Consider the following 57,236-nt stretch of genomic DNA (forward strand, 5'->3'; position numbering starts at 1 on the left):
TATTTGAGGGTAGTCTGAATGAATCGTCACATCGCAGCTTTTGCAGCAGCCCTGTTCGCTGCTGGCAGTTCGTCGTTCGCCCTCGCAGCCGATTTCGTCACCGAAATGCCGATACCGGATGTAAATTACGGTCTTCAGGTCGGGAACTGGGACGGCCCATTTGTCGGTGTTTTCGGCGGATATGAACGCGGCACTGTCACCTCGCCGACCACGTTCGATCTCAATGGCGCGCTTTTGGGCGTCAATGCCGGTACCAATTTCACGCTCGAGAATGGCGTCGTGATCGGCGTCGTCGGTGATCTCGCCTGGTCGAATGCTACCGATCCGGACTTCTTCGCCCCACCCAGTGCGGTCGACGTGAACTGGTTTGGCAGCGTCCGCGGTAAGGTTGGCTATGATGCGGGCGCCTTCATGCCTTACGTGACGGGCGGTCTGGCGATTGCCGGTGGCAAGCTGACGGCAAACACGGGCGACGTTGTCGCATCGAACGCACATTACGGCTGGACTGTCGGTGCGGGCGTCGAGGTCAAGGCGACCGACACTATCGGGATCGATCTTTCCTATCGCTATTCCGACTATGCGGCGCGCACCTATGGCCTCACCGATTGGAAATTTGCGACCCATCAGGTGACTGCTGGCGTGAACTGGCACTTCTGAGCGTTTTTCGCTCCGACAGTACAAAACGCCTGCCCTTCGCTTGGGTGGGCGTTTCGCTTTTGGGGCTTACTGCGCCAAAGGCGCTTGCGCCGGTTGTTCTGGTTCTAGGAGCGGCGGGATGAAGGCGAGCCGGATGGCGACGAGCAAAGCCAAGACGGTTGCCGTGCCGCAGACGAGGAGAACTCCGGGCCAGTTCCAGGCGGTCCAGGCGTAGCCGCCGAGCGTGCCAAGCGATGAGGCACCGAGATAATAAGCGACGAGATAGAGGGCGGAGGCTTGAGCCTTGCCGGTGCGGGCGCGGCGGGTGACCCAGGCGCTGGCGACGCCATGGGCGGCAAAGAAGCCCATGGTGGCGATGGCGAGACCCAGGATGGTGATGACGGTGCTGTCGAAGGCCGTGAGCGCCATGCCAGAGCCCATCATGGTGACGAGCGCCCAGAACACTTTGCGACGGCCGAGGCGCTGGGAGAGGCCGCCGGCCCAGGTGGAGCTGAGGCTGCCCAACAGGTAGACGAGGAAGATGGCGGCGATGGCCGAATGGCTGAGGAGGAAGGGCGGCAGGGCCAGACGGAAGCCGGCATAGTTGTAGAGCGTGACGAAGGCGCCCATGAGGAGGAAAGAGCTGGCAAAGAGCCAGGGGAGTGCCGCATCGGCAAAGCTCATGCGGCAACGGCGCCAGAGTTCAGGCAAGCGGATGGGGTCACGGACGGAGCGGCGGGGCTGGGGCAACAGGATGATCACGGCGAGAACGGCGGCCATGATGAGGGCAGCGAGAATGCCGGTGCCGAGGCGCCAGCCGAGAAGATCGGACAGGATGCCGGAGATGACGCGGCCGGCCATGCCGCCGATCGCGGTGCCGCCGATATAAAGGCCCATGGAGAAGCCGAGGCCGTCGGCGTCCATTTCCTCAGAGAGATAGACCATGGCGACGGCGGGGATACCGGCGAGGGAGAGGCCCATGGCGGTCCGGAGGGCGATGAGCTGCCACCAGGTCTGCGCGAGGGGCAGTAGCAGTCCGAGAAGTGCTGTGACGGTCAGGGCGCCGACCATGAGGCGACGGCGGCCGAGGCGATCCGAGAGGAAGCTTGCGGGGATGAGCGCCACGGCCATGGTGGCCGTGGTGACCGAGAGCGCGAGCGAGGCAGTGCCGGCATCACGGACCCAATAGTGGGCGAACATGGGCAGCAGAGGCTGCACCGAATAGAGCGAGGCGAAAACGGAGAAGGCCGAGAGGAAGAAGGCGATATTGGCGCGGAGGAATTCGGGCGTGCCGCGACGAATGCCGGGCACGGGCGGCATGATCAGGCCGGGCCGATCTGGTTTTGCAGATCGCGCACGAAACTATCGAGATCGCTCTGACGCTTGCGATCGAGACGGGCCGACGCGAGGATGGCGCGGACGCGGGCGACGGAAAGTTCGAGGTCTTCATTGACGAGGACGTAGTCGTACTCGTTGTAATGATCCATCTCACGGCGCGCGTTCTTGAGGCGCTTGTCGATGGTGCCGACGCTGTCCTGCGCGCGGCGTTCGAGGCGGGCGCGCAGCTCTTTGATCGAGGGCGGCAGGATGAAGACCGTCACCATATCGGCGCGGCACTTTTCATAGAGCTGCAGCGTGCCCTGATAGTCGATATCGAAGAGGATATCGTTGCCGGCGGAGAGCTGTTCTTCGACGCGGGCGCGCGGAGTGCCGTAGAAATTGCCGTGGACTTCGGCGGATTCGAGGAGGCCATCATCGCGGCGCATCTGCTCGAAGGTCGGCACATCGATGAAGTGGTAGTGCTTTCCGTCGATTTCGTCCGTGCGGCGGGCACGGGTCGTGACCGAGACCGAGAGCTTGATATTGGGATCGGCGCCGAAGAGGGCGCGGGAGATCGATGACTTTCCGGCGCCTGAAGGCGAGGCGAGGACAAGCATGACGCCGCGGCGCTGAAAATCCATGACAGGCACTCTATTCGATGTTTTGGACTTGCTCGCGTAGTTGATCGATCGCCGCCTTGAGGTCAAGGCCGATGGCAGTCAGTTCCACGGCGTTCGATTTCGAGCAAAGGGTATTGGCCTCGCGGTTGAATTCCTGCGCGAGGAAATCGAGGCGGCGGCCGACTGCGCCAGCGGCCGCAAGCAGCGCGCGGGCGCCAGCGATGTGAGCGCGGAGACGATCGATCTCTTCCTGGATATCGGCCTTGGTGGCGAGGACGAGGGCTTCCTGAGCGAGACGCTCGGGCGAAATGTCCGCTTCCTGGCGGAGCGACTGGACCTGCTGGCTGAGGCGAGCAGCGATGACGTCACGCGAGCGGGCGGGGTGGGCATCGGCCTGATCGACCAGGGCGGCGATGGCATCGACCTGAGAAACGAGGATTTGGGCGATGCGCGCGCCTTCGTCGAGGCGGGATTTGACGAGACCGGCAATCGCTTCACGGACAGCCGCCATGAGGACGGGCTCGAGCCCTTCTTCGTCGAGCCCCCTGCTCTCTTCGACGGCGAGTACGCCGGGCAGCGACAGGATGCCATCGAGCGTTGGACGCTGGGCATCGATGCGCTGGGCGAGACTGTCTATGGCAGCGAGAACGGTTTCGAGCGCAGCCTGATTGACGGATACGGCGCCCGACGTGCCCTGGCGATCAAAGCTTATGGCGAGATTGACCGAGCCGCGGGACAGGGCTTGGTTGAGAAGCTGGCGTAGCGGAATATCGAAGGCGTCGAGACCGGGCGCGAGGCGCGAGCGGATATCGAGACCGCGTCCATTGACGGATTTGAGTTCGACGCGGAGCCGCGTCGAGCCGAATGCAGCCTCGGACCGGGCATAGCCGGTCATGCTCGCAAGGCGCGATGTCACTGACTTGCGCCCTCAGCAGCAGGCGTTTCCGGGGCTTGTTCGGCTTCTTCGGCCTCCAAAGCCTTGCGGGCGGCTTCCGCGTCACGATCGGCCGCAGCCTCGATTTCGCGATAACGGGCGACGTTTTGCTGATGCTCTGCATAGGTTTCGGCAAAGACGTGACCATCGCGCGGCGAAGCGCCTTTGGCGACGAAGTAGAGATAGTTGTGGTCGTCGGGGTGAGCGACAGCCTCAAGGGCCTCGATGCCGGGATTGGCGATCGGCGTCGGTGGCAGGCCATCGATCTGATAGGTATTATAAGGCGTTGCCTTGTCGATTTCCGAGCGGCGTAGACCGCGATCGAGCGTCGATTGGCCAAGCGTGATACCGTAGATGATGGTCGGATCGGACTGCAGGCGCATGCCTTCACGCAGGCGATTGACGAAGACGGCGGCGACCTGCGGGCGCTCTTCGGCGACGCCGGTTTCGCGTTCGACTATGGACGCAAGAATCAGCATCTGCGCGGGCGACTCGAGCGGCAGATCTGGCTCGCGCGCTTCCCAGACTTCGTTGAGCGCCTTGGTCATGGCCGCCTGCATGCGATCAACGACGGACTGGCGCGTGTCGCCGGGAAGGTAATCGTAGCTGCCAGGGAGGATCGAGCCTTCGGGCGGCAGAGTATCAATGGTGCCGGTGAGGCGATCATCGGCGTTGACGCGCTGCACGACCTGCCAGGAGGTCCAGCCTTCGGGAATGGTGACGGCGTAGCGGATCGGCGTGCCAGTCGTCAGCTCGTTCAGAATATCGGACATGCTGGCGCGCGCGGGAATGGTGAAATCGCCGGCCTTGACCGTCGTCTTATCGGCGACGCGGCTGCCGAACTGGCTGAAGATCAGCGAATTGGAAATAAAGCCCTGCTCTTCGAGACGGCTGGCCGTGGTCGAGAGCGCATTGCCGGTTTCGACGCGGAAAACGCGATCTTCAGGCAGAGGACCATCGCCATAATATTGCGAGGCAACGAAGAGGAAACCGCCACCAACGACGACGAGGCCGATGACAAGCAAGGTCAGGAGCGCGTTGAGCACATCGACAAGACCATTGGACGAGCGGCGGCGGCGTTTACGTCGTTCGTTCATCGTCGGGAATCACCTTTCGGCCAGTGGGCAAATCATCGTGTCGCCACACCGTGGCGAAGCGGCGGCATTGTTTGCAATGGATTTGAATAAAAACAAGGGGCACGTTGCCTGGTCTGGCGACGTGCCCCTCTTGCATGCGAAAAAATCAGGCGACCTTGCGCATCACCAGCGTGGCATTGGTGCCGCCAAAGCCGAAGCTGTTGGAGAGCGCCACGTTGATTTCCTTCTTGAGCGCCACCTTGGGAACAAGGTTGATCGGCGTTTCGACAGAAGGATTATCGAGGTTGAGCGTCGGCGGCGCGATGCCGTCGCGCATGGCGAGCAGGCAGAAGATGGCTTCGACGGAACCTGCGGCACCGAGGAGGTGACCGATGGCCGACTTGGTCGAGCTCATGACGCGGCCTTCGGCAGCGTCCCCGAGAACGCGGGTGACGGCGCCGAGTTCGATTTCGTCGCCGAGCGGCGTCGAGGTGCCGTGGGCGTTGATATAGTCGATCTCGGAGGCCGAGATACCGGCGCGCTTGACGGCAGCGCTCATCGCGCGGAAGCCACCATTGCCATCCGGCGCGGGCGCCGTGATGTGGTAGGCATCGCCCGAAAGGCCATAGCCAATGATTTCGCCATAGATCTTGGCGCCGCGAGCCTTGGCGCGCTCATAGTCTTCGAGCACGACGATGCCGGCGCCTTCGCCCATGACGAAGCCATCGCGATCCCGATCATAGGGGCGCGACGCGGCTGTCGGGTTGTCGTTAAAGCCGGTCGAGAGCGCGCGGGCGGCAGCGAAGCCAGCCAGCGACAAACGATTGACGCAGCTTTCCGCGCCACCGGCCACCATCACATCGGCATCGCCGAACGCGATCAGACGGGCAGCATCGCCGATGGCATGCGCCCCGGTCGAGCAAGCGGTGACGACGGAATGGTTCGGACCCTTGAGGCCGAAGCGGATCGAGACATGGCCCGAGGCCAGGTTGATCAGACGGCCGGGAATGAAGAAGGGGCTGATGCGGCGCGGGCCCTTTTCGTGCAGCGTGACGGAGGCATCATAGATGCCACCGATGCCGCCGATACCCGAGCCGATCAGAACGCCGGAGCGCTCCTGCTCTTCCTGAGTCTTGGGTTCCACACCCGCATCCTGGATGGCCTGGGTGGCAGCGGCCATGGCGTAGACGATAAAATCGTCGACCTTGCGCTGTTCCTTGGTTTCCATCCACTCGTCGGGATTGTATTTGCCCTCGGCATAATCCCCTAGGGGCAGCCGATGGGCGATTTGGCAGGCGATATCATCGACCTGGAAGTCGTCGATACGCTTGGCTCCACTCTTGCCTGCGATAATATTGGCCCAGGTGGCCTCAACTCCGCAACCAAGGGGCGTGACAAGCCCCATTCCGGTGACGACGACTCGACGCAGTTCCATGTCTAACCCTGCCCGGCCAGCTTAGCTGGTGGCCTTGGTCAGGAAGGAGACAGCGTCGCCGAAGGTCTGGATCGACTCAGCAGCGTCATCCGGGATCTCGACCGAGAATTCTTCCTCGAAAGCCATCACCAGCTCGACCTGATCGAGCGAGTCAGCGCCCAGATCGTCGATGAAGCTGGCCTTTTCAACGACCTTCTCGGCGTCCACATTGAGGTGTTCCACAACGATCTTGCGGACCCGATCAGCGACATCGCTCATATTTGACTTCCCTTTTTAGAAATCGACGTTTCGTTTCGCTTCTTATTGGCGCTAGGCCAATTCAGCAAGCTCGGTTTTGACTTGCCGGGGCTCAGTGTAAGCGGCCTTTCAGGCGCTCGCAAGGGAACCGGCAAGAGTTAACGCGGCGGCGAGTAACACGTTTCATTTCGCTTTGCCAGCCGCGTGAACCTTGGTTTCCAAGGGTTTTGGCCCCTTGAAACCAGGATTTAGATCATCGCCATGCCGCCGTTGACGTTCAGCGTGTGACCCGTGATGTAGCCGGCAGCGTCGCTAGCAAGAAATACGGCGCAGGCGGCAACTTCCTGAGCGCTGCCCAGGCGATTGGCTGGAATGGTCGACAAAATCGTCTCGCGCTGCTTGTCGTTGAGCTCATCGGTCATGGCCGATGAGATGAAGCCGGGAGCGATGGAATTGACCGTGATATTGCGGCTTGCGACTTCGTGGGCGAGCGCCTTGTTCATGCCGATGAGGCCAGCTTTTGAGGCAGCGTAGTTCCCCTGCCCCGGATTGCCCATGACGCCGACGACGGAGGAAACGCCGATGATGCGGCCCCAGCGCTGCTTCATCATTCCGCGCAGGACCGCACGGTTGAGGTGGAAGGCGGCGGTGAGATTGACCGCGATGACCTCGTCCCACTCTTCATCCTTCATGCGCATGAAGAGATTGTCGCGCGTCATGCCGGCATTGTTGACGAGGATATCGAGGCCACCCATCGCCGCTTCCGCGGCGGGGACGAGCTTATCGACGTCGTCGAGCTTGGAGAGATTGCAGGGCAGGATCGGGCATTCCTTGCCGATTTCCTTGGCAGTATCTTCAAGGGCGCCCACACGGGTGCCCGAGAGGGCCACAGTGGCGCCTGCTGCTGCCAGCGCCTTGGCGATCTCGCGGCCAATGCCGCCACTGGCGCCAGTGACAAGAGCGCGCTTACCGGTCAAATCGAACATTCTTATTCCTCAGGTCCAGCGGTCTTGGGTTGAAACGGTGACGGCAGTCAGGAAGGCGTCGATATCGGCGGCCCCGGAGATCGACTGGGTGGCAACATCGGGGGCGATGCGCTTGGCAAGGCCCGAAAGAACCTTCCCGGTGCCGAGTTCGACCAGCTGGGTGACACCACCCTCGCCGGCAAGCCAGGTGACGGTTTCGGTCCAGCGGACGACGCCGGTGACCTGCTCAACGAGGCGTTGACGGATTTCGGCAGGATCGGAAATGGGCGCTGCGAGCACATTGGCGACGAGCGGCACGACTGGCGACTTCATCTCGACTTCGGCGAGCGCAGCGGCCATGGCATCGGCGGCGGGCTGCATGAGCGAGCAATGGAAGGGAGCGCTGACAGGCAGCAGCAGAGCGCGCTTGGCGCCTTTGCCCTTGGCAATCTCCAAAGCGCGCTCCACGGCGGAGACGGCGCCGGAGACGACGACCTGGCCCGGTGCATTGTCATTGGCAACCTGGCAGACTTCACCCTGCGCGGCTTCTTCGGCAACGGCGCGGGCGGCGTCGAGATCAAGCCCGAGAAGCGCAGCCATGGCGCCGTGACCGACGGGAACGGCCTTCTGCATGGCCTGGCCGCGGGTTCGCAGGAGACGGGCTGTGTCGGACAGCGAGAATGTGCCGGCGGCGCATAGGGCAGAATATTCGCCGAGCGAATGGCCGGCGACGAATTTTGCGGTCCTGGCCAAGCTGAGGCCGCGCGTTTCGAGAACGCGGAGGACAGCAATGCTCGACGCCATCAATGCCGGCTGAGCGTTTTCGGTCAGACGCAGAACATCCTCGGGACCTTCGAACATGATCTGGGACAGCTTTTCACCCAGAGCGGCGTCCACCTCGTCAAAGACGGCGCGGGCTTCGGGAAAGGTCTCGGCCAATTCCTTGCCCATGCCTACGGCCTGGCTACCCTGGCCGGGGAAGGTGAAAGCGATGCTGGACATGTTGTCTCCGGGGTTGCGGAACAGTGCGTGGCGTTTGCCGAGTGTATTTAGCTGAGTCAAGCAATCTCTCTTAAGGACTTTTGCGGGAGAATTGCGGCCAAGCGTGATCTCTGTGCCATTTAGCGGATCAGGATCCGCACGTATTCGTTCTGTCGCGTTTCTCAAATTTATGGCTGCTAGGAATTCCGCGCAGCTTTTGTGGAATGCGAGAATCTGGAGGCGCCATGGACAATTCTACCGCAGTGGGATCGACCAAGCGCCTATCCCCCAAGCAGATCATTCTTGGCTTGATGGTCGCCGGCAGCACGCTTTTATGGTGCGTGGCGGGGCTGCAACTTCAGGCCGTGGCGCCCGATGTCGGCATTTGGCCGGCGAACGCGATATTGCTGGGGATATTGGCTGCCAACCGCCGCGCCAATACGCCGGTGACCTGGATCCTCTCGGCACTGGCCTATGTGCTGGCCGCCCTGCTGATGGGGCGCAGCCTTGGGCAGGCCGTGCTGTTCATGATCGAAAATGCGAGCGGCATTTTCGTTGGGCTGCTGCTCATTCATCGCTATTCAGCACGACTGACGCCGATTACGGACCCGGCCGGGCTTGTGACCATGTTCGGCATCTTGCTAGCCGCATCGCTAACCCACGGGCTCGTGGGCGATCTGATCGCGCCTTCGGGCTTTGACATCGCCCTGCTCGAGGGCTTTTTCCTGCGCAGTGTTACGGAATTCCTGAACCTGACGATCTTCCTGCCGCTGGTGGCGGCGCAGCGGATGATCCGCGGACCGCTCAAGCAAAAAGCAGGACCGGGTCGCCGCAGGTTCGTGCTCCACAGCGTTTCGCTGGTCTGCCTGGTTGCCGCTTTTGCCGGCATGGCCATCATCGGCGGGCCGGGAGCGCCGGCGTTTTATCTGCCGGGCTTGATCTGGTGCGTGACGCGCGTCCGGTCGTTGGTCGGCTTTATCCTTGCGGCTATCGGCGCCGTTTGGACGCTCGTGTCCGTTCAGACCGGCATTGTGTCGCTCTATGCCGAGCATCTCCATGTCGAAACGCAGCTCGACCTGGCATCCTTCCGGCTCGGCGTTGCATCCATTACCCTCAGCGCCCTCGCCGTCGTGGCGCTCAACGCCTTCTGGCGACGGTCAGCGCAGGAAGACAAGCAACGCGCCGACCATGACGCACTGACCGGACTGCTGACGCGAAAACAGTTTTACGAGAGTGCCGACTATTCCCTGGGTCAACTCAAGCCAGAAACCAACAGCATTGCCATTGCCATCGAGATCGACCGGTTCCGATCCATCAGCCACGGGCGCGGGCAGGACACGGGCGACCAGGTGGTGCTGACCGTGTCGGAGCTTTTGACGGCCAATATCCGCCGGGGCGACATTCTAGGGCGGCTTGGCGGCGAGGAATTTGCGATTCTCTTGCCCGGAGCAGGCCTCGAAGAGGGCAATCGGGTTGCCGAACGCATGCGCGCTTCGATTGCCGCCGAACCGTTCCGGCATGACGGGTCGGATTTTAGTACCAGCGTCAGTATCGGGCTCGTCGAATTCAAGACCCCTGCCAATTTCTCGCGCATGCTGAGCCTTGCCGACGAAGCACTTTATGAGGCCAAGAGCGCCGGGCGCAATCGCGTCGTCGCCTATCGCAATGACGGGTCGGACGAAAACGCCGCCTGAGGCGCGAAGGGGCAATTTGCTTGCATTGAGGGCGCGTTGCTCTTATAGGGCACCCAGCAATTCGTTTGGCCGGGGGCTGAACGGAGGGTTTTTCCTTTGCAAGGCTATCTAGGCTTTGCGTCGGGAAAGATAGGATCGTCAGACGTCCGGCCTCCCGTGTTCCCGCTCTTTGCAAGACTGCTTTGACGCCTTTCCCGGCTTCGAAGGGGCTCCGCGCCAACGGACTGTATGACAACTGAAAGGAAGGCGCACTTCATGGCCCTTTACGAACACATCTTCCTGGCGCGCCAGGACGTTTCCCAGCAGCAGGTTGAAGAACTGACCGCTGCGCTGACCGAGATCCTGTCCCAGGGTGGCGGCAAGGTTACCAAGAACGAATATTGGGGCCTCAAGGGTCTCTCCTACCGCATCCGCAAGAACCGCAAGGCTCACTACACGCTGCTCAACATCGACGCTTCGGCTCCTGCCGTTGCCGAAATGGAACGCCAGATGCGCATCAATGAAGACGTTCTCCGCTTCATGACCGTGCGCGTCGACGAGCTGGAAGAAGGCCCGTCCGCGATGATGCAGAAGCGCGATCGCGACGATCGTGATGGTGGTGGCCGTGGCGATCGTGGTGGCCCGTCGGGCGACCGTCGTCCGCGCCGCTTCTAAGATAAGGAACGCATAGCCATGGCTATTAAAGACCTCACCACTTCCCAGGCCCGTCGTCCGTTCCAGCGCCGCCGCAAGACCTGCCCGTTCTCGGGTGAAGGCGCGCCAAAGATCGACTACAAGGACGTCCGCCTGCTCTCGCGCTACGTTTCCGAGCGCGGCAAGATCGTCCCAAGCCGCATCACCGCCGTTTCTGCCAAGAAGCAGCGTGAACTGGCTCGCGCGATCAAGCGGGCCCGCTTCATCGGCATCATGCCTTACGCTGTAAAATAAGCTCGCCGGGACGGCGATCTAGCGGCGTCCGCCTGCGCTTCCGGTGCTCACGTACGAAGGTACGCTCCGCTCCGGTTCTCGGTGAACACCACTATCTCATCCGTCCCTGCGGCTTCTTTTCCGCGTAAGTGCCCTCAACCAGCAGGGCAAATCGCTGGGGTCGCGAATGGTTTGCGGCTCCTAACCGTCCACAGGGCGGGACAGCCAAAGGAATAAAAGAATGAAAGTCATTCTGCTCGAGCGTATCGGTCGCACCGGCACCATCGGCGACGAAGTCACTGTGAAGGACGGCTTTGCCCGTAACTTCCTCCTGCCCCAGGGCAAGGCTCTGCGCGCCACCGAAGCCAACCGCAAGCGTTTCGAAAACGACCGCGCGCACATCGAACAGCGCAACGAAGAGCGCCGCAACGCTGCTGCCGGTATCGCCGAAGGCCTCAATGGCCGCACCGTGGTGATCATCCGTCAGGCTGGCGAAACCGGCCAGCTCTATGGTTCGGTTGCTGCTCGCGACGTCGTGGAAGCCCTGGCCAACGATGGTTTCATCGTCCAGCGCAACCAGGTCGACCTTGCCGACCCGATCAAGTCGGTCGGCGTGCACACCGTGCCGCTCAACCTCCACGCTGAAGTTGCTGTGACGATCACTGTGAACGTTGCTCGTTCGGCTGACGAAGCCGAGCGCCAGTCCTCGGGTGAAGACGTTACCGTCCACACCTTCGAAGACGACGAAAACAGCGACTTCGCCGCTGGCCAGAAGGACGCTGCTTCGGACGACCGTTTCGAAGAGTAGTTTTTTCAACGCTGCACTTTTCGAAAGGCCGGGCTCACGCCCGGCCTTTTGCTTTGGCGTAGTAAAGGCCTGATGCGTCACGTTTCGGTCACAGGCCACGGCTCTAGTCAAATCCGACCAGATCGGAGAAAGACCAGATGCGCTTGACCGCCTGCCTGACTTTGACCGCCCTTCTCGTGGCCGCGTCCCCTGCCCTCGCGCAGAAAACCAAAACCGTCAGCTTCATCGATAGTCTCAACCAGGCAACGGCGACCGAAGCGGTCGAGAGCTTTGTCGATGCGATGGAAGCGCAGGATTTCTTCTCGGCCTATTATTACCTTTCGCCCGAAGCCAAGGACGGGACCTATCAGACGCTGGCGTCGCTGCAGTTCGGCAAACTCTTGCCGGGAACAGACCCGTTCAAAATGGAAGGCTCGGTGATCGGCGACCGCACACTGCCGGCGGTGCTGCAGGAGGACCTGACCGAAGGCGCGCAGATTTTCGACGATCTCATGCAAGGGGCACTGGTCTCGGGCCATGCGCCATTCACCTTCGAAGATGCCGAGGTGATGTCGATTACCGAAGGCGACGCCGACGGAATGGCCGAAGTCGCCGTGAGCAAGGGGCCGAGCCCGCTCAAACTGTCGCTTCAAAAGACCGAATGGGGCGATTGGCGGGTGGACGAGATCACCTGGGAGGGTTCGGCAGAAGGCAAGCCATGGGACGCCGGCGAGAGTGCCCCCGTCGAAGGCGCGACCCGGGCCGAGGGTCCACGGACCATCCTCGACACCCTGCCGACCGAAACGCCTGAAGACGTGGCGGAAGCGTTCGTCAATGCTTTCGCTGCAGGCGATTACTACCAGGCGCATTTGCTCATGAGCCCCGCCGCGAAGCGCGCATTGCTCGATCCGATGCGACCCATCATGATGATGCAGTTCCTGCCCGGGCTCGACGAGGCCGATTTGCCGGGAACGGGGCTATTTCGCCAAGTCCAGCGGGCGGACGCCTTGGCATTCGACACGATGCGCGATCCGGCAGTGGTTATGCACCGATTGTTGACCGCAGCGGAGCGGCAGGGCGTCATGCCATTCAGTTTCGATGGTGCTGAAATCGAAGGCGTTGGTCACGTCACCGAGCCAAGTGAGCCTGACACGGGCATGGTTGCCGAGACGATCGCAACGGTGAAGACATCAGGCAATCCGGACAGCATCACGCTTCATCTGGTGCAGTTGCCCAACGATCAATGGCGTGTGGATCGCCTTTCGTGGGTGGGATCGCTGGACAAGCTGCGACCATGGGGTGTGCCGATCTAAGCGGCGGCCACCAAAATTGGTGGTATCGCCGGTTGCGCGCGTTTTAGCTTTGGCGCGCAAGCACTTGGCCCTATAATGCCATGACTTCTGGGGGACAGAACCATGCGATTTGCTGCAGCCGCGCTGACAGCGCTCATCTTGTGCGTGCCGGCCATGGCGCAAGAGGGCCGGACCTTCGTCGACCGCTTACCGATGGACACGCCACAGAGCACGGCCAAGGCGTTTATCGACGCGTTCAACGCCAAGGATTTCGTGACCGCTTATTATATGCTGTCGCCCGAAGCCAAGCGCACCTTTGTCGATAGCTATTATGCTTATACGGCCGGCCGCTATTTCACCGTCGGCGAGACCGGTCTGGTCGAGGGCTCACTGCTGTCCGATGCGACGCTTTCGGACGATGAGCTGGCCGAGGTCGGCGACGACACCGCGTTGATCTTCGACAATCTCGTGTTTCACGCCGATGCCAATGGCGAGATGCCATTCAGCCTCACAAATGCCGAGCCGGCACTGGTTGAGCCTACGGGTGAAAAGACGGCCCTCATCACAGTCGAAGGAGGGCAGCCGGCGACGATCCTGATGGATGCTGAGCTGCTCTATAATGGCGATTGGCGGATCGACCGTATCCACTGGGCCGGATCCGATGCCGCGCTGAAGCCATGGGGCCTCACCACCGGCAAGGTGAAGAAGCATGAGACGGCCCCTGCCGCCGACGAGTCCCCCGCCCCGACTCAGCCATGATCGTGTGCAATAGGTAATGAGCACATCTTCCCCACTGTTCACAAAGTTCACATCCTAGGGGATTTTAATCAACAGCCGGATAGGTGGATTGAGACTCTAGCTACGCTCGCGTGGTTAGAAAGGTTAACACACCCGAGGACACCAATGGCTGAGATCGCGCGGCTGCACCCGGCCGAAGACAAGTCGTTTCGCTTAGCGCCCCACAATGTGGAGGCCGAGCAGGCGCTGTTGGGCGCTATCCTCATCAACAACGAAGCCTTTTATCGCGTCTCGGATTTTCTCGAGCCGGAGCATTTTTACGAGCCGGTTCACCGCGATATCTATGACATCACCAGCAAGGTGATCCGCGCCGGCAAATCGGCTGATCCGACGACCATCAAGACCCACCTGCCCGATCAACTTCTGCCCGAAATGACGATGTCGCAATATCTGGCGCGTCTGGCGGCGGAAGCGACCACGGTCATCAATGCGGGCGACTATGGCCAGGCGATCTACGACCTCGCGATCCGCCGCAACCTGATCCTCGTCGGCGAGGAAATGGTTTCGGTCGCCTATGAGTCGGAAGTCGAAATGACGCCGACCAAGCAGATCGAAAAAGTCGAAGGCGAGCTGTTCCAGCTTGCGGAAAAGGGCCGCTACGATGGCGGCTTCCAGGCTTTTGGCGCCGCGCTCAGCGCCTCCATCCGCATGGCAGGCGAAGCCTTTCAGCGCGATGGCGGACTTTCGGGCGTCGCAACGGCACTGCACGATCTCGACCGGCAGATGGGTGGTTTGCAGCGCTCGGACTTGATCATCATCGCTGGCCGCCCCGCCATGGGCAAGACCTCGCTCGTGACCAATATCGCCTATAATGTCGCGAAGGCCTGGCGCGGTGAAGTAACGCCCGAGGGCCACAACAAGACCGTCGATGGCGGCGTCGTCGGCTTCTTCAGCCTCGAAATGAGTTCGGAACAGCTCGCGACGCGTATTCTCGCCGAACAGGCAGAGATTTCATCGTCGGACATTCGCCGCGGCCGCATCCACGACAGCCAATTTTCCAAGCTGGTCGATGTGTCCAATATGATGAGCAAGGTGCCGCTCTATATCGACGACACGGGCGGCATTTCGGTGGCGCAGCTTGCGGCGCGCGCGCGACGACTGAAGCGGCAAAAGGGGCTCGACCTCTTGATCGTCGACTATCTCCAGCTGCTTTCCGGCTCATCGAAGGCATCGAGCCAGAACCGCGTGCAGGAACTGACTGAAATCACGACGACGCTGAAGGCGCTGGCCAAGGAACTGGAAGTGCCTGTGATTGCGCTCTCCCAGCTTTCCCGTCAGGTCGAAGCGCGCGACGACAAACATCCTCAGCTAGCAGATTTGCGCGAATCGGGTTCTATCGAGCAGGACGCCGACGTGGTGATGTTCGTTTACCGCGAAGAGTACTATCTGAAGAACAAGGAACCCAAAGAGGGCACGCCAGAGCACATCACCTGGCAAGGGGAAATGGAGCAGGTGCACGGCAAGGCGGAAGTCATTATTGCCAAGCAGCGCCACGGCCCCACCGGCACTGTGCAGCTGAGCTTTGAAGCCCAGTTCACCCGCTTTGGAAATCTCGCAAGGGCAGACTACCTGCCCGAACGCATGGAATAGGTATGAAGCTGACGTCTGGCCTTGGAGGCCAATTGACTGTCGACCTGGGGGCACTGGCCCGGAACTGGCGCGCACTCGACAAGGTGAGCCAGGGCGCGCTGACGGCTGCCGTGGTAAAGGCCGATGCCTATGGTACCGGGATTGAAATGGCCGCAACGGCGCTTTATGCGGCCGGCGCGCGGTTCTTCTTCGTCGCGACGCCGGACGAAGGCAGTGCGGTGCGCACCTCCCTCCCCGAAGCGCATATTTTCGTGCTGGACGGGCTCTATCCGGGGGCGGCGAACTTTTATATCCGGCAGAACCTGATGCCGGTTATCTCCTCTATGGAGATGCTCGAGGAGTGGCTCGCCAAATGCGTCGAGCGGAACGAGGGCTATCCGAGCGCTTTCCACTTCGACACCGGCATGAACCGGCTGGGTTTCCGGCTCAACGAGTCGGTCGCGGTGCGTGAACGCATTTCGCGGCTTGGCTATGCGCCGCAGATGGTCATGAGCCACCTCGCCTGTGCCGATGTGCCCAACCACGAGAAAAACCGCACGCAATTGGCGCTGTTCAGTTCGGTGCTCAACCAGTTTCCGGGGATCCCCGCCTCGCTCGCCAATTCGGCAGGGCTGATGACGGGGCGCGATTATCATTTCCAGATGGTCCGACCCGGGATTGCGCTCTATGGCGGCCGCGCCGTCATTGGGCGGAAGAACCCGATGGCCAATGTCGTGACGCTGCATGCACCAATCCTGCAGGTACGCGAAGCGCGGACGGGCGAGACCGTCGGCTATGGCGCTGCTTATTCTCTCTCGCGCGACAGCCGCTTGGCCGTGATCGGCCATGGTTATGCCGATGGATTTCAGCGCAGTCTCTCGTCAAACAATACGCGGCCGGGCGGCAAGGTGTTCGTACGCGGGAAACTCTGCCCGATCCTTGGCAAGATTTCGATGGACCTGACCATTGTCGATATCACCGAGCTTGGGCCCGATATTCCCAAGCCCGGCGAGGGCGTCGAGATATTCGGGCCCAATATCAGCGTAGACGATCAGGCAGATGTTGCCGGCACGATCGGCTATGAAATGTTGACCTCGCTCAAGGGGCGATATTCGCGCAATTATGTGGGCAATGGCTATCTGCAGGAATAGTCGGCAGCTTTCTGGTTGTTGCAACCTTCCTACCCGCTAGTGCACTTCTGGCGGCTCTGCCGCTCAGTCACCGGTCCACAATTCTTCAGTCGGGCAGAGGAATACGCCATCGCGCAAGTCTTCATCCGGGGCGAGAGCTCTTGGCTTGCCCGTGCCTGGCCATGGGACGCGTGTGCTGCTGTCATCATCGATGATGAGCGTAGTTCCGTTGCCGAAGCCTATGTTCATCGATGCCCTATCGACATTGAGGGCAGTGATCGTGCGTCCGACAAGGAAGGATGTGAGTTCGTCCTCTACGATCTCGCTTAGCAAACGCCCCTCAAGACGTAGCCAGTCGGCAGCGCCCCAAAGGGACACTACCAGCCAGTCGTGTTCGAGACCGAGCGCAAAGAACCCAGGCGACCCCATGCCGTAGGTTCCGAAATAGCGAATGACCTCGTCGACACGCCGACCCACCACGTCATGGGCATGAAGCGGCGGGGGACGAAAGCCACCAATTCGGCGGATGGCCCAAAGGACCACTCATCCTGTGCGATAGGCTCTCCGCCTGGAATTTGAAACTTGCGCACCAGCACTTTGCATCCCCCTTGCCGCAAGACATGATCGAAAATGGACCAGGCATTTGTCAACGGCCTGCCCCCGAGTAGCATACGTAGTTCGCGCTTTGTTCTTGCCAGGTGAATGACATAGAGTTAAATCAAACACAGATCGTCCAGCGTCGGGTAACCCATTGGCCAAACTCAAATCCAATTTCGTCTGCCAGGCCTGTGGCGCGGTTTCGACCCGTTGGCAGGGGCGGTGCGATGCCTGCGGCGAGTGGAACACCATTGTCGAGGAGCTGATCGACAGCGGGATTGGCGCGGGACCGAAGGCAGCGAAATCGGGCGGGCGGCCAACGAACCTGCTGCCCCTGGCGGGCGAAACCGAAGGGGCGGCGCGGGTCGTTACCGGCATCGCCGAGCTGGACCGGGTGACCGGCGGGGGCTTTGTCAAAGGCTCAGCCCTCTTGGTGGGCGGAGACCCGGGTATCGGGAAATCGACGCTGCTGCTGCAATCGGCGGCGGCCTTGGCCAATCGCGGCAAGCGCGTCATCTATGTTTCGGGCGAAGAGGCGATTGCGCAGGTGCGTTTGCGCGCGCAGCGGCTGGGATTGGGCGAGGCCAGCGTGCTGCTCGCGGCCGAGACCAATGTCGAGATCATTCTGGCGACGCTCGAAAACGGACCGCCACCGGATCTCGTTATCATCGATTCCATCCAGACGCTCTGGACCGATCGCGTCGAAAGCGCGCCGGGGACGGTAACGCAGGTGCGGACTTCCGCCCAGGCGTTGACCCGGCTGGCGAAGAAGACTGGCGCGGCCGTCGTTTTGGTGGGTCACGTGACCAAGGACGGGCAAATCGCTGGGCCACGTGTCGTTGAGCATATGGTCGATGCCGTGCTCTATTTCGAAGGGGATTCGAGCCACACGTTCCGTATTTTGCGCGGCGTAAAAAACCGTTATGGCGCGACGGACGAGATCGGCGTTTTTGCCATGACCGAGCGCGGGCTCGAGCAGGTGGCCAATCCTTCGGCGCTGTTTCTCGATCAGCGCGATCAGGACGCGGCGGGCTCGGCGGTGTTCGCCGGCATGGAGGGAACGCGCCCGATCCTCATCGAAATTCAGGCGCTGGTGGCCCCGTCCCCGCTTGGTACGCCGCGACGTGCTGTGGTCGGATGGGATTCGTCACGGCTGTCGATGGTGCTGGCCGTGCTCGAGACGCGCTGTGGTGTTCGCATCGGGGCGAACGATATTTATCTCAATGTCGCGGGCGGGCTAAAAATCAATGAGCCGGCCGCAGATCTGGCCGTGGCGGCGGCGCTGATTTCCTCGCTGACTGGATCGCCCTTGCCCAAGGAGGCCGTCTATTTTGGGGAAATTTCGCTCGCCGGCGGCGTGCGGCCAGTGGTGCATGCGGGGCTGAGACTACGCGAAGCACAGAAGCTGGGCTTCCAGTCGGTGATGACCGGACGAATGAACACCGTCGATCGCGCCGGAGATTTTGCGGTCAACGAATTTACCCAGCTATCGGAAATGGTCAGCCGGATTGCGGCGAACGGGAAGAAGCCGGTGGCTGAGCCAGAGGGCTGGTGAGCGGAGAACAGCGCTGTCTAGTACTCGGTGAAGTGCTCAGCTGCGCAAGATGCCCGCCGTAAACACCGAAGAAGTCGTATGACTTTGCAGCGAAGGCCGGAGCGAGTTGACTATAGAACTCAAGATCACAGATTTTTGAACGACTTTGGGTGGCGGGGAGGCATCTATAGCGCTTTGGAAATCTGGGAATTTCGAACCGCCAATTATCCCTGTTTATTAGTTCAGATAAACCTAGGTTATTGTTGCGAACGGTCTGACTCCAGACCATAAGCGGAGGCCCCAAATTCTATGTGCCCGAGTAGCTTCGGGCCAAAAGCTAGGCCTACCAATGTTCATGATGATCCCGCTTGTCGATCGCATCCGGCAAAGCGCGGACAAGGCGGCGCTCCTCGCCAATTTCCAGCTTTCGATGGCGGAGCTGGGCTTTAGTTGGTCCAATCTTTCCATCGCCATGAACATGGCAGAGGTCGGCTACGAGGTTCTGGTCAGCAATTGGCCGGAAACGGTACGGCTGAAATTTCACGAGAAAACGAGGGTGGATAGCGGCTTTGCCGCGCAGCTTCCGCCGGCCGGCATGAGCTTTACCTGGAACGATATGACCCTTGCTGGTCACCGGGAGGATAGCTTCATCTCGGTGCTGCTGGCCCATGGCATCAAGACGGGTGCGTTTGCCTCGCTGACGGATTTTAACGGACGGCCATACAAGCTGGTGGTTGGCGCGGAGTCGGGACATCCGCTGGTCGAGGACTTGGTGGGGCAGGTCATTATTCTCGCGACCATAACCCTGTTGCGGCTTGATAGCCTGGCCTATGCAGAGGCGGCGGCTGATCCCGGACCGGCGGCAGCGACGCTCAATCTCTCCGAGACGCAGCACGAGATCCTGAAATGGGCTGCGGCGGGCAAGTCGAATAGCGATATCGCGGCAATTCTCGAACTCAGCACGTCGGCGGTGTCCTATCACCTGGCGCGGATCTACAAGATCCTTGGCGTTGCGACGAAACTGCAGGCTGTGGCGCTTCTTACCAATGCGGGCGCTCGCGGCGCTTGAGCAGTGGCCCCTAGAGCTTTTGGAAAGTGGCCGTCGCGACCTGGCGGACTGCTTCGCATTTGCCGACCATCGGCTTGAATGACCGAGGAGCAGATAGCCACCAGGGCGCAGGTGGGACACGAGCTTGTCGATGACCTTGGCCTGGTCCTCCTTGCTGAAGTAAATGAGGACATTGCGCAGGAAGATGACGTCGACGTCCCGATCGACCGGGTAGTGCTGGTCCATCAGGTTGAGGCAGTTGAAATTGGTGCGGCGTCGCAATTCGGGGACGATGCGAACCTCCGATGGCGGAGTCTCGCGGCGCGACCAGAGCAGATATTTGAGCTGCATGTCTTGCGGGACAGGCGCGATCTGCTGGGTCGGGTAGATGCCGATGCGGGCTTGCTGGAGCACTTCGGTCGAGACATCGGTGCCAAGGATCGAATAGCGAAAAGCACCGGTCTTTTCGGCGATGTCGGCAAGCACCATGGCCGCCGTGTAGGCTTCAGCGCCAGTCGAACAGGCCGCGCTCCAGACCTTGATGGTGGGTAGTCGCTCCATTCGACGCGAGGCCAGAAGGTCTTTGACGATCGTTGAGCGGAGCAGGTCGAAGTGTTGCGGCTCGCGGAAGAAGTCGGTCTTGTTGGTGGTCAGGACGTTGACGAGATGCGGCAGTTCCGTTTCGAGCCCTGCGCGGCGAAAGAGAAGATCGCTACATTCGGCAAAGCTCGTCATTTGCAAATCGCGCAGCCTCCGGCGCAGACGCGCTTCGACCATGGATTGTTTGGTGGAATGCAGCCGCACGCCGATTTCGGCGCCAATGAGATCGACTATGCGGGTGAAGTCCCGGTGTGAAAGCTGGTCGACGGTCGCTTGCGGGCTGAAACTGGCTGATTGGGCGAAATGCACTTGATATCTCCGGGGCGGTTCGTCTCCGCCAAACGCGAACCACGGACTAGCTTTGCATGTGGGCGACGGCACCTCGGATCGAGGCGCCGTCGGTTGGGTTAGGCAGCACCGCGGCGCATGAAATCGCCGTCGAGCTTGTCATTGCCGTCATCAAGGTCGAGGTCAAAACCGCCCGACAGTGGCCTCGACTTGCCTGGTTTTGAAAAGTGCGGCGCAGAGGCCATGACGGCGGAGCGGAGATCTCGCTTTACCGGGGCTTCGGCCGCGACACGTAGCGCCGGGGCGGCGTCACCATCGACGCGGAAGTAGCTGATGGCCGCCTGGAGTTGCTCGGCCTGGCTCGCGAGCTCTTCGGCAGTTGAAGACATTTCCTCGGCTGCCGAGGTGTTCTGTTGGGTGACCTTGTCGAGCTGCTGAATGGCGGTGTTGATCTGGGATGCGCCGGCATTCTGCTCGCGGCTGCCAGCAGAGATTTCTTCCACCAGTTCGGCGGTGCGCTGGATATCGGGGACGAGCTTTTCGAGCATGTCGCCGGCGGAGCGGGCCGCCTTGACGGTGGTCGCCGACAGTGTCGAGATTTCGGCGGCGGCGGATTGCGAGCGTTCGGCGAGCTTGCGCACTTCGGAGGCGACCACAGCAAAGCCGCGACCATGTTCGCCGGCACGAGCGGCTTCGACGGCGGCGTTCAGCGCGAGAAGGTCGGTTTGCCGGGCGATTTCCTGCACGACCATGATCTTCTCCGCGATCGTCTGCATGGCGGAAACCGCGTTGTTGACCGCCTGACCCGACAGAAGGGCATCGGCGGCGGACTGGCGGGCGATGCGTTCGGTTTGCGTCGCGTTGTCGGCCGACTGCTTGATGGTCGCCGTCATTTCTTCCATCGATGCCGAGGCTTCCTCGGTCGACGAGGCCTGCTCGGTCGCGCCCTGGCTCAACTGCTCTGCGGTGGCCGACATTTCCTGGCTGCCGGAGGCAACATTGCGGGTTGCGGCCGTCACTTCCGAGACGACGTCGCGTAGCTTGCCAGTCATGGCGTTGAGCACTTTTACGAGGTCGCTGACTTCATCATTGCCCTTAGTAACGGCAGACGCATTGAGATCGCCGCCTGCAACATCATTGGCAAGCTGGACCGCGGTGTTCAGGGATCGCGAGATCGATGTGACGATGAGGGTCGCGGCAAGAGCGGCAATGATGGAGGAGCCAGCGAGGATGGCGAGTAGCAACATGCGGCTTTGTTCGTAGAGCGTCGTTGCCGCGGCATTTTCCTCGGCGAGGTTTTCGACGCTAGCGGCGACGATGGCGTCCACGAGCTTGGTTATCTCCGCACGCAGGGGAGCTGCCAGCTTTGATGCAACTTCGGTCGCTTGATAAGTGCCGCGCTGAAGCGAAATGTCATTGACGGTCTGCATGCTGGCGAAGAACGCTTGCATTTCCGAGGCGATGGCGTTGGCGTCCCTCGCTTCGGCAGAGGATAGCACACGAGTTAGCCGATCGGCTTCGGCGCTGGCCTTGGCAGTCGTTTCGGTAAAGTCGGCCTGATATTTGTCCTGCTCGGTCGGGTTCTCGTCGGACAGGAGCAGGTTGCGGTGTTGGCGATAGGCCTTGGATACCAAGGCCTCAAGCTGCGTGACGCCGATATAAGCGTCCGCAGCAGCGGGATCACCCGCTATCAGACGTCGGCGAGCCGTATCGGACAAGGCGCCCAGCTTTTCCTCGAGGTTCCGGTTGGCTTCGGTAATGACGCCGGTTGTCATCTCATAGGCCCGAGCATCGCTGTTCTTGCTGGCCTCGTCAGCAACGTCGGCAGTCGCAGAGCGGTACGATCCAAGAAGATTGGAGATCTGCTCGATGGTTTCGTTGTTGGCCGCAACGGAGAAACTGCCCTTGAGCTGATCGACCGTGACGCTTGCACCCGCCAGCATCTCGCTGACCGAACGCGCCATCGCAGCAATCTCGGCATCGTCGCTCGAGATAATCATCTGCCGCATGTTGGACGCCGCAGTCGCAAGATCAGCCTGGACCTTGCGCACGGAGAGCGAGCGCTCGACGGGGCCGGTGACGATGGTGTCGATCTTGTCGTTGAGGGTGCCAAGGTTTTGGATGGCGTAGAACATGCCGACGGCGGAAAGCACCATGACCGCGGTGAAAGTCGCGGCCAGCTTTGCCTTGATCGTCAATCTCATTGTGCAGGCTCTTTTTCTGATGCTGCTGCAGGCGGCTCCTGCCGCCGGCATTTAAAAAACATGCGTTTGCGGCGCGACCGGATTTGAACCGCAGATATCGGCGCGCTCAAAATCCCCAGTGACCTACGAGGGGACTGCAGGGTCACTGGGGCTCTTTTTGAGGCGATTCACGGCAGGCGCAGCAGGCAGAGGGGCGCTTCAAACCACCCTGCCCTTGCGCATTCCGCCCATGACAAATGCGAGAAAAGGGGAGGCAAGCAAACCAACCAGGTAACTAGTTGCTAAGACCTATGTGATTGGGTGAATTGGCAGCACTACATCCTCGATTCCGCCGCCAAGCGGCCAGCACCGCCTTTGCCTCCAGGCCGATGGATGCCGCGCTTACGGTCGCTGCAATCGTGCCGCTTTTTTAGGTCAGACAGTGCGCGCGGTGTTGACGAGCGATGATTTGAACCTGACGCATCAGCACAGATGTTAAGAAACTCTGAAAGATCACGTGCTTGCGCCCCTGTTGGTCTTGGCACGGGGGCACAAAGCCGCTAATGGTCCCGCAACAGGCCAAGGCGGCAACTGGAGACAGGCAAAACATATGCTGACAGCGTTCGACGTTGGTGTGGGTGTCTTGGTTTTGATCTCGGCGATCCTGGCGACCGCCCGAGGCCTGACGCGCGAAGTGCTTTCGCTGGCAACGTGGGCCGGCTCTGCCGCCATTGCCATCTATATGTATCTCTACCATCCCGATATCGCGCAGCAGTATATCGCTGAAGAGATCGTGGCCAATATTGCGACCGTCGTGGTGAGCTTCATCGTCTCGCTCATCGTGCTGCACCTACTCACCATGCGTATCGCCGATTTCGTGGTCGATAGCCGCATTGGGCCGATCGACCGGACGCTGGGCTTCGTGTTCGGCGTGCTGCGCGGCATTCTCATCGCCATCGTCATCACGATTTTCGGTACGTGGCTCCTGGGCACCAACCTGCCGGAATGGGCGCGTAATTCGCAGTCGCTGCCGCAGCTCCAGAATATGGGCACTACGCTGATCTCGATGCTGCCTGAAGGGCTTGAGCAGCAGGTCAATGATGTCATCAAGGGTGGTGGCGCCGATCTGACCGCCGATCCCGAGGCCCAGACCACCCCGCAGGAAACTGTTCCTGTCGATCCGACCATTGACGGCACGGTCGACCCGACCGACGCTCCGGTTGCCGGCGAAACCCAGACTTGATCTGAAGCGGGCGTTCTCGTCCGCATCAGGCCCAACCCCCAAATCTGTCATTGGTGGTAGGCAGGCAAATGCGCTATTGGCGTGAACCAGAAACCGTCACTGTCCGCAGGCCAGCGGAGGGTGAGCCTAAAGTTCATGGAGAAGTTCGGTGACCCACCCGAGCGACGACGATTTCGATCTTGAAAGCGACACGCTGCATGAAGAGTGCGGCGTGTTTGGCATTTTGGGGCATAGCGATGCTTCGACGCTGACGGCGCTGGGGCTGCACGCCCTGCAGCACCGCGGCCAGGAAGCGGCGGGGATCGTCAGCTTCGACGGGCGCCAGTTCTACCAGGAAAAGCGCATGGGTCTGGTGGGCGACCACTACACCGACCCGGCCGTGCTCGCCAAACTGCCTGGCACGATGTCCATCGGCCATACGCGCTATTCGACGACCGGCGAAGTGGCGCTGCGCAATGTACAGCCGCTGTTTGCCGAACTTGAAGTCGGCGGCATTGCGATTGCGCATAACGGCAATTTCACCAATGGCCTGACGCTGCGCAAGCAGATCATAGCAACCGGTGCCATCTGCCAATCGACCTCGGACACCGAGGTCGTGCTGCACTTGATCGCCCGCTCGCGCCACTCCTCGACCACCGACCGCTTCATCGACGCCATCCGGCAGATGGAAGGCGGCTATGCCATGGTGGCGTTGACGCGCACCAAGTTGATCGCGGCGCGCGACCCGGTGGGTATCCGCCCGCTGGTTATGGGCGAACTCGACGGCAAGCCGATCTTCTGCTCGGAAACCTGCGCCCTCGATATCATCGGCGCAAAATATATCCGCGACGTCGAAAATGGCGAAGTCATCATCTGCGAGATCCAGCCGGACGGTTCGATCAGCATCGAAGAGCGCAAGCCGGCGCGCAATACGCCCGAGCGTCCCTGCCTCTTTGAATATGTGTACTTTGCCCGTCCTGACTCGGTCGTCTCGGGCCGCAGCGTCTATACAGCGCGGAAGCGCGCGGGCATGAATCTTGCCAAGGAAGCGCCTGTCGAGGCCGACGTGGTCGTGCCGGTGCCAGATGGCGGCACGCCGGCGGCTATTGGCTTTGCCCAGCAGAGCGGCATTCCGTTCGAGCTCGGGATTATCCGCAACCACTATGTGGGCCGCACCTTCATCGAGCCGACGCAGCAAATTCGCGCCTTCGGCGTGCGCCTGAAGCACTCGGCCAATCGTGCCGAGATTGCTGGCAAACGTGTCGTGCTGATCGACGATTCTATCGTGCGTGGCACGACCTCGATCAAGATCGTGCAGATGATCCGCGATGCCGGCGCGACTGAAGTGCATATCCGCGTCGCGAGCCCGATGATCTTCCACTCGGACTATTACGGGATCGATACGCCGGACCCGGAAAAGCTGCTGGCCAACCAGTATCATGACATCGACGCCATGTGCCGGTATATCGGCGCGGATTCGCTGGCCTTTCTGACCATTGACGGCCTCTATGAAGCCGTGGGCGGGGAAAAGCGCAATGCGCAGGCGCCGCAATTTACCGATCATTATTTCACGGGTGATTACCCCACTATCCTGACCGATCTGCACGGTCATTCGTCGAACAATCCCAAGCAGGTCTCACTGCTCAAGGAAGCGGGTTAATGACTGAAAATACCGAACTGACCGGCAAGGTCGTGCTGGTCACCGGCGCTTCGCGTGGCATCGGCTACTCGGCAGCGCTCGAAGCGGCCAAGCGCGGCGCGCATGTAATCGCTGTTGCCCGCACCGTGGGTGGGCTCGAAGAACTCGACGATGCCATCCAGGAAGTCGGCGGCTCCTCGACTTTGGTGCCATTCGACCTGCGGGATGGTGACGCGATCGACCGCCTCGGCGCGGCAATATTCGAACGCTGGGGGCATCTCGATGGGCTCATTGCCAATGCTGGCATGCTTGGAACACTGAGCCCGGTTGCGCATCTGAAGCCTGATGAATTCGAAAAGGTGATGGCGCTGAACGTCACCTCGAACTTCCGCCTATTGCGCTCGCTCGATCTGCTGTTGCGCCAGGCGACGGCTGGGCGTGCGGTATTCGTCTCGTCGAGCTCGGCGCGGTCTGCCCGCCCCTTCTGGGGCCTTTATGCCGCGAGCAAGGCGGCACTCGACGCCATGGTCAAATCCTATGCCGGCGAGTTGAGCAATACCGAGGTCAAGACCAATATCTTCTATCCCGGCGCGGTGCGCACGGCGATGCGGGCCAAGGCGATGCCGGGAGAAGATCCCGAAACGCTGCCGCAGCCCGCGGACATCGCGCCAAAGCTGATCGACCTCTTGAGCGATCGCGTCACGGAGAATGGACGCGTGTTCAATGTCGCGACGGACATGTTCGAGGACATTTGAGGCCGATAGGCCAGCGAAACAAAAAGGCCCCGGATCGCTCCGGGGCCTTTGTTTTAAGCGGCTTCGACATCTGCCAATTTTGAAATCAGCACCTTATCGATACGGCGGCCATCGAGGTCGATGACCTCGAAATGCCAGCCATCGCGATCGAATGTCTCGCCCGTTGCGGGAAGATGGTTGAGGCAGGCAAGGATATAGCCGGCCACGGTTTCGTAGCGCGCATCCTTTGGTACAGTGATCTTGAACCGCTCCGAGAAGTCGTCAACCGGCATCCAGCCAGCGACCAACCACGAGCCATCCTGACGCTGCAAAATGGCGGGATCGTCACCCGGCTCTTCATTGTAAACACCGGTGATCACTTCGAGAACATCGCCAAAAGTGACGATGCCTTCGAAGTGGCCGTATTCATCGACAACCAGAACCATTTTCACCGGCGCCTGGCGGATCGCCTCGACCACGTCGAGAGCGTCGGCGTGCTCCATGATAACTGGCAGCGATTTAACGAGCTTGCGCAGGTCCGGCTGCTGACCAGTAGCGAGAGCGGGAAGCAGATCTGCAAGCGCGAGAACGCCGAGGATGGAATCGGCATTGCCTTCCTGCACAAGGACCTGGGAATGCGAGGTGTTGAGGATGATCTTGAGGTTTTCCTCAAAACTGTCCTCGACATCGATCGAAACGACGTCCAGACGCGGGGTCATCAGGCCGCGTGCCGAGCGATCGGCAAGCCGCATGACGCCCGAGAGCATCGAGTGCTCTTCGGTTTCGAAGACGCCCGCGCTAGTGGCTTCAGCGAGGATCGTTCGGACTTCTTCCTCGGTGACCTGCTCTTCGTTTTGGCCACTCTGGCCGAGAAGACGCAGAACCAGCTTGCCCGAGACATCGAGCAGCCAAACAATGGGCGAACCGACGAGAGCGACGATCGCCATCGGCTGGGCCACGTATGAAGCCACATTTTCCGAGTTACGCAGCGCGATCTGCTTGGGCACCAATTCGCCGAGAATCAGCGAACCATAGGTGATCAGGACAACGACGAGACCGACGCCGCCCACATCGGCGATATTGGCCGGCAAGCCGATCTCGGCCAGCCAGACGCTGAGGCGCGAGCCCAGCGTGGCGCCCGAAAAGGCGCCCGACAAAATACCAACGAGGGTAATGCCGATCTGCACTGATGAAAGGAATTTGCCCGGATCTTCGGCAAGCCTGATAGCGGTGGCTGCACCTTTGTTTCCTTGATCGGCAAGGACTTTTAGACGCGCGGGACGGGAAGAGACGACGGCCAATTCTGACATGGCCAAGGCGCCGTTCACGAGGATCAGAACGACGACGATGAGGATTTCTGTAAGCAACAAAGTGCAATGTTGACACGCCGCGACCAATGGCGGGGTGCTACGACCCGCCCACTATAGGGCAAGCCCGGCCAATGTGAATAGGCCAATGGACGCATTTGCTGGGGAGGAATGTCTCCCCAGCATGCGCGGGAGTGAGCCACGCAGAGTAAGAGGCCCGGTAAACCGGCGCCTCAGTCCTTATTGGCGTATGGATTCTTGCCGCCGCGGAGCCAGAGGCGGATCGGGGTTCCGGGCATATCAAAGGACTGGCGCAGGCCGTTGATCAGGTAACGCTGGTAGGACATCGGCACGACATCGGGGCGCGACGCGAAGACGATGAAGCTCGGCGGCCTAGTTTTCGCTTGCGTCATATAGCGCATCTTGAGCCGGCGACCCGAGACGGCCGGAGGTGGATGGCTCTCGGTCATGGCGATGAGCCAACGATTGAGCTTGGCGGTCGAAACGTGCGCATTCCAGGTGCGCTCGACATCGAAGACCGCCTGCATCAGCTTATCGATGTTGCGCCCGGTGAGGCCCGACAGCGTCACGAGCGGAATGCCGCGGAGCTGCGGCAGGAGGCGTTCGCATTCCGCACGGAGTTCGGCGAGCTTGGCGTTCTTGTCTTCGATCAGGTCCCATTTGTTGAGCGCAATGACCATGGAACGGCCTTCGCGCTCGACGAGATCGGCAAGCGCCAGATCCTGCTTTTCGAACGGAATGGTCGCATCGAGCAACAGGACTACGACTTCGGCATATTGGATGGAGCGAAGGCTATCGCCCACCGCCAGCTTTTCGAGCTTCTCGGTGACACGGGCGCGACGTCGAATACCAGCGGTATCAACAAGGTTGATGACGCGGCCTTCCCACTCCCAGGGCACGAGAATGGAATCGCGCGTGATGCCAGCCTCGGGACCAACGAGGACGCGATCTTCCCCAACCATCCGGTTGACGAGGGTCGACTTCCCCGCGTTCGGCCGGCCGACAATGGCGACGTTGAGATAGCGGCGCGGATTCCAGCGGAGGGTTGCTTCTTCCCCTTCGCCTTCCAGCATATCGGGCGTGATGTCGACATCGACTTCGGGCAGTTCGTCGAGATCGCCGTCGAACTCGCTCGCAGCTTCCGCGGCCTTCTTCTCTGCAGCGGTGTCGATAGCGGCCGAAACGATGGAATAGAGTTCGGACAGCCCCAGGCCATGCTCGGCCGAAAGGGCGATCGGTTCGCCGAAGCCGAGCTTGAAGGCCTCGACCAAGCCATGTTCGGCAGATTTGCTTTCGGCCTTATTACCGACGAGGTGCACGTCCTTGCCGGCCTTGCGCAGAACCTGGGCAAAGCGCTCGTCGAGCGGCACGACGCCAGCACGCGCGTCGATCATGAACAGGATGACGTCGGCGTCGCGGATGGCGAGCTCGGTCTGCTGGCGCATGCGGTCTTCGAGCGAGCCGTCCTTGACGTCCTCATAGCCTGCCGTATCGAGGACCTTGAATGTCAGGTCGGCGATATGGCCCTCGGCTTCGCGACGGTCGCGGGTCACGCCGGGCGTGTCATCGACCAGCGCGATCTTGCGGCCGACTAGGCGATTGAACAGGGTCGACTTGCCGACATTGGGGCGGCCGACAATGGCTACGGTGACCGTCATGGCCGCTCCTCGATTGGTTTAGTTTACTGCGTTGCCGGCGGCGTTGTCGTACCGGCAGCAGGCGCTGCAGGCTCAGCGGCCGGCGTTTCGGCAGCGGGTGTGGTCGTCGTCGCTGGCGCGTCAGGGGTCGTGGTTTCCGCAGGCGTGGTTGCTTCGGCTGGAGCAGCATCGGAAGCTGGTGCAGTGACTTCGTCGCCCTGGATGATCGAATCGACCGCATCGGCTGCGGTGCTCGCGTCGGCAGGCGCCTCTGGTGCAATCGCGCCATTGGAGGTCATGGCTGCGAGATAGTAGGCAACGCGGTTGCGGATGCCGTCCTGGGCCAACGGGTCATTCAGCACGGCTTCAAAGCTGGCCTTGGCTGCTTCATTGTCGCCGGCCTTGAACTGGGCGAGCCCGATCAGCTCGCGCGCAACGCGGCGCATCGGATTGTCGTCAGTCGCGATGGAGCCGACGCGGGTTTCAACATCGGCGAGTGTGCCAGTGTCGACGAGGATGCTGGCTGCTTGCAGCAATGCCAGTTCGCGCAGGCGCACATTGGACTGATCATTGGCGAGCGTATCGTAAGCGGCCACCGCGCCAGCGCTATCGCCGCTCTTGGCGAGAAGCGAGGCTTTGGCAAATTCGGCAAGCACCGGATAGCCACCGCTGCCATTGGCAGCGAGCGTATCGAGCTCGGCCTGGGCCGCAGGCAGGTCATCCTTGTTGGCGCTGTCGAGCGCGGCGTAAAGCTCCTGGGACGACTGGGCGGACTTGCTGTTGCTGTACCAGGCCCAACCTTCGTTGACCGCCACGATGGCCACAATGGCCACGGCCGCGCCGATGACGAAAGGCGCAATGCGACGCCAAAGCGCGCGCATGCGATCGGAGCGGAGCTCCTCGTCAACTTCACGGAAAATATTGTCCTCGGCCATGGCGGTCTCTGGGTCTCACGCAATTTCGCGCGTGTTTAGCACGCTACCCCCGGATTGCAAATTGGATGGGCGTTTGACAGGCGGAAATCGGCGGATGAAGGCCACTTCTCATGTGCAATTAGGAGGATATAGGGTGCGGCGGGTCGGAGGGGACGGCGTTCATGGCTTTGGCACAAGCCCAAAAGGCGGATTTCAGTTTGCCGGCATTGGTCTTTGCGCAGGCACTGAGCACCTTCAACCACAGCCTACTCCGCTCCGCGATGCTGGCGCTCCTAACGTTTCGCGGGCTGACTGCGTTTGGCCTCGGCAATGAGGCGCTGATTGCCATCAGCACAGTCGTGATCGTTTTGCCCTATGTGCTGTTGTCGCTTCCGGCCGGACGGTTGGCAGACCGATACTCCAAGACTGCTCTGATGCGGACGATGATGGGTTTGGATGTGTTGATCGTTTCTGCTGGGGCGATCGGGTTTGCGACCGGGAACACGCTGCTGATTCTCGTTGTCTTACTGTTTGCCGGGATCCAGGCGGCACTTCTGGGTCCGGCCAAGTTTGCCATACTGCCCGAATTGGCCGGTAAAAACCGGCTGCTTGACGCGAATGGGTGGATGAGCGCAACCGGAACAGTGGCCGTCATGTTGGGCCTGACGCTCGGTAGTTTTCTGGCTCTCGATAGTGCCGGGTTTTGGTTGATGCTTTTCGGTGCGCCGGCGCTGGCCGCACTAGGTTGGTTTGCCAGTCAAAGAATTGAGGAGGTCGGACCCAAGGCCCCTGCCCTTTCGCTTTCCGCTGCGGCATTTGCGGGAGACTTCGTAGACAGCTTCAGGAGATTGCGCGCGTCGACGGGTCTTATATGGCCGCTGATCGGGTCGTGCTGGTTCTGGTGTCAGGGAACAGCGCTGACAGCACTCTTGCCCATTCACGTGTCGGAGACAGGCGGGCCGGATCAAACGGCTTCGCTACTCTTCCTCGTTACGACCGTCGGTGTCGCCGCTGGGGCGATGACGGCAAGCCAATTGATCCGTCGGTTCGATCCGACTGTTCTGATCGCCGGGATGCTGACGGTGATTATATTGCCGATGCTCGACCTGGCACTTTTGCCGCATGGCTGGGACATATGGGGCATTGCGCGGGTATCGAACGATTTGACGCTGACATCTGCAGGAGCCGGATTTTTCCTTGTGCCGCTGACAGCTGCAATCCAGCGCCTGACGCAAGCTGAAGAACGCGCACGATTTGTGGGCATCAGCCACACACTGAGTGGCTTTGCCATGTGCCTCGGCGGCGTCACCATTTTCGTCTATCCGATGACCGGACTATCGGCGGGGAAGATGTTTCTGGCTTTGTCGGTTCTGACTGGATTGATCGGGGCGCTATCGTTGAGCGCCACGCTAATGCGTCGGGACCGGCAGGTCTTTAGCGGTTGAAGGCGCGCTCGCAGGCCGCATCGATGATAGCGAGTTTGGCGGCCTGGTAGCCGATGACCTCGTCGACAAAGCCGGCTGAAACCCACATCGGCGACCCGCCCCGCTTGCCGCTCCAGCCCATGCTTCCCATGGTTTCGGCTTCGCGCAACTTGCGGGTGAGATGAGTGCGCGAGATGTGAATCCAATCAGCGATTTCGGAAATCGAGGTGATGGACGTAATATAGGTCTGCTGGTCCGTGGATTGACCCGTGATGCAGGTGATCAACCAATCCATGACGATCCCGCCATTGTTGAACCAGGTGAAAAGCGAGACGGCGCCCTCCGGCTCCCGCATGCCTATGGCGGTCATGAAACTGGACGCCACCTCGATCTCAATCGCGGCGAAGGCCATGGGAACAGTTTTGAGGCTTTCCAACCGCAGACCGTTATCGATGGCATCCAGCGTGGTGAGGTGTGTTGAAAGCCAGCGATGCAGCATGTCTAGGGGTGCAGGCGAAACGATAAGCGGCTTTTCGCGCCGGTCATCGGGATTTTCGATGGCCATCGCATAGTGATAGTGCATCATTTCCTTGATGAAGGCGTCGGCAGTGTTGCGACTGGCGATGCCATATCGCTCCACTTCATCGAGAAACCGGGAAAGCGTCAGCCGAGGTGACGTTGCGCCGCCCTGCCTGAAGGCCAGAGCCATTGCGGCATGCGCGAGCAGCCATCTTTGCTGCGTTGCAAAGATTGAACTAATGCGCGGATTAAGATGAAAAGCACTAATCAGGGCACCTGACTGGCGCTGAATAAGCAGCAAAACTTCCGGGTGGCCAATTATGTCAGAAGAAGTCAGCGCCAACGCATTCACCCTCCTCCGACTTTGCAATGAAAGAAACGGTAAAGCACCGCGAGCGCTCGAATTTATGGCCGCTCCGGCGCCAACGTAATAATACTATTTAGTTCTTGCCGTACAGTATTACCCCCAAACAAAGTCAGCTTAGCTGACTATCTCAATCCAGAAATCTCCGGCAGCATTCGCGCACCAGTCATCCGGCTGCATGTGTGGACAGCAAGCAGGTTTCAAATGATAGGGTTTGCCACGGATAGTATTGCCCCCCAGGATCGCTTTGAGCACTGGCGCGAATTGCGCGCCAAACATGTGCTGGGCGTGACGCTCGAATTGCCGATCGAGCGGAGGCGCGCCTTTCAGGGTCGCTTTCGCTCCAGAACCGTAGGCAGTGCCACGGTGACATCCATTCGCGCCTCGGCCTATGTGGTCAAGCGCACCGAAAGCGATATTGCCCGTGTTGCGGGGAACAGCATCTGTATCGGTCACCAGATCGAGGGACCCGGGCATCTCGAGACCGCCGGGGGCGTCGAAAAGATCAACAAGGGCGACATGATCATTGGGTTCAGCGATGCGCCATTTGTCGCAACGCCGACTGGCGACAAGGCTTTTCACTACAGGATGACCCGCATTCCGTTGACGGCGGGATTGGCCATGGGCGCCGCCATCGACGACATGCAATCGGCGCGAGTGGACACCTCGTCCACCGCCGTTCGGCCCATGCAGGCCCTATTCAAGGCCGTTCATGGGAGCGCCTTGGCGTCAATCATGGAGGATGCCGCGGGGACCGATCTCGGTCGACTTGCGCTGGCGGTCAGGGGCTTGCTGCCGATCGGCATTCCGGAAATTCGCAGGGCGATGCGGCATGGCCTTTATCATGCGGCGCTCGACATCATGGATGCCAACAAGAGCGAGCCTGGCCTGACGCCCGATAAGGTCGCAGGAATCATCGGCATTTCACGTCGGCAATTGTTCACCGTCTTCGAAGAGGCGGAAACGAGCTTTGCCAAAACGCTTTCCGTCATGCGCATTCGCGCGGCGCGGCAGTGGCTTCTCGAGAGGCCAACGGCGCCGGTGATCGACATCGCCTTCGGCTGCGGCTTTGAAAGTGTCGCGACCTTTTATCGGGTGTTCAGCAAAGCTTACGGCATGTCTCCGAGTGACCTGCGCCATAGCGAGCACATTGGCTGACCCTAACTGGGTGTACCCAATAATGGTCGGGACATTGCCCGCCGCCTGCACGCAATGAGAAGACTTACCGCATAGATCGCCTGATTATGACAGCCGACACCACCGTGCTTATGGGAATGCACGGTGGTGGACAGCGTCATTGGAGGTTGCATTGGGCCAGGGACAGGGCACCGAGACCGCCGAACAACGGACCGCCGCGGAGAGGCGGGTTCGGCAAGATAGCGAACTTTTCGGGTCATATGGCAAGCGGCCGCGCTTCTTCGGAAGACAGGGCATGCCGCCAAAAAAGGAAACGGATATCGACCAACCTGCGTTCGGGCGGCGGGTGCAGCCGCCGAAGTCGCAGATTTCCCTACAGAAAGAGCGGCTTCGCGGCCTCTATGCCGAGCTGTGGATGGTCTTTTCCGATCCAGCCTATCCCCAGAATGGGGTGCCGATCCAATATCAGGATGGTGAGACGCCGGTCATAAGGCTTGGCGATCAGGCAGTAATTTCGGTCGATGCGCAGACAGGTGCGTTCGTCTTCCGCAATGAAGACGGCACGGGATCGAGCGACACGATCACGACCTCGGATATCGACCGGCTGATGGATTTTCTCGTCGCGCATCTGACACGGATGGAAGGGACGCCGCAGGGCGGGCTCGCCCATGTCGAAAAGAGCGTGGGGCGCTCGATTGAAGATGTCGAGCGCGTCTTGATCCTCTCGACGCTTCGGCACTGCCAGGGCAATCGCACCATGACGGCGCGCATGCTGGGCATTTCGCTGCGTACTCTGCGAAACAAGCTGCACGCCTATTGGGCAAGCCTGATCGCCGAGGGTCAACGGTCGCCAGATGCCCTGACCTGAGCTTTTGCACGCAACGAAAAGACGGTGTCACGTTCGCGTGGCGCCGTCAGTTCCATAACAAGGCACAATCCGGGGGGATGACATGGCCTGGTTTTATATCAAGCTGCCGCGCGGAACGCTGAAGGTGAAACCGCGATCGCAAATGCGCACGCTCGAACTGGCGCGCCACGTGCCAGTGCTCGACCTTGGCTTCTTCGTGATGAGTTGGTGGAGCGACGCGATGATGCGGGAAGATGACCGGCATCGACCAGCAATAGAAAAAAGGGGCCGATAGCGGCCCCTTTTATTGAATGTGAACGGCGTTTAGCCGACGTCATTCCCACTCGATCGTGCCGGGCGGCTTGCTCGTGACGTCATATACGACACGGTTGATGCCGCGGACTTCGTTGATGATGCGGGTGGCAGTCTTTCCGAGGAAGTTCATGTCGAACTGGTAGAAATCTGCGGTCATGCCATCGACCGAGGTCACCGCGCGGAGGGCGCAGACGAATTCGTAGGTGCGGCCATCGCCCATGACCCCGACGGTCTGGACCGGAAGCAGCACGGCAAAGGCCTGCCAGATCTTGTCGTATTGGCCGGACTTGCGGATTTCGTCGAGATAGATGGCGTCCGCTTGACGGAGGATATCGAGCTTTTCGGGCGTGATACCGCCGGGGCAACGGATGGCAAGGCCGGGCCCCGGGAACGGGTGGCGGCCGATGAAGCTATCCGGAATGCCGAGTTCGCGGCCAAGGACACGGACTTCATCCTTGAACAGTTCGCGCAGGGGTTCGACGAGCTGCATGTTCATGCGCTCGGGGAGACCGCCGACATTGTGGTGGCTCTTGATGGTGACCGAGGGACCGCCGGTGAAAGAGACGCTCTCGATAACGTCGGGATAAAGCGTGCCCTGGGCGAGGAATTGCGCGCCGCCGAGCTTCTTGGCTTCGGCTTCGAACACCTCGATGAAGAGGCGGCCGATGATCTTGCGCTTGGTTTCCGGGTCGGACTGGCCGTCGAGTTCTTCGAGGAAGACCTTTGAGGCATCCACGTGGACCAGCGGGATATTGTACTGGTCGCGGAACATTGTGAGGACTTGTTCCGTCTCATTGAGACGCATCAGGCCGTGATCGACATAGATGCAGGTGAGCTGATCGCCGATGGCTTCATGGATCAACACCGCTGCGACAGAAGAGTCGACGCCGCCGGAGAGGCCGCAGATGACCTTGCCCGTGCCGACCTGAGCGCGGATCTTTTCGACCATTTTCTGGCGATAGGCGGACATGGTCCAGGTCGACTGGATGCCGCAGATCTTGTGGACGAAATTGGCGTAAAGCTTGCCGCCATCAGGGGTATGAACCACTTCGGGATGGAACTGCACGGCCCAGATGCGGCGCGCTTCGTTGGCGATCATGGCGAATGGCGCGTTGGGCGAAGTGCCGACAACCTCGAAGCCTTCAGGGATCTGCGTAACGCGGTCGCCGTGGCTCATCCAGACCTGGTGGTCGGTGCCGAGATCCCAAATGCCGGCATAGAGTTCGCTCGGCTTTTCGATGGTGACCTGAGCGCGACCGAATTCGCGATGGTGACCGGCTTCAACCTTGCCGCCCAGAGCCATGCAGAGCGCCTGCTGGCCATAGCAGATGCCGAAGATGGGCACACTTGCATCGAAAATCGCCGGATCGATGGTCGGAGCGTTTTCATCCAGCGTCGAAGCAGGGCCGCCTGAGAGCACGATACCCTTGGGTTTCAGCGCTGCAACGGCTGCGGCTGCGGCTTGAAATGGATGAATTTCGCAATAGACGCCGGTTTCGCGAATACGGCGTGCGATGAGCTGGGTCACCTGAGAGCCGAAGTCGACGATCAGGATGGAATCTTGAGCGGAAGCGGGATCTGGGAGCTGCATGGCGAGGCTTTAGCCGCAGTGCGCGGTTTTCGCAAGCGCTGCCACCGCAAGGCCGGAATGTTGCATCACAAAGGCACGATCTGCCATTTGGTGCGTTGGGACGAGGAATCGCGTGGGTAAGTACACATGAACCAAGACAACCGCCTGCTGGGCGCCGACTTTTTGCGGGCAACGGCCTGCATGGGCGTTCTGCTGCATCATCTCGCGTTCCGCATGGACATGAATTCGGTACCCGAAGCGATCCAGCCTGTGCTGCGGTTTCTGGTCTATGGCAGCTTTGGCGTGTCCGTGTTCTTTGTCCTCAGCGGTTTTCTGCTGGCGCGGCCATTTTGGCTGGCGCTTGATGCAGGCAAACCGATGCCGTCAATGCGCACCTATGCGCTGCGCCGTCTGGCGCGGATCGTCCCCGGATTTTGGCTCGCACTGGTCGTCAGCCTCTGCCTCGACCTGATGCTGGGCGGCAAGATTTTGGATGGCGAGCGGATCATTCGGTTTGTCGCCGGTTTGTTGCTGGTCAGCGATTGGCATTGGGTGACCCTGTTTCCGGTCGACAATAATGGGCCGCTTTGGTCCATCGGCTTCGAGGTAACGGCCTATCTGCTGCTGCCGCTCGGAATGGCGGCGTTGTTTGCAGCAAAGGCGCGGGATTGGCCGGCGCGGCTGCTCTGGGCTGGTGTGATCGCCGTCGTGCTGCTCGTTCATTGGATGGCGGTGCAATGGGCGCCGATCGACGAGGTGGAACGCGGCTGGAATCACGGCCTTGTCGGTGGCGCCAAGGCCTGGATGCCGCGATTTAATCCGATCGGTTTTTTTGCTATTTTCGCGTTTGGTGGCCTCGCTGCGGGCGTGCAGGTGCTGGTGCAGCGCCATAAGGGCATCGCCATGGATGTGATTGGTGGCCTCGCCGTATTGGCGACGGCGGTCATTCTCGCGGTCAATATCGGTGGACTATCGGAAGGGTTCGGCTGGCTTGGTATCCCCTATGCCTTTCCGATCATGCCGATCGCGGTGGGTGTAGCCCTGATCGCCCTGCCCTCTTCGGTCTATCTCGGGCGGGGGCTCGACATTGCACCTCTGCGCTTCATCGCCAAGATTTCCTTCGGCATCTATGTCTGGCATTTCCTGATCATGTGGCTGATCGAAAAGCTGGTGCCGGGCGCGTTCGACACGTCGGGGGACACCGGCTGGGCGACATGGCTGCAGACGAGCGGGATCGTGATTGCCGTGACCTTTGTCGTGGCAACGCTGAGCTTTTATCTGCTGGAGCAGCCAGCGGTGCGTTGGGCGCGGAAGCTGGAGCAACCCGGCAGGCGCGATGAGGCGCCGGCCGGGATCAAGACGGCTAGTTGAGAATGCCGATCGAGAGATTGAGAAGGCTCGCGAAGCTCACCCAAGCCAGATAGGGCAGGAACAGCGAGGCCGCGAGACGATCGCGCTTCCAGGTGATCAGGATGAAGCCAACGATCGTGAGCCAAAGCAGCACGATGATGGCGAAGGCCGGCCAGATCATCTGGCCGATGAACCAGACCGGCGACCAAGCCCAGTTGAGCGCCATCTGGGCGTACCAAAGCTTCATCGGCGTGCCGGTCGGGTTGTCCATGAACATGCGCCAACCGGAAATGGCAATCAGCACATAGAGGGTGAACCACACCGGCCCAAAGATCCAATTGGGTGGATTGAAGGGCGGTTTGGTGAGGGATTCGTACCAGGTGCCGGGAATGGACTGGGTGCCGATCAGCGCGCCGACGCCGACAACGACGAGAATAAAGGCGCCGAGGACAAGCCATGACCGCGGCGTCTGGTGGTGGGTGGTGGTGGCTGACATGAGCCTGCCCCTTGTTCGTGGATAACTGATCCTAGAACGTAGGGAAGTTCGCCGTGGTTCACTTCACGCCTTGCGTAGCAGGTGGCAATAAAAGCCATCCGTCCCGGTTCGGTGCGGAGTGAGAAGGACGCCGCCAGCGGGGGTCGCAAGACCAGACGGGATATCGGTGATGAAGACGCTGCGCCAGGCAGCGGCAATGTCGACCGATTTGAGTTCTGGATGCGCGGAGAGAAGCGCTGCGACCTGATCGTCGTTCTCTTCGGGGAGGATCGAGCAGGTGATGTAGACGAGCGTGCCGCCGGGCTTGAGGTAGCGCGTAGCCTCTTCAAGGATCGCGGCTTGGTCAGCCTGGCGCTGGGCGAGAAGTTCGGGCGTCAGCTTCCATTTCGTGTCCGGGCGGCGACGCCAGGTGCCCGTGCCGGTACACGGAGCATCGACAACGACGCGGTCCATCTTGCCGGCGAGGTCATCGAGAGCGCCTTGCTCTGGAGCACGGACCTGAGCATTGCGGACACCGTTGCGCTTGAGCCGATCATAAATGGGCGCGAGGCGATTGCGATCGCTGTCATAGGCAAAGATCTGGCCCTTATTGCCCATGGCCGAAGCGAGTCCGAGGGTCTTGCCCCCGGCCCCGGCACAGAGATCGAGCACCTGATCGCCGGGCTGGGCGCCGGCAAGGGCCGAAACCATCTGGCTGCCCTGATCTTGGACTTCGAACCAGCCTTTTTGGTAGCCCTCGTCGGTCGTGACATTGGGTGTGCGCGCATCGCCGGGGCCAGCCGGCATGGTGAGGCCGAGAAGGGCGTATTGGGTTTGCTGGGGCGAAAAGCGAGCGAGCGACTTGGCGACCTTTTCCGGCGTCGCTTTGAGGGCATTGACGCGAAGGTCGAGCGACGGTCGGCCGGCCATCGCCTGGCCCTCGGCGGCAAGGTCTGTGCCGAAAGCGCGCTTGAGGGACGAGGCAAGCCATTCGGGAAAATCGGCCTGGACGATATCCGGCGCGGCTTCGACCTCGGCATGTGCGCCGGCTTGTTCGAGCGGGGTCAGCGGCGCGGGGGCATGGCTGTCGTCGGCGAACATTGCGGCGAGGGTTTCGGGCGTTTCGCCCCAATGGCGGAGGACAGCCGCGAGAACCAGCGCGCGCGGCTCGTGGCTGCCCATCGCGAAAGCATACGAGGCGCGGCGCCGCAACGCGTCATAGACGAGGTTGCCGATAGCGGCACGATCGCCGGCGCCGGCAAAGCGATTGTTGAGGCCCCAGGCTTTCAGCGCCTCCGAGACGGGACGCTTGCGGGTTTCGACATCGGAAAGGACATCGATGGCGGCGGCGATACGGCCGGGAAGGCGCATGGGTCAGATACTCGGGGCGAGAAGAATTTTACCCACGAGCCATAGCCAGAAGAGCACCAGCACCGCAAGACCGGCCGAATAGACCATGAAGCGATGGAGCACATGATTGCTGGTGATGTGGATGGCGGCATGAACATAGCGCAGGACGACGAAAGCCCAGGCAAAGAGCACTTCAACCCAGCCAACGAAGCCGATCTGTAGCGCGAGAAGCGCGGCGACGAAGAAGAGAATGGGGAGCTGGAACTGATTGTCGAAATTGTTCGACAGCAGCCTGGCGCGCAGCGGATAGGCCGAACGCTCGACGGCAATGTCGGCCATCGGGATTTCGCCGCTTATCACGCGTGGCACGCGCTCGCGACCCATCATGACGAGGATGGCGACCGCAAGGAGAACCTGGGCGGCCATGGCGAGGACGAGGAGTTTTTCGGTAAGGGGCATGGCAGGGTCCGGTCGATTGCGCTGAGGCAGTAACGGGGCGGAACGCAAAATGGTTTGGCGGGGAACGCAGATGGGGGTGACCGCCGTTGCCTTGGCAAACGAGGAGCAAGGCCATGGCCCAGGACGATCACGAGGATATCTACAAGCAGTTTTCCGAGGCGGTGAACATGACGCCGGCCAAAATCGACAAGTGGCTTGAGACTGAGGAGAGCAAGGAAGTCGGTTGGCCGAAGGACGGCGACAAGGAGTCCGTCGGGCACCATTCGGGACGGCGGATTGTCGAGATCAAGCACAAGAAAAAGGCCGACCTGACCGACGCGGACTATGCGCATATGAAGAAGGTGGTCGGCTATGTGCATCGGCATCTGGCGCAGAAGCCCAAGGGCGACATCAAGGAAACCCCTTGGCGCTATTCGCTGATGAATTGGGGGCATGACCCGCTGACCGACTGACCAGCGGGCCGAAACGGTCAGCGACCGCTACGATAGTTCGGGGCTTCGCGGGTGATGGTCACGTCGTGGACGTGACTTTCGCTGAGCGCGGCACCGGAGATTTTGACGAAGGTGGCGTTCTCGCGGAAGTCCTTGAGCGTGTGCGCGCCGGTATAGCCCATCGAGGCGCGGAGGCCACCGGCGAGCTGATGGAGCACGGCGCCGACTGGGCCCTTATAGGGTACCTGGCCTTCGATGCCCTCGGGCACGAGCTTCATTTGATCGCGCACATCCTGCTGGAAATAGCGATCGGCAGAACCTGCACCCATGGCGCCGACCGAGCCCATGCCGCGATAGGATTTGTAGGAGCGGCCCTGGTAAAGGAACACTTCGCCCGGCGCTTCATCGGTGCCGGCGAGCAGCGAGCCGACCATGACGCAGGAGGCGCCACCGGCAAGGGCCTTCGCCATATCGCCCGAGAACTTGATGCCGCCATCGGCGATGACCGGAATGCCCTGCTTGTGGCCCTCCTCGGCGCAGCCCATGACGGCGGCGAGCTGAGGCACGCCGACGCCGGCGACGACGCGGGTGGTGCAGATCGAGCCCGGGCCGATACCGACCTTGACCGCGTCTGCGCCGGCATCGATCAGCGCCTTGGTGGCTTCGGAAGTGGCGACATTGCCAGCGACGATGCGGGTGGAGTTGCTCTCGCGCTTGACACGTTCGACGGCTTCGGCGACGCGCACCGAGTGGCCGTGCGCGGTGTCGATGACGAGGAGATCAACGCCGGCATCGATCAGCGCGAGGGAGCGCTCAAAGCCATTGTCACCCACGGTTGAGGCAGCAGCGACGCGCAGGCGCCCCTGTGCGTCTTTGACGGCGTTCGGGTGAAGCTGGGCCTTTTCGATGTCCTTGACGGTGATGAGGCCAATGCAGCGATAGTCTTCGTCGACGACCAAGAGCTTTTCGATACGGTGACGGTGGAGGAGAACCTTGGCTTCTTCCTTCGACACGCCTTCGCGCACCGTGATCAGGTCCTGGTGGGTCATTAGCTCGGAGATCGGCTGGGCCGGGCTCGAGGCGAAGCGCACGTCGCGGTTGGTGAGAATGCCGACGAGCTTGCCGATGGCACGGCCGCCGGAGCCGCCATTTTCGACAACGGGAATGCCGGAAATGCGGCTTTTCTGCATGAGGGCCAGCGCATCGGCGAGGGTGGCGTTGGGGCCGATGGTGATGGGGTTGACCACCATGCCGCTTTCAAAGCTCTTGACCATGCGGACCTGCTCGGCCTGTTCGGTCGCCGTCAGGTTCTTATGGATAACGCCGAGCCCGCCGGCTTGGGCCATGGCGATGGCCATATTGGCTTCGGTGACTGTATCCATGGCCGAAGAAATGATCGGCAGGTTGAGCGCTATGTCCTTGGTGACATAGGTCGCAATATCGGTTTCGGTCGGCAGGATATCGGAGCGCGCGGGCTGGAGCAGCACGTCGTCGAATGTCAGCGCATAATCGCCGGTGATGGTGGTAATAATCTTCGCCAAGGCCAGACCCTTCCTGCCTTCTGAACTCATTCAGAGATGATGGAATATGAACCGGCGGAGCAAAGCTGCGGGTTCAGGTTGGCGAGGGTCAATAGCATCGGGGCCTCGGCTTGCATAGGGCCGCGCGGGACGGGAGGAATGCGTTTGGGCACCTAGCTCAACTGGGTCCCAAGTGCTATCAGGAAAAGGTTTGGGGCATTGAAAGCGCGGACGTTTTCCCAAAAGCCTCTCTGGCGGCACGAAAATCCTGCCTTGGCATGCCACTATTGACTGGCGCCGCCCGTTTCATCGGCTCATAGTCTCCAGGTCGCATTCGCGGCATTTTCCGATTCATAGGGATTGGTCCCTTGATCCGCGTTACACCGCTCATTCTGGCGGTCGCCCTGTTCATGGAACAGATGGACTCGACCGTCATCGCCACGTCCCTGCCCGCTATCGCCGCCGATATCGGCAGCGATCCTATTGCGCTGAAACTGGCGCTGACGGCGTATTTCGTGGCGCTGGCGATCTTTATCCCCTTGAGTGGATGGATGGCCGACCGGTTCGGCGCCAAGAACATTTTCCGGCTCGCGATCTTCATCTTCATGCTCGGCTCGCTCGCCTGCTCTTTTGCGTTTTCGCTCGAGAGTTTCGTGATCTCGCGGTTCTTCCAGGGGATCGGCTCATCGATGATGACGCCGGTCGGGCGCTTGCTGCTGGTGCGCTCGACACCGCGCAATGAACTGGTTTCGGCCATGGCCTGGCTGACGGTGCCTGCGCTGATCGCGCCGGTGACCGGGCCGCTGATCGGCGGGTTTTTGACGACCTATCTCTCGTGGCACTGGATTTTCTGGATCAATATTCCGATCGGCATTGCCGGGATCATCCTTGCTGGAATTTTCCTCCAGGTGCCGGATGAGCGAACGCCGCGGCCGGTCGATCTCATCGGTTTTTTTATTGCCTCGGTGGCATTTTCGGGCACCGTGTTTGGGCTCTCGGTGATCAGCCTTCCCGCGCTGCCGATCATCTACGGTTATCTGACGATCGCGGTGGGCGTCACGGCGGGGATCTTCTATTTTCTCCACGCCAAGCGGGCGCCCTATCCGCTGCTCGACCCAAAGCTTCTTCGCCACCGCTATTTTCGATCCTCGATCACGGGAGGCTCGTTCTTCCGCGTCGGGGTTGGCGCCATTCCGTTTCTGTTGCCGCTCATGTTGCAACTTGGTTTTGGGCTCACCCCGTTTCAATCGGGTGCCATTACGTTCGTGTCCGCCATCGGCGCGATCGTAAGTAAATTTCTCACCGAATGGCTCTACGCCCGGTTCGGCTTTCCGCGCGTCCTGGGCCTAGCCGCGATCTTCGGCGGACTGTTGATCGCGGCGCAGGGCATGTTCACGGCCACGACGCCCGTGCCGATCATGATGGCCGTTTTGGTCGGTGGCGGTGTCTTGCGCTCGGTCTTCTTCACCGGGTCCAATGCGCTCGGCTATGCCGACGTATCGGACGAGGAAGCCAGTCAGGCGACCGCTATCGTCGCGGTGTGCCAGCAGCTATCGGTGGCTTTCGGCGTCGCCGTGGCCGGCGGAATTCTCGAAGTGTCCAGCCGCTTCACCGGCGGACATCTCTCGGTACTCAATTTCCAGATCGCCTTCTTTACGGTGGGCGCCCTCAGCGCCCTCGCCAGCGTCGTTTATCTCACCCTACCCAAGAACGCCGGCGCCGATGTTTCGGGCCACCGCCGCTATATCAAGGAGTAGCGGCGGCTCAGCCGGCGCCTGATCTGTCGTGAACCGTAGTACACCCCTGATCCTCGCCACGGCCCTGTTCATGGAAAACATGGACTCGACCGTCATCGCGACCTCGCTCGCCGCCATCGCCGCCGATATCGGCACCGATCCGATTTCGTTGAAACTCGCGCTAACGGCCTATCTCGTCGCGCTCGCCATCTTCATCCCCATTTCGAGCTGGATGGCCGACCGCTTTGGCGCACGCCGCGTGTTTCGCATCGCCATGCTGGTCTTCATGATCGGCTCGATCTGCTGTGCTTTTTCCGGCTCCCTGGCGCAGTTCGTTGGCGCTCGCTTCATCCAAGGGATGGGCGGGGCGATGATGGGACCCGTGGCGCGACTGGTTCTGGTGCGCGCCACGCCGCGGCATCAATTGGTCGACGCCATGGCCTGGCTGACCATTCCGGCGCTGATCGGCCCGATCGTCGGGCCGCCCTTTGGCGGATTTCTGACGACCTATTTCTCGTGGCACTGGATTTTCATCATCAATGTGCCGATCGGAATTTTGGGCATCGTGTTGGTCGGCTTCGCGCTGCCCAACGAACATCGCAACAAGCCCCGCAATATCGATGGACCGGGCTTCGTGCTGGCAGGTCTCGCCTTTGCGCTCTTCGCCTTCGGCTGCTCCGTCGTCAGCCTGCCTGCCCTGCCTCCGATTTACGGCGTCATCTCGGCCATTGCCGGCATGGTGCTCGGGGTCTTCTACACGCGCCACGCGCTGCGCACGGAATTTCCGCTCCTTGATTTGCGGCTCTTGCGGGTGCGAACCTTCCGCATCGCCATCGTCGCCGGCACATTCTTCCGCCTTGGGCAGGGCGCGACGCCGTTTCTCTTTCCGCTGATGCTGCAATTGACGTTTGGCTTCTCGCCCTTTGAAAGCGGCATGGTGACCTTTGTCGGCGCGATCGGCGCGCTGGTCGCCAAATTCGCCGCCAATTGGATGTTTGCCCATTGGGGTTTCAAATATCCGCTCGTTTGGTCGACGGCGATTTCAGCGGCTGGCATTTATGCGATGGGGCTCTACACGCCTGAAACGCCTATCCCGCTGATCCTCGCGCTGCTGACCTTTATCGGCTTTTGGCAATCGACATTCTGGACCGGCTCCAACGCCTTCACCTTCGCCGATATCGAAGACAAGGACGCCGGCCAGGCCAATGTGATCAGTCAGGTCTGGGGCCAGTTGATGTTTGCCATGGGCGTTGCTGTGGGCGGGGGAACCTTGGAACTCGTACACCGGATGCGCGGCGGCGGCGAACTGGCGCTGATCGACTTCCACATTGCGTTCTATGTGGTCGGGACCGTGGGGCTGCTGGCGACAGTGCTGTTCCTGTCGCTGCCCAAGAATGCCGGGCATCAATTGCTCAAAAACCCACGCCCGCACTGACTCGAGTGTGACCCTCAAGACTTTGTGCTGAGGTGTGCAGCAAAGCGCATCTGGATGAGGGCCAATGACAAAGACGCGTCATTCGCCTTCGGTCTCACCCCGCCATTCGGGCATAGCCCTCATGGCCTCGTCGCCTGAAATCACTCCACTGGAGTGATTTCGCCTTCGGCCGGCGCCGAGCCCTTAAAGCCCTTGGCGACCAGATAAGCTTCAGCCGACTCGCTGCGGCTCGATGGTGGCTTGACGTGCATGGTGGTCTTGAAGTGGCGCTTGAGCATATGCAGCAGCTCATGCTCGGTGCCACCCTGAAAGACCTTGGCAACGAAAGAGCCGCCGGGATTGAGCACCTGGATCGCGAAATCGGCAGCGATCTCGATCAGATGGACGATGCGCAAGTGGTCCGTCGGGCGATGACCAGTCGTCGGCCAGGCCATGTCGCTGATAACCGCGTCGGCCTTGTGACCGCCGAGAGCGGCAAACAGCATTTCGGGCGCGTCGTCCTCGGTGAAATCCTTCTGGAGAAGGACGACGCCAGGGATCGGGTCCATTTCGAGATAATCGATGCCGATGACCAAGGGATTTTCGGCCGTCGAACCCACGGCCTTGGCCGCAACCTGCGACCAGCCGCCGGGCGCCGCGCCAAGATCGACGACGCGCATCCCCTTCTTGAAGAGCTTCTGCTTTTCGTCAATTTCCTTGATCTTGAAGGCCGCGCGCGAGCGTAAACCTTCGGAACGGGCACGGGCGACATAGGGGTCATTGAGCTGGCGCTGCAGCCATTTCGTGGACGAGGTCGTGCGTCCCTTGGCCGTCTTGAGCCGAATTTTGAGGTCACGGTCGGATTTGCGTCCGCCTGTGCCGAGGGCTTTATCCACCATGTCCGTTCCTCCGCTTGGGGCGGCTCGGCCGCTTGTGAACCTTATCTGCATCCATCAGGGAAATCAGGATGCCTTCGCGCAAGCCACGATCGGCCACGCGCACGCGCTCGGTCGGCCATTCGCGCCGAATGGCTTCGAAAATGGCGCAGCCCGGCAAAACCAGATCGGCGCGATCCCGGCCAATGCAGGGATGGGTGACGCGACGATCAAACGGCATATTGAGCAGCACACGCATGATCTCGTCGACCTCGCCGCTCTTGAGCCAGAGACCATCGACCTTTTGGCGCTCATAGCGCTCAAGCCCGAGGTGAAGACCGGCAAGCGTCGTAACCGTGCCCGAGGTGCCGATCAAATGCACCGGATGGGTCGCGATCATCTGGCGAAGCTTTTCGCGGCCGCGGAACTGCTTGAGATGCTCTGCAACGAAAGCAACCATCGCCTCGAACACCTCTGGCGTCACATCGACGCCGCCAAAGCGTTCGGCGATGGAAACGACACCCACCGGCAGCGACTGCCAGGAGCGGATCGAGGCCGACATGCGGCCCTGCGAGCGGGGACGGCCACCGCGAAAATCGAGCCAGGCCAGTTCAGACGAACCACCGCCGATATCGAACATCAACGCGCCCTGGGCGCTATCGTCGATGAGGTCGGCACAACCCGTGACGGCGAGCTCGGCCTCGGTACGACGATCGACGATTTCGAGCTCGATGCCGAGCTCGTCCTTCACGCGACCGAGAAATTCCGGGCCGTTTTCAGCAGCACGGCAGGCTTCGGTCGCAATCAACCGCATGCGCGTCGGCTGGTGGTCGCGCAGCTTGTTGCGGCACTGTTTCAGCGCCTCCATGGTGCGTTCCATTGCGGCATCGCCAAGGCGCCCCGTGACCGAAACCCCTTCGCCGAGGCGCACGATGCGGGTGAAGCCGTCGAGCACACGAAAACCGTGGTCATGCGGGCGGGCAATCAGCAGGCGGCAGTTATTGGTCCCAAGATCGAGCGCTGCATAAAGCGGCCCTCGTGCGCGCCTTGGCGCATGCGACGTCCGCGGCTCCGCCTGATGTGGCGCAGCCGAGCCCCTTTCCTTCCGATCGGGGCCGGAAGGCGTGCGGAGCGCCGTGCCGGTCCGGGCGACCGACAGGGCAGCGGACCGATTCGAATCGGTCACTTGGTTCTCCTGACGCTGCGCGGTCGCTGGCCAGCATTGCCGGCCGCGCCCAAGGCGCAGCTTTTGTGTTGCATTGTTGAAAAAGACGGTACTTGAACGGGACGCCGAGCGCAATGCACACATTCATTGTGCAAACCTGCGCCCTACCCGCTTGCAATCCGCTTCTGCTTTGTCTAATGGAAAGCCGCGCCGCCAAGAAGCTCAGGCTTCACCACCGAAGCGGTCGGCCAGCAGGCCCTGCTGGGGAATAGTTCAACGGTAGAACAGCGGACTCTGACTCCGTCGATCTTGGTTCGAATCCAGGTTCCCCAGCCAAAACTTCCTGCATTTATCGAAAAGCTAAGCGGTCTGTGCTTTGTGTGATTGTTTCACACATTCCGACTCAACCGAAAGTTGACGGCCTGCGTCTCGAAGCTTTGCATCACCGCAGCGAGGCGTTGGGCTTTAGGTCCAATCCTGGAGTTGCGCCAGGTACCCTTCCGGAAACCCGTGCATGGATGCGCCGTCGCGTAGGTGCCGGAGATAGGCTGCGTTGGGGCGGTGTGCGCCATCCTGCGCTACAGCGATATAGGTCTGCACTAGATGCGGCCGGCCATCGACTAGCACCTCGATCTCCACCCGATTGTAGCTATTGAGCTCTGCCGCCCGCTCGACAACAAAATCTTCGTAGGCGTCGAGGCGCTCGATATTCTCAGCCGAGAGCCTATAGACCACGCCCAGTGTCTCGGCGCCCGGTCGCGGCGTGATGGAGGCGACGCCGCATTCGCGAGTGACCGAATGTCGCGGGAAGCAAAGCACGTGGTCCGCCAAAACCCCGATGCCGACGACTTCGGCTCCAGGGCAGCGTGCCTGCATTTGCGCGAGGTCCATGTTGGAGCCATAGGCGAAATAGAGAAAGTGCTGTTTCATCGCCTCGGCACTTCGGCGACGAACTCAGCATAGGAGCCAGAGGTCGCTAGCCCCAGCAGATGATCCAGCGCCGCTAAAGGATCATCGGCGGCATCGATCCTGAGGTCGAGATCGGGATAGGCTTGGCTCCCCTGTACCAGCAGGGCGGACGAACGGACGCCACGGCTGTCGCCCCCCGCCGCTGCACCTGCCAAGAGCGCGTCGAGCAGTGCCCGCGCCAGGTTGCCCTCCGCCGCGCGAAACGCTGCCATCATGTTCTCGATCACGGCGCGACCCGTCAGCATGTTGCCTGCCACCGCGACATTGGTGTCCAGCACATGCCCTGCAAACCCAATGCAGTCCGACCCGGTCCAACCCGCCGTCCGCCCGACAGCGTCGACCAACACCACCTGACGCCGATTGGCCTCGACGTCATTTGTGAGCGCCGCCGCCAGCGCCGCATCGGCTGGTTGGCCATCGAGCAGCGCCAGCGCATCGATCGCAAGGTACGGATTAGTCATCGCCTGCGTCGCCGCCGCGCCCATTTTGCCCCGCACATGAGGCACCAGCGCACCCACCATCGGACCGGCCGTTGCTGTCGCCACTCCGAAGGCGCCACTGACCGGATCACGCGCAATTATGGAAAACGTCATTCGGGCATCCTCGCAGGCAAAGAAGATTTATCATCATAAATTGACATGGTGCAAATTTATGCTGATAAATTGACCATGCTCTGCTGCATAGCGCAACCGCACGGCAAGGGCGAGGGAACGCAAGGAGAGGTTTTCACTATGATCCGCACATGGAAAGGCGTCGCGGCGCTGCTTTTGGCCGCCACTTCGCTCAGCTTTGTTTCGCCGGCGTTCGCTCAGACGCCGCCCAACATCCTCGTCATCGGCCAGATCGCCGAACCGGCTTCGCTCGATCCGCATGTCTCGACCGCCGCCAACGATTTCCGCATCGCCGTCAACATCTACGACGGCCTCGTGCGCAACACGCCCGGCACGCTCGAAATCGAACCGGCGCTGGCCACCGACTGGACCATTTCCGACGATGGCCTCGAATACACCTTCAATCTGCGCGAAGGCGTGACCTTCCACGACGGCACCCCGTTCAATGCTGAAGCGGTGAAATTCAACTTCGATCGCATGCTGAAGGAAGACCATCCCTTCGCGTCGACAGGCCCCTTCCCGCTCGCCTTCTTCTTTTCTTCGGTCAAGGACGTTGCGGTGGTGGATGACCTGACGGTCAAATTCACGCTCAACGAACCCTTTGCCCCGTTCATGAGCAATCTGGCCTCGCCCACTGGCCTCATCGTCTCGCCGGCCGCCGTCGAACAATATGGCAAGGATTACGGTCGCCATCCCGTCGGCACGGGCCCGTTCAAGTTCGAGGAATGGCAGTCCAATACCAGCGTCGTCGCCTCGCGCAACGATGCCTATTGGGATGGCGCCCCCTCGCTCGAAGCGGTCATCTTCCGCCCGATCACCGACGCCAATACCCGGGTTGCCGAAATGCTCTCGGGCGGCATCGACGTGCTGCTCGAAACCCCGCCCGACAATGTTGCCCAGTTCCGCGACGACGCCAATTACCAGGTCGTCGAAGCCGTCGGCCCCCATGTCTGGTACGTGATGCTCAACGCCAAGGACGGTCCCTTTGCCGACAAGCGTGTGCGCCAGGCGGTGAACTACGCGGTCAACAAGGAAAGCCTCGTCAACGACGTGCTCCAGGGCACGGCAGACGTGTCCGCCGGCCCAATCCCGCCCGCCTTCAACTGGGCCTATAACGAAGACGTCGCGCCCTATCCCTATGATCCGGCAAAGGCCAAGGAACTCCTCGCCGAAGCTGGGGCGGAAGGCGCAAAACTCACCTTCCTCGTCACCGAAGGCGGCTCGGGCATGCTCGATCCCGTCCCCATGGGCACCGCTATCCAGGCCGATCTCGCGGCCGTCGGGCTCGATGTCGAGATCAAGACCTATGAGTGGAACACCTTCCTCTCCGAGGTGAATCCCGGCCTCGAAGGCAAGGGCGACATGGCCGAAATGGCCTGGATGACCTCCGACCCCGACACCCTGCCCTTCCTGACCCTGCGCACAGCGGCCTTCCCGGCCGAAGGCGGCTTCAACTCGTCCTATTATTCCAACCCGGAAGTCGACGCCCTCCTCGACAAGGCGCGTCTCTCGACCGATCCTGCCGAGCGCGGCGAACTTTATAAGCAGGTCCAGGCCATCACCCACGAAGATGCCCCCTGGCTCTTCGTTGCCAACTGGAAGCAGAACGCCGTCGTCACCAGCGCCGTCGGTGATTTCGAACTGCAGCCGGACTTTTCTCTAGTTTTGCGAGATGTGACGAAGCAGTAAATCTGTGCCGGTTGGGGGCATGCCCCTCATCCGGCGCTATGCGCCACCTTCTCCCCGAGGGGGAGAAGAATGGTCCGGCGCTCGCCTCTTGTTCCTCTCCCCATCGGGGAGAGGGTGGATCGCGCAAAGCGCGAGACGGATGAGGGGGGATGCCGCCAACACCACCGCCCCGGAGGACCACCCATGACCGCCTATATCGGCAAACGCCTCCTCGCCGCGATCCCTGTCATTCTCGGCCTTTCCATCATCGTCTTCCTCGTGATGAAGCTGATCCCTGGCGATCCAGCGCAGGCCCTCCTCGGCTCCTATGCGACCCCTGACAATGTTGCGCGCATCAACCGCGCGCTCGGCCTCGATCGCTCCTGGCCCGAGCAATATGTCATCTGGATCGGCAATCTTCTCCAGGGCGATTTCGGTCGCTCCTACATACTCAATCGCCCTGTTCTCGACGAAGTGCTGGAGCGGTTTGGCGCGACGCTCATCCTTGCCGGGGCCTCCCTCATCATCTGCTCGGTGCTCGGCATTCTCGCTGGCATCGTCTCTGCCGTGCGCCAGTTCGGCTGGACCGATCGCGTGGTCACCTTCTTCGTTCTCATCGGCATTTCCATGCCGGCCTTTTTCCTCGGCCTCGTCTTTATTCTGTTCTTTGCCGTGCAATGGAAGCTGCTCCCCGCCTCGGGCATGTATGCCGTCTATGGCGGCGGTGATCTCCCCGATCTACTCCGCCACCTGATCCTGCCTGCCTCCACCCTCGCCATCGTCGCAACCGGCGTCGTCGCCCGCCTGACCCGCGCGGCCATGCTCGAAGTCCTGCGTCAGGATTTCATCCGCACTGCCCGCGCCAAGGGTCTCAGCGAAAACAAGGTCATCTACCACCACGCTTTCCGCGCCGCATTGGTCTCCATCATTCCAGTGCTTGGCATTCAGGCCGGCTTCGTCCTCGGCGGCGCGGTCTATATCGAAACGGTGTTCCAGTGGCCCGGCCTAGGACAGATGCTGGTCAAGGCCGTCTCGACGCGCGATCTGCTGCTGGTGCAGGGTGGCGTGCTCGTTGCCGCCACCGTCTATGTGCTCGTCAATCTTCTGGCCGATGTCGCTCAGGCCATGCTCGATCCAAGGCTCAAAGCATGACCGATCTCAGCGTCACAACCCCGGTTGCCACCCGCAAGCGCCGCAGCAATCTCCAATTGCTGCTGGCCAATCGCCTCGCGGCGGCTGGTCTATTCATCTTCGGCTTCATTGTCATCCTGGCGCTCCTCGCACCCATCCTGCCGATCCCGAACCCGGACATAACCGATCAGCCCAATCGCCTGCTGTCGCCCTTGAGCGAGGGCCATCTCCTCGGCACCGATCATCTCGGCCGCGATATCCTTTCGCGCCTCATCTGGGGCACGCAAGTGTCCCTCCTCGTCGGCATCAGCGCCACGGCTCTCGCGGCCTTCTTTGGTTCGCTCATCGGCCTTGTCGCCGGCTATGCCCGCGGCGCCACCGACAGCATTCTCATGCGCTTCGTCGATATGCTGATGGCCTTCCCTTATATCCTTCTGGCCATCGCCATCGTCGCCGCGCTTGGCCCCGGCCTCCTCAATGCGCTTTACGCCATCGCCCTCGTCAATATCCCGTTCTTTGCCCGAAATATCCGCGGCGTGACTGTCTCGATCCGCAATCGCGAATTCGTTGATGCCGCGCGCCTCTCGGGCAAAAGCCACGCGGCAGTCCTCTTCACCGAAGTGTTGCCCAATGTTCTGCCGGTCATCGTCATCACCATGTCGACCACCGTCGGCTGGATGATCCTTGAAACTGCCGGCCTCTCCTTCCTTGGCCTCGGCGCCCAGCCGCCGACCTCCGACCTGGGCTCCATGCTCGGCCAGGCCCGCGCTCAGCTCTTCACCGCGCCACATGCTTCCATCATTCCCGGCGTGATGATTTTCCTCCTCGTCATGAGCATCAACCTCCTCGGCGACGGTATCCGCGACGTGCTCGATCCGCGCCTCCGCTCCGGCACCCTCGGCCGTCCCATGCCGGTCACCAAGATTGACCGCCAGTCCAAGCCCGCCCCGACCCTTGCAGACGCCCCTGCCCTTGTTGTCGAAAACCTTTCGACCGGCTTCGATTCCGGCGCCTCTATCACCCCCGCTGTCCGCGACATCAGCTTCCTCTTGGGCAAAGGCGAATGCCTTGGCCTCATCGGCGAGAGTGGCTCAGGCAAGTCGGTCACCGCGCTCTCGTTAATGGGCCTTGTCGCGTCCCCGCCCGGCGTCATCACCAATGGCGGCGTCTATATCCAGGGCCAGGACGTGCTTTCCCTGCGCGAGCACGAGCTCATCGCCCTCCGCGGCGCCCGCGTCGCCTATGTCTTCCAGGACCCCCTGACGACGCTCCATCCGCTTTTCTCGGTTGCTGACCAGATTGCCGAAGCGGTGCTTGCGCATAATCCCATCGGCAAGCGCGCAGCCCGCCAACGCGCTATCGACCTGATGGAAACCGTCGGCATCCGGGATGCATCTGATCGTGCCAGCGCCTATCCGCACGAACTCTCCGGCGGCCAGCGCCAGCGCATCGGCATCGCCATGGCGCTCGCCAATGATCCCGACATCATCATCGCCGACGAGCCGACCACCGCCCTCGATGTCACCGTGCAGGCGCGCATTCTCGATCTGCTGCAAAACCTACGCCGCGAGCGCGGTCTCGCCCTCCTCCTTATCACCCACGATTTCGGCGTTGTCGCCCAGGTCTGCGACCGCGTCGCGGTGATGAAAAATGGCGAAATCGTCGAACAGGGCGAAACACAAACGGTCCTCCGCGATCCTCAGCACGACTACACCAAGCGCCTTATCGCCTGCGTGCCCGAACTCGGCGAAGGCCACAGTTTCCTTAATCGGGTTCGTCCGCTCTTTTCGGAGGCCAAGGCATGACCAACGCCATCCAGATCCGCGATCTCGTCAAAACCTTCGGCGGCGGCAGCTCTCTTTTCGGCCGCAAGGCCAATGAAGTCCAAGCCGTCCGCGGCATCTCGCTCGATCTTAAGCGCGGCGAAACCCTTGGCATCGTCGGTGAAAGCGGCTCGGGCAAATCGACGCTCGCCCGCATGCTCGTTGGCCTTGAGCATCCCACCTCCGGCACCATGCTGATCGACAACAAGCCTTGGGCCGATCTCGCCGCCTCTGGCTCCCGCGCCTTTGGCCGCACCATTCAATATGTCTTTCAGGACCCCGTCGCCTCGCTCAATCCGCGGAAAACCATCGGCGAAATTCTCGACGTGCCTTTGCGCCTCCTCTGCTCTCACGACAGCACCAAACGCGTCATTCGCAAGCGCGAACTGATCGACGCCGTTCAGATGCCGCTCGATACGCTCGAACGCTATCCTCACGAATTCTCCGGCGGCCAGGCCCAGCGCATCGCCATTGCCCGCGCCCTGGCGGCCGAAGCCAGCATTCTCGTCCTCGATGAGCCGGTGAGTGCGCTCGACGTCTCCGTGCAGGCCCAAGTCCTGCTGCTCCTCCAGCAATTGCGCGACGATCTCGGCCTTTCCTACATCTTCATCAGCCACGATCTCGCCGTCGTGGAATCGATTTCCGATCGTGTCGCCGTCATGTATCTCGGAGAAGTGGTGGAGACCGGCCCCGCGGCCCAGCTCTTCGCCAACCCGCAACACGATTACACGCGCTCGCTCATCGCCAGCGCGCCACGCCTCTCCGCAACGGACAGCGCCGCATGAGCGAAATCGCCCCCCTTGATCCGCCGCGCCGCAAGCGCACTGACGAGATCGTCGACGCTATAAAGCGGATGATCGTCGAACATGGCCTTGGTCCCGGCGATCGCCTGCCGCAGGAGCGCGATCTCATCGCCCAGTTTTCTGCAAGTAAAGGCACCGTCCGCGAGGCTCTGAAATCCCTTGAAGTTCAAGGGTTGATCTCGGTACGCACCGGCCCCGGCGGCGGCGCCTTCATCGAGCGCATGTCCGAAGGACGGGCGATGAGCCTTCTCTCCAATTTCCTCTTCGCCAAGAACCTGACGATCGCCAATATCTATGAGATGCGAAAGGTTCTCGAACCGCAACTGGCAGCCAGCGCCACCCCCAATATCGACGAAGTGGGCCTCAAACGCCTTGAGGCCATCATTGGCATCTACGACCACGAACCGGCCGACCAGAACGAGCGTTGGAACCAGCGCATGGCGGAATTGGATTTCCACGGCGTCGTTGCGGAATATTCCGACAATCCCATTCTCGCTTTCACCTGCCGGTTTCTCCAGCGCCTCTTGAAAGATCTCACCATCGCACAGGACATTTATGTCCAGCCCGAGCCCGTCTCGCGCGCCAGCGGCATCCAGCATCAGCGCGATCTCATCGCCGCCATGCGCCGTCGCGATGCCGTCGCAGCCGCCGCGATCCTCGCCGAGCATATGAGCGAAGCCGAAAAGCACATGCTGACCCTCGAGGCCAAGCTCGAAGACCGCTTCCTCGAAGAAGTCTCGCCAGCCCGTACCCGAAAGCGTCGCTCTGCATGATCGATTCCGACTATCTCCTTGACCGGCTGCTGCAGCTGGTCAAAACGCCGAGCCCCGTCGGCATGACTGATCGCGCCGTAGCCTTAGTCGATACCTGGCTGCGCGACCTTGGCTATTCGCCCAAATATACTCGCCGCGGCGTCCTCTATGTCGAAGTCGGTGATGGCCCACCCCGCCGCGCCCTTGCCGCCCATCTCGACACGCTCGGCGCCATGGTCACCGAACTCAAGCCCAATGGCCGCCTTGCCCTGCGCAACACCGGCACCTGGGCCGCTCGCTTCGCCGAAGGCGCCCGCGTCACCATCTTTTCCGACCATGCCGAGCACCGCGGCACCATCCTGCCGCTCAAAGCCTCAGGCCACCGCTTCAACACCGAAGTCGACACCCAGCCCGCCGATTGGGACAATCTCGAAATCCGCATCGACGCCATCCTGCCCGACCGCGACGCGCTCGTCGCCGCTGGCTTCAATGTCGGCGATATGGTCGCGATCGATGCGCAACCCGAGGTCGTCGACGGCTTCATCGTCTCGCGCCATCTCGACGACAAGGCCGGCTGCGCCACTCTCCTCGCGGTCCTCAAATCCATCGCCGAGGGTCACACCAAGGTCGCCGTCCCCTTCCAGGCCATGTTCACGATCGCCGAAGAGATCGGCATCGGTGGCACCCACGGGTTTGGTCCCGAGGTCGAAGAACTGCTTGCCATCGACAATGCGGTGACCGCTCCCAACCAGACATCGCGCGACGACGCCGTCACCATCGCCATGCGTGATCGCCAGGGTCCCTTTGACGCCCGCATGACGCGCCAAATGTTAACGGTCTGTGAACAGAATGGCATCCGATACGAGCGCGATACATTCCGCCACTACCGCTCCGACAGCGCTGCCGCCGTCGAAGCCGGCTGGGATATCCGCGTCGGTCTCGTCTGCTTTTCCCTCGACAGTTCCCACGGCTGGGAACGTACCCACCTAGCCTCGCTCCAAGCATTGGCAGCATTGCTGAAGGGCTATATTGAAACCGAGATGTTCAATGACGAAGGCCAACTGTCGTAATTTTTTATTTGCCCTCAAAACATTGTTGACGCACGAATGAGCAGTTCCGTAGTAATTTCAGAACCTAGAATAATTTCCGTCTCTTCAAGCCCAAGTAGACTAGCGACCACCGCGGCGGTTTTGCGGCCAATCTGGTCAGGAAAGGGGTTGACCGTGGTCAAAGGCGGAACGCAAATCTCAGCGACTTCATAATTACCGAAACCTGCAATCGCGATTTGCTTGGGCACGGCGATGCCCATTCGCTGGCACTCAGTTAGCGCGCCAAAGCCGACAAGATCCGAGACGCAAATGACAGCGTCTATCTCGGGCGACTGCTGCAGCAGCGGACGCATGGCGGCGGCGCCTTCGAGCATCGAGACGGGCGGGACACCGGCTGCGACGAGCCGGGTCGCGTCGAGGCCGTGCCGCTCCATGGCGGCGATGAAGCCGGCGCGGCGGTCGGCACCGCGGGAATCGCGACCGGCTTCGCCGCCGATGAAGGCGATGCGGCGGCGGCCGGTGGTGACCAGGTGATCGACCAGCATGGCGGCGGCATCGGCATTGGAAAAACCGACGACATGGCCGATCGGGTCCGAGGGAATGTCCCACGTTTCGACGACCGGAATGCCGGCGCTTTCGAGAAGGCGGCGGCAACGCGACGTGTGCTGACCGCCGGTGACCACGATGGCTTCGGGGCGGCGGCGGAGGAGTTGTTCGACCAGAATTTCTTCCTGCTCGATATCGTAGTCGGTGTAACCGAGGAGCGGCTGCAGGCCGTGCGCTTTCAGGCCATCGGAGAGGCCGCGGACCGTGTCGGCGAAATTGGCATTGTTGATCGAGGGGATGGTGACCGCGACAAAGCCGGTGCGCTGTTGGCGGAGATTGGCGGCGGTGCTGTCAAAAACGTAGCCGAGCTCATCGACGGTCCGGCGAATGGCATCGCGCGTCTGGGCGTTGACCGAGGTGCCATCGCGGAGCGCCCGGCTGACGGTCATGGGCGAAACGCCGACCTTGCGGGCAATGTCCTGCATGGTCGGCGGTTTGCGTGGCGGCATCAGCGGTTCCGGAAAGGGGTTTTGGCGACAGCCAAATGATCAGGAGGCGCACGGCCGGACAAGCGCAATCTCAGAGTTCTTCGTAGTCTTCGGCGTCCATCACGTGATGGTGGATGCGGCCGGTGAAGAAGCGGGCAAGGACGCTTTCTGTGGCGGCGCGCGCCTTGGTGCGCACGGGGCTCGCAAGCGCGGCGTCCACCGCTGCGACGTCAGGATAGGAGACGGCGAGGATCATCGGGAATTCCGGCGCGCCGTCGTCGCGCTTGACGGCATAGCTCACCCGAACCGAGAGAGCGCCAGGAAACTGCTTCCAGAGCGGC

The 57,236-nt window shown here is 61.1% G+C and carries 53 protein-coding genes, 1 tRNA gene and 1 pseudogene (1 of these 55 cut by a window edge); 29 read left to right on the forward strand and 26 right to left on the reverse strand.

Features of this window, described 5'->3' with window-relative positions; all coding sequences use genetic code 11:
- Positions 1–18: 18 nt before the first annotated feature.
- Complete coding sequence (locus tag ASG47_RS02560) at positions 19–657, forward strand: outer membrane protein (protein ID WP_061907150.1); 639 nt, start codon at positions 19–21, stop codon at positions 655–657.
- Positions 658–723: 66 nt separating this feature from the next.
- On the opposite strand, the gene ASG47_RS02565 is transcribed toward ASG47_RS02560, so the two are convergent.
- The 8 genes from ASG47_RS02565 to fabD all read right to left on the reverse strand — a co-directional run bounded on the left by ASG47_RS02565 (position 724) and on the right by fabD (position 8,225).
- On the reverse strand, positions 724–1,956 hold the full coding sequence (locus tag ASG47_RS02565; protein ID WP_061907151.1) for an MFS transporter: 1,233 nt from the start codon (positions 1,954–1,956) through the stop codon (positions 724–726).
- A 2-nt stretch (positions 1,957–1,958) separates the two neighbouring features.
- Positions 1,959–2,597, reverse strand: a complete 639-nt coding sequence (gene gmk / locus ASG47_RS02570) for a guanylate kinase (RefSeq protein ID WP_061907152.1) — start codon at positions 2,595–2,597, stop codon at positions 1,959–1,961.
- 10 nt (positions 2,598–2,607) lie between these two features.
- The gene (locus ASG47_RS02575) at positions 2,608–3,492 is read right to left on the reverse strand and encodes a YicC/YloC family endoribonuclease (RefSeq protein ID WP_244487021.1); all 885 of its coding nucleotides are present in this window, start codon (positions 3,490–3,492) and stop codon (positions 2,608–2,610) included.
- Positions 3,489–4,607, reverse strand: a complete 1,119-nt coding sequence (gene mltG / locus ASG47_RS02580) for an endolytic transglycosylase MltG (protein ID WP_061907153.1) — start codon at positions 4,605–4,607, stop codon at positions 3,489–3,491. Before mltG ends, ASG47_RS02575 begins: the two co-directional genes overlap by 4 nt.
- A 145-nt stretch (positions 4,608–4,752) precedes the next feature.
- Positions 4,753–6,015 (reverse strand): beta-ketoacyl-ACP synthase II, encoded by a 1,263-nt coding sequence (gene fabF / locus ASG47_RS02585; protein WP_061907287.1) that lies wholly within the window; start codon positions 6,013–6,015, stop codon positions 4,753–4,755.
- 27 nt (positions 6,016–6,042) lie between these two features.
- Positions 6,043–6,279 (reverse strand): acyl carrier protein, encoded by a 237-nt coding sequence (locus tag ASG47_RS02590; protein WP_035083768.1) that lies wholly within the window; start codon positions 6,277–6,279, stop codon positions 6,043–6,045.
- Between the two features lie 227 nt (positions 6,280–6,506).
- Positions 6,507–7,244 (reverse strand): 3-oxoacyl-[acyl-carrier-protein] reductase, encoded by a 738-nt coding sequence (fabG, locus tag ASG47_RS02595; protein ID WP_061907154.1) that lies wholly within the window; start codon positions 7,242–7,244, stop codon positions 6,507–6,509.
- A 9-nt stretch (positions 7,245–7,253) separates the two neighbouring features.
- Entirely contained in the window at positions 7,254–8,225 is a 972-nt protein-coding gene (fabD, locus tag ASG47_RS02600; protein ID WP_061907155.1) for an ACP S-malonyltransferase, read from the reverse strand.
- Between the two features lie 224 nt (positions 8,226–8,449).
- Between fabD and ASG47_RS02605 the strand changes: the two genes are divergently transcribed.
- The 8 genes from ASG47_RS02605 to alr all read left to right on the forward strand — a co-directional run bounded on the left by ASG47_RS02605 (position 8,450) and on the right by alr (position 16,401).
- Positions 8,450–9,898, forward strand: coding sequence for a GGDEF domain-containing protein (locus ASG47_RS02605; RefSeq protein ID WP_061907156.1), 1,449 nt, complete (start codon positions 8,450–8,452; stop codon positions 9,896–9,898).
- A gap of 255 nt (positions 9,899–10,153) precedes the next feature.
- Positions 10,154–10,552, forward strand: a complete 399-nt coding sequence (gene rpsF / locus ASG47_RS02610; RefSeq protein ID WP_061907157.1) for a 30S ribosomal protein S6 — start codon at positions 10,154–10,156, stop codon at positions 10,550–10,552.
- Between the two features lie 18 nt (positions 10,553–10,570).
- Positions 10,571–10,825, forward strand: a complete 255-nt coding sequence (gene rpsR, locus ASG47_RS02615; RefSeq protein WP_035083777.1) for a 30S ribosomal protein S18 — start codon at positions 10,571–10,573, stop codon at positions 10,823–10,825.
- A 220-nt stretch (positions 10,826–11,045) separates the two neighbouring features.
- Positions 11,046–11,612, forward strand: coding sequence for a 50S ribosomal protein L9 (rplI, locus tag ASG47_RS02620; RefSeq protein ID WP_061907158.1), 567 nt, complete (start codon positions 11,046–11,048; stop codon positions 11,610–11,612).
- A 137-nt stretch (positions 11,613–11,749) separates the two neighbouring features.
- Entirely contained in the window at positions 11,750–12,904 is a 1,155-nt protein-coding gene (locus ASG47_RS02625) for a hypothetical protein (RefSeq protein ID WP_061907159.1), read from the forward strand.
- Positions 12,905–13,006: 102 nt separating this feature from the next.
- Positions 13,007–13,642: a hypothetical protein gene (locus ASG47_RS02630; protein ID WP_061907160.1), complete on the forward strand. Its 636-nt coding sequence runs from the start codon at positions 13,007–13,009 to the stop codon at positions 13,640–13,642.
- Positions 13,643–13,786: 144 nt separating this feature from the next.
- Positions 13,787–15,271: a replicative DNA helicase gene (locus ASG47_RS02635; RefSeq protein ID WP_061907161.1), complete on the forward strand. Its 1,485-nt coding sequence runs from the start codon at positions 13,787–13,789 to the stop codon at positions 15,269–15,271.
- Between the two features lie 2 nt (positions 15,272–15,273).
- Positions 15,274–16,401, forward strand: a complete 1,128-nt coding sequence (alr, locus tag ASG47_RS02640) for an alanine racemase (RefSeq protein WP_061907162.1) — start codon at positions 15,274–15,276, stop codon at positions 16,399–16,401.
- Positions 16,402–16,464: 63 nt separating this feature from the next.
- Here alr and ASG47_RS02645 read toward each other — a convergent pair whose 3' ends face one another.
- The gene (locus ASG47_RS02645) at positions 16,465–16,923 is read right to left on the reverse strand and encodes a hypothetical protein (RefSeq protein WP_061907163.1); all 459 of its coding nucleotides are present in this window, start codon (positions 16,921–16,923) and stop codon (positions 16,465–16,467) included.
- Positions 16,924–17,131: 208 nt separating this feature from the next.
- Between ASG47_RS02645 and radA the strand changes: the two genes are divergently transcribed.
- Together radA and ASG47_RS02655 are read left to right on the forward strand one after the other, a co-directional pair.
- Positions 17,132–18,532, forward strand: a complete 1,401-nt coding sequence (gene radA, locus ASG47_RS02650) for a DNA repair protein RadA (RefSeq protein ID WP_061907164.1) — start codon at positions 17,132–17,134, stop codon at positions 18,530–18,532.
- A gap of 328 nt (positions 18,533–18,860) precedes the next feature.
- Positions 18,861–19,580 (forward strand): helix-turn-helix transcriptional regulator, encoded by a 720-nt coding sequence (locus ASG47_RS02655; protein WP_061907165.1) that lies wholly within the window; start codon positions 18,861–18,863, stop codon positions 19,578–19,580.
- 114 nt (positions 19,581–19,694) lie between these two features.
- Here the strand turns inward: ASG47_RS02655 and ASG47_RS20135 are convergent.
- Both ASG47_RS20135 and ASG47_RS02670 read right to left on the reverse strand, forming a co-directional pair.
- A pseudogene (locus tag ASG47_RS20135) lies at positions 19,695–20,540 on the reverse strand (CheR family methyltransferase); the annotation flags it as partial.
- Between the two features lie 26 nt (positions 20,541–20,566).
- Positions 20,567–22,651, reverse strand: coding sequence for a methyl-accepting chemotaxis protein (locus tag ASG47_RS02670; RefSeq protein WP_244487022.1), 2,085 nt, complete (start codon positions 22,649–22,651; stop codon positions 20,567–20,569).
- A 589-nt stretch (positions 22,652–23,240) separates the two neighbouring features.
- Here ASG47_RS02670 and ASG47_RS02675 point away from each other — a divergent pair.
- The 3 genes from ASG47_RS02675 to ASG47_RS02685 all read left to right on the forward strand — a co-directional run bounded on the left by ASG47_RS02675 (position 23,241) and on the right by ASG47_RS02685 (position 26,246).
- Positions 23,241–23,873 carry a CvpA family protein gene (locus ASG47_RS02675; RefSeq protein ID WP_061907169.1) on the forward strand — a complete coding sequence of 211 codons (633 nt, stop codon included), beginning with the start codon at positions 23,241–23,243 and terminating at the stop codon, positions 23,871–23,873.
- A 148-nt stretch (positions 23,874–24,021) separates the two neighbouring features.
- Positions 24,022–25,512 carry an amidophosphoribosyltransferase gene (gene purF, locus ASG47_RS02680; protein ID WP_061907170.1) on the forward strand — a complete coding sequence of 497 codons (1,491 nt, stop codon included), beginning with the start codon at positions 24,022–24,024 and terminating at the stop codon, positions 25,510–25,512.
- Entirely contained in the window at positions 25,512–26,246 is a 735-nt protein-coding gene (locus ASG47_RS02685) for an SDR family NAD(P)-dependent oxidoreductase (RefSeq protein ID WP_061907171.1), read from the forward strand. Before purF ends, ASG47_RS02685 begins: the two co-directional genes overlap by 1 nt.
- A 53-nt stretch (positions 26,247–26,299) precedes the next feature.
- Here the strand turns inward: ASG47_RS02685 and ASG47_RS02690 are convergent, their stop codons facing one another.
- The 3 genes from ASG47_RS02690 to ASG47_RS02700 form a co-directional block, all read right to left on the reverse strand.
- A complete protein-coding gene (locus ASG47_RS02690; RefSeq protein WP_320408908.1) occupies positions 26,300–27,595 on the reverse strand; it encodes a hemolysin family protein in 1,296 nt (431 codons plus the stop codon).
- A gap of 170 nt (positions 27,596–27,765) precedes the next feature.
- Positions 27,766–29,211 (reverse strand): ribosome biogenesis GTPase Der, encoded by a 1,446-nt coding sequence (gene der / locus ASG47_RS02695; RefSeq protein ID WP_061907172.1) that lies wholly within the window; start codon positions 29,209–29,211, stop codon positions 27,766–27,768.
- 23 nt (positions 29,212–29,234) lie between these two features.
- Positions 29,235–30,125, reverse strand: a complete 891-nt coding sequence (locus ASG47_RS02700) for a tetratricopeptide repeat protein (RefSeq protein WP_061907173.1) — start codon at positions 30,123–30,125, stop codon at positions 29,235–29,237.
- Between the two features lie 161 nt (positions 30,126–30,286).
- On the opposite strand from ASG47_RS02700, the gene ASG47_RS02705 reads away from it, so the two are divergent.
- Positions 30,287–31,549, forward strand: coding sequence for an MFS transporter (locus tag ASG47_RS02705; RefSeq protein ID WP_061907174.1), 1,263 nt, complete (start codon positions 30,287–30,289; stop codon positions 31,547–31,549).
- Here ASG47_RS02705 and ASG47_RS02710 read toward each other — a convergent pair.
- Positions 31,539–32,237, reverse strand: coding sequence for a hypothetical protein (locus ASG47_RS02710; protein ID WP_244487023.1), 699 nt, complete (start codon positions 32,235–32,237; stop codon positions 31,539–31,541). The genes ASG47_RS02705 and ASG47_RS02710 overlap by 11 nt on opposite strands.
- A 378-nt stretch (positions 32,238–32,615) precedes the next feature.
- Here ASG47_RS02710 and ASG47_RS02715 point away from each other — a divergent pair, with 378 nt between their 5' ends.
- The 3 genes from ASG47_RS02715 to ASG47_RS02725 all read left to right on the forward strand — a co-directional run bounded on the left by ASG47_RS02715 (position 32,616) and on the right by ASG47_RS02725 (position 34,690).
- Entirely contained in the window at positions 32,616–33,569 is a 954-nt protein-coding gene (locus ASG47_RS02715) for an AraC family transcriptional regulator (protein WP_061907175.1), read from the forward strand.
- Positions 33,570–33,843: 274 nt separating this feature from the next.
- A complete protein-coding gene (locus ASG47_RS21175) occupies positions 33,844–34,416 on the forward strand; it encodes a helix-turn-helix domain-containing protein (RefSeq protein ID WP_061907176.1) in 573 nt (190 codons plus the stop codon).
- A gap of 82 nt (positions 34,417–34,498) precedes the next feature.
- The gene (locus ASG47_RS02725; protein WP_061907177.1) at positions 34,499–34,690 is read left to right on the forward strand and encodes a hypothetical protein; all 192 of its coding nucleotides are present in this window, start codon (positions 34,499–34,501) and stop codon (positions 34,688–34,690) included.
- A gap of 39 nt (positions 34,691–34,729) precedes the next feature.
- Here the strand turns inward: ASG47_RS02725 and guaA are convergent, their stop codons facing one another.
- Positions 34,730–36,301 carry a glutamine-hydrolyzing GMP synthase gene (gene guaA, locus ASG47_RS02730; RefSeq protein ID WP_061907178.1) on the reverse strand — a complete coding sequence of 524 codons (1,572 nt, stop codon included), beginning with the start codon at positions 36,299–36,301 and terminating at the stop codon, positions 34,730–34,732.
- 126 nt (positions 36,302–36,427) lie between these two features.
- Here guaA and ASG47_RS02735 point away from each other — a divergent pair, with 126 nt between their 5' ends.
- Entirely contained in the window at positions 36,428–37,651 is a 1,224-nt protein-coding gene (locus tag ASG47_RS02735; protein ID WP_061907179.1) for an acyltransferase family protein, read from the forward strand.
- On the opposite strand, the gene ASG47_RS02740 is transcribed toward ASG47_RS02735, so the two are convergent.
- From ASG47_RS02740 to ASG47_RS02750, 3 genes are all read right to left on the reverse strand, one after another.
- Complete coding sequence (locus tag ASG47_RS02740) at positions 37,644–38,126, reverse strand: TspO/MBR family protein (RefSeq protein WP_061907180.1); 483 nt, start codon at positions 38,124–38,126, stop codon at positions 37,644–37,646. The two genes, ASG47_RS02735 and ASG47_RS02740, sit on opposite strands and share 8 nt — an antisense overlap.
- A 63-nt stretch (positions 38,127–38,189) precedes the next feature.
- Entirely contained in the window at positions 38,190–39,476 is a 1,287-nt protein-coding gene (locus ASG47_RS02745; RefSeq protein WP_061907181.1) for an RsmB/NOP family class I SAM-dependent RNA methyltransferase, read from the reverse strand.
- Positions 39,477–39,479: 3 nt separating this feature from the next.
- The gene (locus ASG47_RS02750; protein WP_061907182.1) at positions 39,480–39,914 is read right to left on the reverse strand and encodes an MAPEG family protein; all 435 of its coding nucleotides are present in this window, start codon (positions 39,912–39,914) and stop codon (positions 39,480–39,482) included.
- A gap of 113 nt (positions 39,915–40,027) precedes the next feature.
- Here ASG47_RS02750 and ASG47_RS02755 point away from each other — a divergent pair, with 113 nt between their 5' ends.
- Entirely contained in the window at positions 40,028–40,366 is a 339-nt protein-coding gene (locus ASG47_RS02755) for a DUF3140 domain-containing protein (protein ID WP_061907183.1), read from the forward strand.
- Positions 40,367–40,383: 17 nt separating this feature from the next.
- Here ASG47_RS02755 and guaB read toward each other — a convergent pair whose 3' ends face one another.
- Positions 40,384–41,886 carry an IMP dehydrogenase gene (gene guaB / locus ASG47_RS02760; protein WP_061907184.1) on the reverse strand — a complete coding sequence of 501 codons (1,503 nt, stop codon included), beginning with the start codon at positions 41,884–41,886 and terminating at the stop codon, positions 40,384–40,386.
- Between the two features lie 347 nt (positions 41,887–42,233).
- Here guaB and ASG47_RS02765 point away from each other — a divergent pair, with 347 nt between their 5' ends.
- Positions 42,234–43,622, forward strand: coding sequence for an MFS transporter (locus ASG47_RS02765; RefSeq protein WP_082511515.1), 1,389 nt, complete (start codon positions 42,234–42,236; stop codon positions 43,620–43,622).
- A 28-nt stretch (positions 43,623–43,650) separates the two neighbouring features.
- Entirely contained in the window at positions 43,651–45,036 is a 1,386-nt protein-coding gene (locus ASG47_RS02770) for an MFS transporter (protein WP_061907185.1), read from the forward strand.
- A gap of 140 nt (positions 45,037–45,176) precedes the next feature.
- On the opposite strand, the gene ASG47_RS02775 is transcribed toward ASG47_RS02770, so the two are convergent.
- Positions 45,177–45,914 (reverse strand): RlmE family RNA methyltransferase, encoded by a 738-nt coding sequence (locus ASG47_RS02775; RefSeq protein ID WP_061907186.1) that lies wholly within the window; start codon positions 45,912–45,914, stop codon positions 45,177–45,179.
- Positions 45,904–47,076, reverse strand: a complete 1,173-nt coding sequence (locus ASG47_RS02780) for a Ppx/GppA phosphatase family protein (protein WP_061907187.1) — start codon at positions 47,074–47,076, stop codon at positions 45,904–45,906. Before ASG47_RS02780 ends, ASG47_RS02775 begins: the two co-directional genes overlap by 11 nt.
- 241 nt (positions 47,077–47,317) lie before the next feature.
- Here ASG47_RS02780 and ASG47_RS02785 point away from each other — a divergent pair.
- Positions 47,318–47,391: transfer RNA gene (locus ASG47_RS02785), tRNA-Gln, on the forward strand.
- A 129-nt stretch (positions 47,392–47,520) separates the two neighbouring features.
- Here the strand turns inward: ASG47_RS02785 and ASG47_RS02790 are convergent.
- Together ASG47_RS02790 and ASG47_RS02795 are read right to left on the reverse strand one after the other, a co-directional pair.
- Positions 47,521–47,985 (reverse strand): gamma-glutamylcyclotransferase family protein, encoded by a 465-nt coding sequence (locus tag ASG47_RS02790; protein ID WP_061907188.1) that lies wholly within the window; start codon positions 47,983–47,985, stop codon positions 47,521–47,523.
- The gene (locus ASG47_RS02795; RefSeq protein WP_061907189.1) at positions 47,982–48,617 is read right to left on the reverse strand and encodes a DUF1028 domain-containing protein; all 636 of its coding nucleotides are present in this window, start codon (positions 48,615–48,617) and stop codon (positions 47,982–47,984) included. The genes ASG47_RS02790 and ASG47_RS02795 overlap by 4 nt, the downstream gene beginning before the upstream one ends.
- 138 nt (positions 48,618–48,755) lie before the next feature.
- On the opposite strand from ASG47_RS02795, the gene ASG47_RS02800 reads away from it, so the two are divergent.
- The 6 genes from ASG47_RS02800 (at position 48,756) to ASG47_RS02825 (ending at position 55,882) form a co-directional block, all read left to right on the forward strand.
- A complete protein-coding gene (locus ASG47_RS02800) occupies positions 48,756–50,324 on the forward strand; it encodes an ABC transporter substrate-binding protein (protein WP_061907291.1) in 1,569 nt (522 codons plus the stop codon).
- Positions 50,325–50,507: 183 nt separating this feature from the next.
- Positions 50,508–51,455, forward strand: coding sequence for an ABC transporter permease (locus ASG47_RS02805; RefSeq protein ID WP_061907190.1), 948 nt, complete (start codon positions 50,508–50,510; stop codon positions 51,453–51,455).
- Entirely contained in the window at positions 51,452–53,239 is a 1,788-nt protein-coding gene (locus ASG47_RS02810; protein ID WP_061907191.1) for a dipeptide/oligopeptide/nickel ABC transporter permease/ATP-binding protein, read from the forward strand. The genes ASG47_RS02805 and ASG47_RS02810 overlap by 4 nt, the downstream gene beginning before the upstream one ends.
- Positions 53,236–54,042: an ATP-binding cassette domain-containing protein gene (locus tag ASG47_RS02815; protein ID WP_061907192.1), complete on the forward strand. Its 807-nt coding sequence runs from the start codon at positions 53,236–53,238 to the stop codon at positions 54,040–54,042. The genes ASG47_RS02810 and ASG47_RS02815 overlap by 4 nt, the downstream gene beginning before the upstream one ends.
- Positions 54,039–54,833: a FadR/GntR family transcriptional regulator gene (locus tag ASG47_RS02820; protein ID WP_061907193.1), complete on the forward strand. Its 795-nt coding sequence runs from the start codon at positions 54,039–54,041 to the stop codon at positions 54,831–54,833. Before ASG47_RS02815 ends, ASG47_RS02820 begins: the two co-directional genes overlap by 4 nt.
- A complete protein-coding gene (locus ASG47_RS02825; protein WP_061907194.1) occupies positions 54,830–55,882 on the forward strand; it encodes an osmoprotectant NAGGN system M42 family peptidase in 1,053 nt (350 codons plus the stop codon). Before ASG47_RS02820 ends, ASG47_RS02825 begins: the two co-directional genes overlap by 4 nt.
- A 14-nt stretch (positions 55,883–55,896) precedes the next feature.
- Here the strand turns inward: ASG47_RS02825 and ASG47_RS02830 are convergent, their stop codons facing one another.
- Positions 55,897–56,916, reverse strand: a complete 1,020-nt coding sequence (locus tag ASG47_RS02830) for a LacI family DNA-binding transcriptional regulator (RefSeq protein ID WP_413813444.1) — start codon at positions 56,914–56,916, stop codon at positions 55,897–55,899.
- A 70-nt stretch (positions 56,917–56,986) separates the two neighbouring features.
- Positions 56,987–57,236, reverse strand: partial view of a hypothetical protein gene (locus ASG47_RS02835; protein ID WP_061907195.1) — the 3' portion only. The gene runs 86 nt beyond the window's last position; only the last 250 of its 336 coding nucleotides appear in the window; its start codon lies beyond the right edge, outside the window; its stop codon occupies positions 56,987–56,989.

Origin of the sequence: Devosia sp. Leaf420, assembly GCF_001425445.1 — a bacterium.
Lineage (GTDB): Bacteria > Pseudomonadota > Alphaproteobacteria > Rhizobiales > Devosiaceae > Devosia.

Bases quoted from the DNA above. Each gene is read 5' to 3' on its own strand.
- ASG47_RS02825 (WP_061907194.1), top strand. From the start codon at position 54,830: ATGATCGATTCCGACTATCTCCTTGACCGGCTGCTGCAGCTGGTCAAA.
- rpsF (WP_061907157.1), top strand. From the start codon at position 10,154: ATGGCCCTTTACGAACACATCTTCCTGGCGCGCCAGGACGTTTCCCAG.
- ASG47_RS02675 (WP_061907169.1), top strand. From the start codon at position 23,241: ATGCTGACAGCGTTCGACGTTGGTGTGGGTGTCTTGGTTTTGATCTCG.
- ASG47_RS02790 (WP_061907188.1), bottom strand. From the start codon at position 47,985: ATGAAACAGCACTTTCTCTATTTCGCCTATGGCTCCAACATGGACCTC.
- rpsR (WP_035083777.1), top strand. From the start codon at position 10,571: ATGGCTATTAAAGACCTCACCACTTCCCAGGCCCGTCGTCCGTTCCAG.
- der (WP_061907172.1), bottom strand. From the start codon at position 29,211: ATGACGGTCACCGTAGCCATTGTCGGCCGCCCCAATGTCGGCAAGTCG.
- ASG47_RS02605 (WP_061907156.1), top strand. From the start codon at position 8,450: ATGGACAATTCTACCGCAGTGGGATCGACCAAGCGCCTATCCCCCAAG.
- ASG47_RS02820 (WP_061907193.1), top strand. From the start codon at position 54,039: ATGAGCGAAATCGCCCCCCTTGATCCGCCGCGCCGCAAGCGCACTGAC.
- ASG47_RS02635 (WP_061907161.1), top strand. From the start codon at position 13,787: ATGGCTGAGATCGCGCGGCTGCACCCGGCCGAAGACAAGTCGTTTCGC.
- ASG47_RS02700 (WP_061907173.1), bottom strand. From the start codon at position 30,125: ATGGCCGAGGACAATATTTTCCGTGAAGTTGACGAGGAGCTCCGCTCC.
- alr (WP_061907162.1), top strand. From the start codon at position 15,274: ATGAAGCTGACGTCTGGCCTTGGAGGCCAATTGACTGTCGACCTGGGG.
- ASG47_RS02810 (WP_061907191.1), top strand. From the start codon at position 51,452: ATGACCGATCTCAGCGTCACAACCCCGGTTGCCACCCGCAAGCGCCGC.
- ASG47_RS02805 (WP_061907190.1), top strand. From the start codon at position 50,508: ATGACCGCCTATATCGGCAAACGCCTCCTCGCCGCGATCCCTGTCATT.
- ASG47_RS02625 (WP_061907159.1), top strand. From the start codon at position 11,750: ATGCGCTTGACCGCCTGCCTGACTTTGACCGCCCTTCTCGTGGCCGCG.
- ASG47_RS02735 (WP_061907179.1), top strand. From the start codon at position 36,428: ATGAACCAAGACAACCGCCTGCTGGGCGCCGACTTTTTGCGGGCAACG.
- ASG47_RS02705 (WP_061907174.1), top strand. From the start codon at position 30,287: ATGGCTTTGGCACAAGCCCAAAAGGCGGATTTCAGTTTGCCGGCATTG.
- gmk (WP_061907152.1), bottom strand. From the start codon at position 2,597: ATGGATTTTCAGCGCCGCGGCGTCATGCTTGTCCTCGCCTCGCCTTCA.
- ASG47_RS02565 (WP_061907151.1), bottom strand. From the start codon at position 1,956: ATGCCGCCCGTGCCCGGCATTCGTCGCGGCACGCCCGAATTCCTCCGC.
- ASG47_RS02630 (WP_061907160.1), top strand. From the start codon at position 13,007: ATGCGATTTGCTGCAGCCGCGCTGACAGCGCTCATCTTGTGCGTGCCG.
- ASG47_RS02755 (WP_061907183.1), top strand. From the start codon at position 40,028: ATGGCCCAGGACGATCACGAGGATATCTACAAGCAGTTTTCCGAGGCG.
- ASG47_RS02725 (WP_061907177.1), top strand. From the start codon at position 34,499: ATGGCCTGGTTTTATATCAAGCTGCCGCGCGGAACGCTGAAGGTGAAA.
- ASG47_RS02745 (WP_061907181.1), bottom strand. From the start codon at position 39,476: ATGCGCCTTCCCGGCCGTATCGCCGCCGCCATCGATGTCCTTTCCGAT.
- ASG47_RS02740 (WP_061907180.1), bottom strand. From the start codon at position 38,126: ATGTCAGCCACCACCACCCACCACCAGACGCCGCGGTCATGGCTTGTC.
- guaA (WP_061907178.1), bottom strand. From the start codon at position 36,301: ATGCAGCTCCCAGATCCCGCTTCCGCTCAAGATTCCATCCTGATCGTC.
- ASG47_RS02775 (WP_061907186.1), bottom strand. From the start codon at position 45,914: ATGGTGGATAAAGCCCTCGGCACAGGCGGACGCAAATCCGACCGTGAC.
- ASG47_RS02815 (WP_061907192.1), top strand. From the start codon at position 53,236: ATGACCAACGCCATCCAGATCCGCGATCTCGTCAAAACCTTCGGCGGC.
- ASG47_RS02750 (WP_061907182.1), bottom strand. From the start codon at position 39,914: ATGCCCCTTACCGAAAAACTCCTCGTCCTCGCCATGGCCGCCCAGGTT.
- rplI (WP_061907158.1), top strand. From the start codon at position 11,046: ATGAAAGTCATTCTGCTCGAGCGTATCGGTCGCACCGGCACCATCGGC.
- ASG47_RS02560 (WP_061907150.1), top strand. From the start codon at position 19: ATGAATCGTCACATCGCAGCTTTTGCAGCAGCCCTGTTCGCTGCTGGC.
- ASG47_RS02590 (WP_035083768.1), bottom strand. From the start codon at position 6,279: ATGAGCGATGTCGCTGATCGGGTCCGCAAGATCGTTGTGGAACACCTC.
- mltG (WP_061907153.1), bottom strand. From the start codon at position 4,607: ATGAACGAACGACGTAAACGCCGCCGCCGCTCGTCCAATGGTCTTGTC.
- ASG47_RS02830 (WP_413813444.1), bottom strand. From the start codon at position 56,916: ATGCCGCCACGCAAACCGCCGACCATGCAGGACATTGCCCGCAAGGTC.
- ASG47_RS02800 (WP_061907291.1), top strand. From the start codon at position 48,756: ATGATCCGCACATGGAAAGGCGTCGCGGCGCTGCTTTTGGCCGCCACT.
- ASG47_RS02710 (WP_244487023.1), bottom strand. From the start codon at position 32,237: ATGGCTCTGGCCTTCAGGCAGGGCGGCGCAACGTCACCTCGGCTGACG.
- fabD (WP_061907155.1), bottom strand. From the start codon at position 8,225: ATGTCCAGCATCGCTTTCACCTTCCCCGGCCAGGGTAGCCAGGCCGTA.
- fabG (WP_061907154.1), bottom strand. From the start codon at position 7,244: ATGTTCGATTTGACCGGTAAGCGCGCTCTTGTCACTGGCGCCAGTGGC.
- ASG47_RS02715 (WP_061907175.1), top strand. From the start codon at position 32,616: ATGATAGGGTTTGCCACGGATAGTATTGCCCCCCAGGATCGCTTTGAG.
- ASG47_RS02795 (WP_061907189.1), bottom strand. From the start codon at position 48,617: ATGACGTTTTCCATAATTGCGCGTGATCCGGTCAGTGGCGCCTTCGGA.
- ASG47_RS21175 (WP_061907176.1), top strand. From the start codon at position 33,844: ATGCCGCCAAAAAAGGAAACGGATATCGACCAACCTGCGTTCGGGCGG.
- ASG47_RS02685 (WP_061907171.1), top strand. From the start codon at position 25,512: ATGACTGAAAATACCGAACTGACCGGCAAGGTCGTGCTGGTCACCGGC.
- ASG47_RS02655 (WP_061907165.1), top strand. From the start codon at position 18,861: ATGTTCATGATGATCCCGCTTGTCGATCGCATCCGGCAAAGCGCGGAC.
- ASG47_RS02670 (WP_244487022.1), bottom strand. From the start codon at position 22,651: ATGAGATTGACGATCAAGGCAAAGCTGGCCGCGACTTTCACCGCGGTC.